A 57,671-nucleotide genomic window follows, 5' to 3' on the forward strand; every position below is an offset into this window, starting at 1 on the left:
TGGCTGTTATCCCAGCTATACGCTGATCTCTCTGTCGCAGCAGAAGCAACTTGTTGTAATATTGACTGTTGATAAATGTACATACAAAAGAACATGAGTATTATCGTCACCATTAATATGATAGGCATAACAAGGGAAGCCTCAAGCGTGAAGCTTCCCTCGTTGCCTTTGAGTTTATTTTTCATTAATAAAAGTTTCACTTTTTGCACTGACTTTCTTCAAAAGATTCTCAACAATTAATTTAAGTTGATCCCTAAAAACCACAGCAATCACAACGATTGCTGCAATGATCAAGATCATCTCCAACATTCCTAATCCCTCTTCCTCTTGCCAAAACCCCTTCACTTTCCCCCATACATTCGTTAACATGTCATCATCCCTCCTACATATTCATCATCATCATTGCGGGTGAACCAACCAGAACAACAACTACCATAAATATAACGACCATTGGAAATACCAACTTAGAAGACGCTTGTTCACCGCGAGTACGAGTGATCATCTTGCGTTTCTCCCATAATGTTCGTGATAAATCGCGCAGTGCCAACACAAAATCATTACCTCCACGTCTAAAATTCAACAAAACAGTCGTCGTGAAAATCGATACTTCTTGTAATGCACATCGTTTACTGAAGCTTTCAAATGCTTGTTGGAATGAGTACCCGCTATCCCAATCTCCAACCATCCGTATCAATTCTTTATACAGAGGATGATCCCGTTCTTCTTTCTTAACTTCAACGCAATGAGCAATCGCCTTCTGCACCGTTTCACCTGCTCCAACGAGTAATACAATTTTGTTCAATAGCTCCGGAAGTTCTAGCAATATATCTTGATCGCGAACTTGAACCTGTCTGTGAAGGTCTTTCACCATTGCCGCTGGCAAGAGAATGGCTAGACCAGCCCCTAGAATTAACCCTGTGTTATCTCCCATCCCTATCGACATAACACTACCCAAACCTAGCAACAGCCAGCTGTAGCACATCATCTCCCCTAAATAGAGCAGTGTCATTTCGCCACTATATCTCATGCCATGAATTTTCTGAATAGAGCGTTGAACTTTATAGAAGAAGAACGGAAACCTTGTCGTTATCCTCAATCTGTCTAGAATATATAACATTGGGTTCACCATCTTGCTTAGTCGTAACCCCTCCATAGGAATCTTCCTCAGTTTCTGATACTTCCCCCCACTAAGGTAGTTCAACACCAGCCAACTACTCACTAGCAAAATCAAGATCACAACGCATAAGATAATCAATACATCACCTCCCCCTACAATTTAATATTCATAATCTTCGTAATCCAGATCGTACAAGCTCCCAATACCGCTAATGAGAATGTCGTTATAATGAACCCAACACCGCTATACATTGGAAGCATATAGTCAGGCGATGATACATTCATGAAACATATCATGAAGATCGGAGCAACCAGAATCGCTTTGGATTCAAACTTTTTCTGAGCAATCATAACGGATATCTCCTGTTGGATATCTAGCTTCTCACCAATTATGTTAGATGTTCGGCGTACGACTTCGACCAGATCACCACCTGTTCTCTTACATGTTGTGAATACATCGGCAAAGTTCGTGATATCTTCCATAGATGCACGTCGACTGAAATCCTGTAATGCATCCTCAATCGGTTCGCCATATTCCATTCGAGCGCAAATAATGTTCAGTTCCATAATGAGATCATTCTCCGCGTCGGGATCCAGCATTCGTAGATCCGCAACTGCCTCCCTAAACCCATTCTCTACAGATCGACCAGCCGAAAGAGATGATGACAAGGAGAATAACGCTTGTTTGAAATGTAAGTTCATTGCAACACGACGACGATCCAGCATATGCTGTCTCCAAAAACCAGGAATAAACCATCCGCTACACGCTATCAACAGCGAGACAATCCATTGATGATAAAATAAATACCCAATACCATAAAATATGATGGCCCCGATCACAATACATAAGACTCGTTCCAACATACTTAGCTCATAACTACTGTAGTCAGGGAGTGTCGGTAGCATACCACTTCCTTGTTGATCTATTTCATTAGTGTCCCTAATGGTTCTCGACTTCGCCGTCGCCAACCTCATAGCTTGACCTCCTCACCTTCTTTCACAACGGCATCTTCAAGACCTGCCATACGTAGCTTATCAACATGATGTAAAGTGAACCCACAGGATTCTAGTTGCCCTATAATTCTTCCATCCTTCTCCCCCCTCTCCTTAAATTGAAAGAGCGGACTCAGTTGTACCTCTCCGTTCTCCATACCCAACACCTCACTAATTTCCGTCACTCTTCTTGAACGATCACGCAACCTAGATAGATGAACTAGAATATCTATGGCCGAGCTAATCTGCTGACGAACGACGAGAATCGGAAGATTAGCCCCACTGAGCACCATCGTCTCAAGACGACTAATCATATCTCTAGTGCTGTTTGCGTGACCGGTTGAGAGCGATCCATCATGCCCAGTGTTCATCGCCTGCAGCATGTCCAAAGCCTCGCTCCCTCGAACCTCCCCGATCACAATTCGATTCGGACGCATCCGTAAAGATGACCGAATCAGATCACGAATGGTGATTTCTCCCCTTCCTTCTGTATTGGCATTTCGAGTCTCAAGCGAAACCAAGTTAGGAACAGTTACTATCTGTAACTCTGCTGAGTCCTCGATCGTAATCACACGCTCATCTACCGGAATGAACTGGGATAAAGCGTTGAGAAACGTCGTCTTCCCCGATCCTGTCCCCCCACTGATGAATATGTTATATTTCCCTACGACCAACCTTTGGAGATAAACAGCCGTCTCCTCACTTAATGCACCACGTCTAACAAGATCATCCATCGTCATCGGCTTCTCTGGGAACTTCCGGATCGTCATCGTAGGACCTTTCAGAGCAATAGGCGGCAGGACTATGTTGACACGTGACCCGTCTTTCAATCTTGCGTCAACAATCGGAGATGATTCATTCACTACACGATTCACGCCCGCCACGATACTCTGAATAATATCCTCCAAACGATTCTGTGACTCGAATTGCTGTCCAGTCCGTCTGACTTCCCCCTCTTGTTCAATGAATATATCTTGATGACTATTGATCATAATCTCCGTGATGGACGGATTGTCCACTAAAGGCTGAAGAACATCCAATCCTCGGAATGAGTCATATATTCGCCGGACTAGTGTACGCTTCTCTAACGCGGTCAGATCCTGCAATTCCTTGTGTCCCAATACCGTCCGTTCGATATAGCTCATTAATTCAGCATCATCTACCGCTGATGTCACATCTAGACCTGAGCGTATAGTACTGCGCATGAGTTTGAAGATCTCTTCATCCATGGGATTGCCCTCCGCCCGTAGCAGGAACAAGATCTCCTACTAATTCTCTACATAGATTCAGAATATCTCTTTGAAATATTGGGGAACTCAATAGAATCTCCTCATGACTTACTTGCTTCCAAGAAGGGATGTATGGGAGAACTCCATCAATTTGTTCTACAATAGATGGGAGTGTATTCGCAAGATTTCCAACATAACGATTCACAATAAATTTACTTTTCAACATCATGTCACGATATAAAGTTGGGTTACTTCTCTCCATAAAAGATAGCCATTGTCCACTCTTATGCATACTGATCACATCATCAAGTAGAAGCCATACGAGACTTTCACAAGCTTCCATTACCGCCTCACATCGATCTCCTGCACCATTATCTGTATCCACAACCATGACATCATATTGACCGCTATCCGCAATCAACTTCATAAGTTGAAATACATCGCTCTTACTCATCTGGAGCCATTCCTTAATATTAATGAGCGGTTCGAACATATCTGCCTTGATCCCTTCGTGATGGACAACATAAGTTGGAATTGAAATACACGAATAATCTTTCGTTTCCTGTGCGGCCTTCAGTTCATACAGTAGACGTGAAAGACCGTTACCGCTCTCACCGCTCCTAATCTGCCTTGGAAACACAGCACTACTATTCATCGTCTCTAAGCTAAGATAGAACACGGACAATCCACTAGCCCCTAACTGCTTAGCTATATTCAGAGCTGTCGTTGTCTTGCCGCTTCCTCCAACGGCAGAAAGTATGCCAACCATCGTCGTCTGACCCAAGATTCGAGAGGATGCTATAACACCATTTCTTCGAGATAGATGTAGAACGGAATCTAGCAGTTGAGGGAGCGGTTGATATTTCGCAAGAACAGGTCCTTGCAACGAACTTTGTCCCATATCATCTAAAACGATCCATGTTACAGTCTGTTCACCTTGCTCCAACCAGGGCGCTAGAAATGCCATCTCTCCTACGATTACTTCCGGCCGTTCTCTGCCATTCATATACTTCATAAATTGATCCACCTCAGTAAAAGCAACAATCCTCATCTTATCGCCATATTCACTGCTGTGAACGTAGCGAAGCAGTGGCTCAATATATTCACTCTCCTGTACAGCCAACACTACTTTAGTAGGAATCATCATTCATTCTCCTTCCAATGAAACAAAAAAAAGCACCGTTCAACAAACGCAGTTACGCGGTTGTTAAACGGTGCTTCCGTTTACGATCGATTAATTTACAGTTAGAATATCACAGTTAGTTCCAGTCAGCAAGTATAAATTATTAAGATCCATAATCAGCCGATAATTCAATGATATTATGATCTATGTCTAGAATGAATATTTGAGCAAATCCAGCTACACTCTCAGGTCGAGCTTCATAATGAACTCCGTTCTTGTCTAACCAATCTATCGTCTTCTGGTAACTTTGGACCCACATGGAAAAATGTCCATCCGTCGTATCAATCCCCTGATCCCGTAATGTCTGACCCTTCGGATGTTCAAGAAGATGTAATTGTTGATCACCAACTGCATACCATACCCCGTTAGAGCTAAAAGGAGGACGTTCTATTTCACGAAATCGAAGGGTTTCTGAATAGAATTGTTTTGATTTCTCTAGATCTCTTACCGCCAAACTCACATGATGTATCCGAACGAACTCAATCATCATTACACACTCCTTATATAGGATTCATTTCTCGAGAATCAGCCTTTGGTTTGCACTCTTTACAAACACCTATCACGCTGCCCTCATCACTTGCGTAGAAAGTTAATTTACTCATTTTTTTGCAATAAGTACATTTCTGTAATTCTGGCTTACTATGCTTCTTCTGAAATTTAACGACATTTCCGCTCGATTTCTTAGTTCCCAACGCTTTGAACGCCAAGATCAATATAACAATACATACAACGATCACCAACAAGATGTATTTCACAAAATAACCTCTCCCCGCGGCTAATTCACACCTATTCTAACATTCTACCCTTTAATTCTGGTGTTGGTAACATACATTGATCCGCCTTACCAAACCAACGGTACCGATTTCTAGCTATATATTGATATACGCTATCTCTTATCATTCTAGGTACTATGATGCAACCATATGTAAGCGGCCATAGACCTCGTAATTGTCTAGCTATACGTAAAGCAGCAGTTGATTGTGTGAAATATCGATCGTCCTCAATTAGGACAAAACCACTCATAAAGTCTGCCGGCAATCCACTCTTGGAAAGCAATTTCTGACCCGTATCCGACTGTAAAGAAGCAAAGTGAAATCTCCCAGCAGGATCATGCCGAATAATAAACTTCGTAGCACCTTGGCACAAAAGGCATTCACCATCGATAAGCACAATTGAAGATGTGTCCGTATGATTCTTTTTCACAAACATCCCCCCGCACCCGATATAGAAAAAAGCGTAGGATGATTTCCCACGCTTCTTTTCTTTAGCAACCCAACTCTTACTTGACAATAGCTTTCTCAAGCCATTGATTATCGTCGACTTGTTGCTGTAACGTATCTCTGAAACTTTCCATACATTTGCAAATGAAATCTTTGCGACATACAGGACAAGGCGTCTTTTGCAGTCTTGTAATATTCGTCATCTTCCATACGGGATAACGATCATAAAACGTACGACACTCCGTTCCATCAGCCATGTAGAAGATGAATTCATACAATCCATCTTTCTCATTATTGCTTGCTTCTTTTACATTCGAAATGATCGGTCTGTAAGACATCATTATCACCCATTATATTAAATTTGCTAACACAATCTTATTCCGACACATCCAACAAGTACTTAGACATTCTAATTAATTTTCAACTTGATGTCAATTTATTATACCACTAATTCTCCCCATGAGTAGACAATAGTAGACAACCGAGAAGAATTAACTATATTTCCGTTCATGATTTGTTGACATACTGTATAATTCAGAGTGTTGAATATGTATCGGAATCATATCATTATTGTTAGGGGGGAAATGGATGAATATATACGATTACCAAGTGAATACAATCCGTGGCGAAGAGATTTCTCTATCCAAATATGAAGGTAAAGTGCTCTTAATCGTTAATACCGCAAGCAAATGCGGTTTTACTCCTCAATACACAGGACTACAGGCACTCTATGAGAAGTTCAAAGACGAAGATTTTGAGGTTTTAGGATTCCCTAGTAATCAATTTAATGAACAAGAACCAGGTAATAGCGACGATATTGAGCAGTTTTGTCAAATTAACTTCGGAGTCACCTTTCCTTTATTCGAGAAAATAGATGTAAAAGGGAAGACCGCCCACCCATTATTTCAACATTTATCAGATGAAGCCCCTGGCATTCTAGGTTTAAAAGCAGTCAAATGGAACTTCACCAAGTTTCTAGTCGATAGTGATGGTAAGGTTCTCGAACGCTTCGCTCCATCCACTGCACCAGATAAAATTGAAATTGTCATTGAAGATCTATTAAAGAATCATTGAACTATTCTCTGAAATATAGAAGGCCTCACCCGTAAAGATACGAGTGAGGCCTTCTATTGTCTAAATTATTTGTTTAGCATATTGAGAATGGCTTGCATCGATTCTGCACGAGTCAGTTGTCCTTGCGGAACGAACTGATCATTCCCACGACCATTGACTAATCCTAGTTCAAGTGCCGTCTTTATCGAAGCACTTGCCCACGAGCTTATACTTGCTTGGTCAGCTATTGGCTTAGTCTGAGATACATCTGATGTGTTACCTTTCTGCAGTTCATATGCACGAAGTAACATGACAGCCATCTCTTCTCTTGTAATGGTACGATTCGGCGCAAACTGCGTATCACTCATTCCATTAACAAGTCCTGCTTCATGCGCAGCCGCTACGTATGAAGCATACCATTGCCCAGCTGCTACATCTGCAAATTCGCTTGTTCCCTTCACCTCTAATCCCAATGCGCGAACCATAAAGGTAGCGAACTCTGCTCTTGTTACACTCTCACTAGGTGCAAAGTCTGTATCACTTACGCCTTTGGCGATCAACTTTGCAGCCATTTTCTTAATCGTGTCTGCAGCCCAGTGACTTGTTGGAACGTCACCAAAGGATTTATCAAATTCCAATACTGCATACTTACCAGAAGATTGAACTTCAGCACTGATATGGCCGTTTACAATTGTTCCACCCATATAAGTTAAAGTACCGTCATCTTCGATCTTGTAGATCCCCACTAGATCAAGATTCACATCTCCGTTTACCTTTAACGTTAGAGTTAGCGGTTCTGCAAATTTAGCTGGACTTACTTCTTTCCCATCTTTACCTACGATCGATAGGTTGAAGTCATAGATCTCACCCGCTGCTTGGATATTAGCGTGGTTGCTATTTATTGATTTATCAAGCATTGCTTGCTTCGATGAATCTGTAACGGCATCGAAGGATAATTTAATCTGTGCATCCTGTAGTTTCTCTGAAGATGCTAGCTTTTGTAATTGATTTAACACTTCCGGAGCAAGCTCAACCGTGATCTCATCACTCGTCAAGACGATGGATTGATCTTTGATGATATCCCCCGCATTCACTGGAAGTAGCACCGCTGTCTTACCTTTCTCAATTTCAACAGATACGACACCTTGCTTATTCACTTTCAAACTACTCCCACTTACAGTTTGTGTGTTCGGATCCGTCTTACCCGTTGTTGTTGGTGGATTGACTGGACCCGACGGACTACCTGGTCCCGGGGTTTCTGGCGTTTCAGGTTTTTCTGGATCAATCGTACCTACTTCATTCCAATGAATTGTGTACACTAATGTTGATTTACCGTCTGTTCCTATTACAGTAATCACTGTTTTCTCTTCTTTTGCCTGAACTTCTGTTGTCACTGTCGCTCCCGCTTGAGTTGCAGTAGCTTGCACAACCGTTTCAGGACTAAGTTTGGACTTGTATTTCAATACTCCTGGCGAGAATCCTTCAAGGGGCACACCATTTACTGTTATCGCAGATAGGGTTGCATCTGTCTCTGGTACTGCAATACGAGACATGGTTGTTCCGGCATCAAGAGCATAATAGATACTACCGTCGATACCAATGGACATATCATTCATGAATGTATCCACAATTATTTTGTAAGACAATGTCTCTGGATCGATAGCGATCAATTTGCGAGATAATGTCGTGTACAGCATACCATCAGGGGCCCATTGCAGGTCAAATGGTTTCCACTTACTAGTATTGTATACACTTGGTTGAATGACTTTACTTTTAACTATCTTTTTGGTTGTGACGTCCATGGCGAAGATCGTGCCATCTACTACACCCCACAATAGACCATCTGGTCCGAATGAAAGCTCACCGATCATCTTCGGTGTCTCATCAATACCAGGAATATCAAGTGCTATTTCGTCTATCTTCTTACCATTTTCTACGTCCCAAATAAAGAGTTTCGCTTCCGATTTGGTTGGAACAGAACCTAAACCACCCCATACCGTCGTACCTCCGTAGAGTAGCCCATCCTTATAAGCTAGACCAATAATAGCTTGATCTTCAACAACATCGTTGAACTGTGTCCATTTATCCTTCACTTCATCATAGATCGCTAATACCCCACCTAGAATACCATAGTCAGCAACAGTGCCGACGAACAGTTTATTATCCCCAGAAGTAAGGGCGAACGGTCTATCTTGATGGTGTTGAATACTATAAACCAATTCAGGATTAGCATTCAGTGATACAGGCTTCGTTGGATCAAAGCGATACATGATGGCAGCAACGTAAGTCCCGTAGTACACATAATCATTCAAAAATCCAATGCCTTCTGGTTGTGCGAATGAAGATATATTCGTATCGATTGTGTTAGTAAAGGGATTGTAAATACTCATTCCCCGTTGATAACCACCGAGATAAATTCTTCCATCCATTGGGCCTCTTTCAATAGCTTGAATTCTAACAGGCTGTGCTGATACTTCAAGTTCAATAAACGAAAGCCAGTTATCAGAAGGATCATATAAAATATACTCCCCAATTTGAGTTATCATAGCCAACACTGTTTTCCCTATCTTTTCTCCACTTTTCATCTTTATCCACTGCATATCTTTTACACGTGTTGTATCAGGAAGTGGCACGGGAAGGATGATCTCAGAAGATTTATTTGTACTGAAATCATATTTATAAAACTTTGTCCCATCCTTATAGTAGATCAGATTAGGATCTGCAGGGTCCGGCTCTGAGATCATATTACTATACTGGAATGTATGCTCAATCTCATAGGTATCCATGTTCATAACTACCATATTAATAGTACTAACTGAAACAAGCAGCTTGTTATTGACTACGAATACATCTGCAATAATTCCGCCTTTCGTGCCTGTATAGCCTGGGATGTTAATTTCTGTTTTCTCCCCAGTCACACGATCAACTTTAAACAAGTGTAGATTCGATCCTAAACCAGCGTAGATATACTTATCGTCTACTGCTATACCTCTAACATAATCTTCACCTTTCATAACGCTACCATAATCTCGGAATTGTTTGGTTGCAATATCATATTCGAATAATTTACCTTCTTTTTTATCAGCATACGTACCACCATATATTTTACCATCTGCAGTTGCTTCAAGATCCCATACCCATGAATCAGATGGGTTGGCTCCTAGCGATTCTATTTTCTTATCTACAGGTAAGTAGCGATACAATCTTGCATCTCCAGTCCCTGCAAAATAAACATTTTTGTCTGGTCCGATTGTCATGGCCCACAATGCTTCTGTATTTGGAATTTCCTCTGTAAACTTCATCTTACCTGTTTCTGCATCTAACACTGTGAATGTACCAGGCAACCCATTCGAATGGAAATATACCTCGTTCTCACCTAAAGCATTTTCTTGAATAGCTCCTGCTTGACCTAGGCTCACGCTAACCATTGGACCAAGATTAAATGGCGCATGATAGTTACGATCTAATGGTACTTCAGATGGCACTATATCGAATGAAACATCATCGAAATAGGCTTCAGTTATACTAATTCCTCCTGAATAAAAAGCAACTCTAGCGTAGGCTGTTCCTGCTGGGACTTTATTAGTAGATACCCGCATCTCGGTCCATTGATTGTTACCTAATGCTAATGCTCCAAACAATTCCTGCTTGAATCCAATCTGAGTATCTTTATCATTATAAAAGTAAATTTCGTAAACGATATTATGTGATTGCTTGACTACGTTTGCAAAAGCTTTAGCAATGTATGCCTCGCCTGGTATAACTGCGAACTTGTCGCTTAACACTCGTGAACCTGTCGCATCACTCTTATCTTGAAAATATAAGCTATTCTTTCCACTCTTAACTACTGAAGTACTTAATTCAATTGATCCCACAGGACCATCTTTAAGGCTCCAGCCTGGAATCGCACCAGCTATCAATGCCTCTTCAAATCCAGCATTCGGGATTTCGGCTGCAACATCTTCTGCAGGTGGAGTTACCACAGGTGATTTAGGTTCAATAATTATACTCGCATCATCCACATATAACTTTGTAAGGCTTGGAAAACCAGAATACAATCCTACTTTAATATAAGCTGTATTAGCCGGGATTTCACGAGTGATTTTTATGTCCTTCCATTGTCCCACAGGGATAGTATTGGCACCATATCCCTCAAAATCATTTATTTTTGCACTATTTCCTCCCGCATCGTAGTAATGAATGACAGGTTGGATTTGCGCAGTTTGATCTCCTGCAGCAACTTTATAAACATAAGTCTCGAATGTAACCATATCTCCTACTGACACTGAGATCGGATCACTTAGCATTCTAAAGTGACCATTAGGAGCTGTACCGTTTACTTTATCTTCGAAAAGTAAACTGTTATTCCCAGTTCTTGAGTACGCACTACTAAGTCCAATACTTCCGAATGCTTCAGTACTAGGATCTACAGCCCAACCTGGGATTTCCATACCAACCAAGTCCATCTCGAACCCTGGATTAACAAGTCCCGATGCCGGTTGTCCTGGATTTGGTTCTGGGTCTGGTATTACTGGCGTCGCTGGTCCAATCATCGATACATCATCGAAATAAGCATCCGTCAAACTTGGCTTACCTGAATAGAAACCGATTCTTGCATAAGATGCATTCACTGGAGCAGTAGAGACATTCACCATCTCATTCCAAGCATTCAGCTTCAGGATTTTATTAGAATTAAGTATCTGCTGCCGTGGTGTGATTTCTTTATCATTTGTATCGAAATATTGAACCTCATGAACAATACTTGCTGTTTGCTGTACGACATATACAGACGCTTGAACTGTATATTCACTTCCCGGTGTGACTGCTATATTATCACTTAACACGCGCAATCCCGGAGACAGAGGATCGCTGTCAGTATCGTGTAGATGTAGGCTATTGGAACCACCTTTTGCTTGTATAGAACTAAGTTCTATCAGTCCTACCGTTGCTGGGTCCTTACTCCAACCTGGAATTTCACCATTCACCGGACCCTCTTCAAACCCCGCATTCACAATCCCAACATTCACATCACCCGCCGCTGAAACCGCATACAAAGGAACCATACCAAATGCCATCGCGAGACTTATTGTGATGGATAGCAAACGTTTAGACAATTTCTTCTTCATTGGGTCACCTCTACTTTAAGTATTATTATTGATAGTACGGAGTAAACATCTTTTAGATAGCGCTTACAAAATAGATTTTATAAGTATTTGATATTATGAAAAGAGCGAAGAGCGGATGAGTCTCTCTCACCTCCTTGATGTGATTACATCCGCTTCCATTCACTTTAATCTAATCCCAACTCGGCTTTTCCTTCGATCAAACGCGCCTGTAACTCAGGAATAGGAACATCTGCTGTAGTACAATTATGCAATACTGCCAGTGCTGCTGCGGCACCTGCCGCTTGACCTATCGCCATACAGCTTGGCGTCAGACGTGTCGTTGCTTGAGCTTCATGCGTCGTTGAAATACATCTTCCAGCCAATAATAAATTCGTCGTATTCATTGGAACGATACTGCGATAAGGGATATCATATGCACCGCCTTCTCGAATGAAATTAGCGGTGACACCCTTACCTTCTGGATTATGAATATCAATCGGATAACCACTTCTAGCAATAACGTCATCGAATCTTTTGCCATCCAATACATCCGTGCCATTCAACACATATTTCCCAATAATCCGTCTTGCTTCCCTGATTCCAATCTGGGCACCTACAGCTGATACGCTAGCTTTCTCAAATCCCGGAATAGACTTCTGGAAAAATGCTTCTAGAAGGAGAACTTGCTTACGCCCTTCAATCTCTGCCTTCGTCAGGTCCTCAATCTTCGTTGGATCTAGACCTGACACTCGGGATACGTTCACAAGAACCTCATCCTCATTTGGTCCGCTAAAAAACAGAAGACCATCGCGTTGAATAGGGAGATCAGCTTCTTTCCATTGACTATAAAAGCCCATAACCCCTGTAAGAGGGATAATATCAAGATCTGAAATCAACGATTTCTCATAAAATTCTGAAGGGTTATTCTGCATGTAGTCCTTGACCTTGTTCAGATCGACGCCCCTCATGCGAAATTTCATCGTCATCGGTTGTACTTTTCCGTCGATATTACCCTTCTCCCAAGGATCCCCAGCCATATAAGCGATATCTCCATCCCCGGTTGCATCGATATACACCTTTGCTTTGAGCTCCGAAACACCACCTTTATTGTACAAAGTTACGCCACTTATACGCTCATCCTTCGTTTGGACATCTATAGCTGCTGTATGAAGTAGAATCTCAACCCCCGCTTCCTCGAGCATGTCACAAGCCAATACTTTATACACCTCGGGATGATAAGGCGTCAGAGTATGAGTGAATCCGACGGTATCTCTTAAGTGACCTGGCGATGCGTCAAGAGCCATTAAACGATCTATAATTTCCTGGGCAATGCCTTTGATAACTTGCTCACCCACTGCCGAATGAAAGGTCATCCATGGATATACCATCGCTGTAGTTGACATGCCGCCAAGAAATCCGTATCGCTCCACAATGATCGTCTCGGCTCCGTTTCTCGCCGCACTAATGGCAGCCGTAATGCCCGCTGGACCACCACCGAGAACTGCTACATCATATTCCTTCTGTAAATTAGACATCTGTTCGTTTCATTCCTCTCAATATGGGAGCGCTCCCACTATAGTCCAAAAAGCGGACAATTTCATCTTCTTGTCCGTACTTTTTAGCTTTCCTGCTGTGAAGTCGTTCCGCGAATGATCAACTCATTATCAATGATCATATCCTTGGATTCATTCTCATCAAGATCGCCGCGAAAAATGTCCAGCAATAATCCCACCGCTTCTTTTCCAAGCCTGATCTTATCTTGTCGTACGGTTGTTAACGGCGGAGATGAGTACGCTGCCGCTTGAATGTCATCATAACCTATGACCGAAATATCCTGAGGAACTCGATAACCCTGTTCGAAGAGCGATTCCAACGCACCAAATGCCATCAGATCATTGGCTGCAAACACAGCATCGAATGATACATTCCTCTCTAACAGAAGCTTCGTCTGTTGGCGTGCTTCTTCCTGATCCGCGCTACCATGGATAACTAGAGTTGGGTCATGCTCTATTCCCGCTTCTAGCAATGCTTGAGTATACCCAGCAAATCGCTCATTCTCATGATAAGTACCTATAAGACCTTGGATGTATACGATTCGGCGTCTGCCACATTGTAGCAAATGACTTGTTGCCTTGTACGCCCCTTGACGATAATTCGAGGTCACACACGCAATCGGTAATGAATCATAGTTCCTTTTCCCAATTAGAACAAAGGGTATCTGCTGTTCTCGGTAATACATCAAATACTCCTGCTGGATATGCTCACCCATAATGATGAGTCCATCCACTTTCCGCATCGTAGCGACCTTCTTCCAATAATCCTGGTCCGATTCACTACGGTTAGCCAATAAGAGCAGATCATAGGCATTGGCAATGGTGTCTGCTTGAATACCTTGAAGTGCCTCATAGAAAATATGATGGCTCAAGAAATCCGGTTTCGGTCCAAACACCATAACCCCGATATTCCCTGTCTTACCACCGGCCAGACTTCTTGCTTGCGAATGTGGAACATAGCCGGTCTGTTCAATAATCTCCAAAACTCTCTCGCGCACTTTCGGTTTAACTCCCGGTAAGCTATTAATTACACGAGATACAGTCCCTCTTGATACTCCTGCTAAACCTGCAATCGATTCTAATGTATGCTTCATTTTCATCACCTATTGTGGGAGCGCTCCCATATATGTTATATTTTTATTATCATGCATCAGTGCTTTTATGTCAATAGAAAACAAGAAAACGCTCTCATTATAGGAGGTCTGTATATTTAATGACAATCCAACAAACAGTAGTACGTAATATTGTAAATCGAACAGAATTAGAAGCCGTCTATGATATTCTGGGAAATGCGTTCGATGTTGGAAGAGACTTTTTTCAAATCCGGTTAGACCAAGATTCAGCCTATGACATGGCTACTACCTGGATTGCTACGCAACAAAATACGATCACTTCTACCGTCCAATTGTTCCCAGTTATTAGTCGAGTTGATCATGCAGCCGTAAAAATTGGAGGATTAGGTAGCGTAGCGACTGTTCCCGAGTACCAAGGACAGGGACAATGTCGACAAATTCTGCACAATCTTACACAATGGATGGAACAGGAAGAGTACGATCTTTCCTTACTATACGCTGTCATTACCCCATTTTATGAAAAACATGGTTGGAATGTTGTTCCCGAACCTTTGTACAAATTAAATACCACATCCGTCACGGCTAGTAACGATACACATATCGAGATCGTTCCATTCGATTCGTCTTATTGCGATGCTATATCCGATATTTATGAACAGTTTAATGCTTCTAGAACGTATACAGCGATTAGATCTGAGGCTGTTTGGAAGGATCAACTTCATTGGCCTAGATGGAAAGCTGCTGCAAGCTTATTGGCTATACGAGATGGAGTCGTTGTTGCCTACGGACTTATATCCGAGACAAAGGCTGACGGAATTGCTCATCTGGAGGAGTTATGCTATCTCGAAGGTGAGGAAAGTTCAGTCATCCCTTTATTTCACGCTTTGGTCCAACAACGTCCGGATGCAATCTCCGTTCAGGCAAACCTTCCAGACGATCACGCTCTGGTCGAAGCATTCACCAATTGGAGTGCCGAGAAGGATACGATGAATTACGCGATGTGGAAAGTGATCCGATTTCAGCCCTTACTTGCTAAACTGACCTCTACTTTTCAAAAAAGGCTGAATATTAGTCCAAAGTATGCTCAGGAAAGTCTACATTTATATTTAGAGTGTGCAGGACAAAAGGCATATTTTCATTACTTAAGTGAAGATGTCTCTATCGAGTCTGATGCACGAACGGGGCTTGAGTATACTGCCATCAAGTTAAGCCAAGAGGAGTTTATAACTTTGCTATTCCAAGGATATAGTGACGCTTCCAAGGAAGCATCACTATATCATGTGCTCGAGGTTCTATTTCCGAAACAAAACTCCGTCTTCTATAATACAGATAAGTTTTAGATGCCTATATTTAGGCTCATATTTAAAAGCCTACTCTAATGAGCAGGCTTGTTCTATTCCGTCATTCTTATTTTCATTTCGCTGTTATTGCTACTGCCGCTTTAACCTTATCTGGGTTAATGGGACTTGAACCCTCTCACTTTAACAAGTAAAAACCCTTACAGTGTAAGGGTTACGAAAAATTCTAATCATAATGCGGTCGAAGGGATTTGAACCCTCACACCCAATGGGCACTACCACCTCAAGGTAGCGTGTCTGCCGTTCCACCACGACCGCGCATAATATTTTTGCAACACATTATGTATATTACATGGATAACACTTAAAAGTAAAGAGCATATTATTAGCTTACAGTAATATCCACACACACTCCAATAGCATTGACAACAATAGTTGTTAGGAATATAGTTGTTATAACAACTATATTAAAAGGAAGTGTTTACCCTGTTTAGATTCCCCTCCCCCGAACAGTCCATCGGATTCAAATACGCACATATTTTTCGTAAGATTAGCACTTTATTCGCTAATAAGCTTAGAGCCTATGACATCACCCCTGAACAGTGGGCCGTCCTATATCAAGTATGCCTTGAGGAAGGAACTAACCAAAAGGAAATTGCACTCCGTACGGATAAAGATCAGCCTACGGTGACGCGTATCTTAGATGTTCTAGATAAAAAGAAGCTCATAATACGACAAATAAACCCTACTGATCGCAGGGCATTCTTGATCTGTTCAACTGATTCAGCTAAGACACTCATCTTAGATACACTTCCTCTAGAGTTAGGGCTGAATGACAAATTGATATCTGGAATCACAGATGAACAGCTACTATCTTTACAACAGATCATGGAACAAATCCAACATAATATCGATCAATTACATCAAGGTTAGGAGTCTTCAAAAAAAATGAAAACCAAACAAGTCAAACTCTGGACAAGAGAATTCATCATGCTTACTGTATGTAACTTATTACTATTTCTGAATTTACAGATGATCTTATCACCGCTACCTTCTTATGTTAAAGATCATTTCCATGCGAGTGATCTAACCGTTAGTCTGTTCACGACTCTCTTTGCTCTAGCTGCTATCGCTTCGCGACTATTCTCCGCCAAGGCATTAGAAAAAGGAAAAAGAAACACCATCCTTTTCACAGGACTTATTCTCATAACATTGGCTACTTTCGGATATTTATGGAGTGGAACGGTAGCCATGCTACTACTTATGCGTATTCTATTTGGAATTGGCTTCGGAATGGGAAGTACGACCCTTCCGACGATGGCCACCGGGGTCATTCCAAACAGACGATTAGGAGAAGGTTTGGGTTATTTCGGGTTATCCACTAGTATTGCGCTATCTCTGGGACCCGTAATCGGAAGCACCATATTAGGGCAAAGTGGATTTCCTACGTTAGTATATGTCACTTTGGCAACAGCACTATTGATTTTCCCATTGATCTATCCCATCACCAAAAAAGTGAAACCTCCTGTTGTAGCCCCTAAGGAACTTTCATCAACACCCAACAAGACGGGCTTCAATAGAAAACTGATCCTCCCGAGTATTCTTAATATGCTCATGTCGATCACCTATGGCGGTTTATTGAGCTTTTTAATTTTATTTGGAAAAGAAGTTCATCTTGCAAATGCATCATTATTTTTCTTATTTAATGTTATTTCAGTTATTATCGTCCGTCCGATATCAGGTAAACTCTATGACCGCAAAGGTCATATTGTACTGCTCATTCCAGCGGCGTTGTTTCTAATTATCGGGCTCATCCTACTTTCTTACTCAACCTCTACCGTTTCTCTTGCAGTAGCAGCATTATTCTATGGCGTTGGTTTCGGTACAGCACAACCTACAATTCAGACTTGGATGATTCAATCGGTCACACCACAGCAGCAAGGTATGGCCAATAGCATGTATTTCAATTCGCTTGATCTTGGGGTAGCTGTCGGAGCACTGTCTCTAGGTCAAATTGCTTCCCACTCAAGTTATGCTGTTATGTACCGGTATTCATCTATGTTCCTTGTGTTATTCATTGTGCTTTATGCCATCTATATGGTGAAGGGATTCAAGCGTGGTTCTCACTTGGGTAAAATCACGTAAAGGAGAAATGAATTAGGCGTCAAAAAACCACTCCCTATTCAGAATCTAATATTCTGAATAGGGAGTGGTTTTAACATCCGTAGAAGCCTAATCATAATGCGGTCGAAGGGATTTGAACCCTCACACCCAATGGGCACTACCACCTCAAGGTAGCGTGTCTGCCGTTCCACCACGACCGCAAATCATAAAAGTGAAAATGGTGAGCCATGAAGGATTCGAACCTTCGACACCCTGATTAAAAGTCAGGTGCTCTACCAACTGAGCTAATGGCTCTCGGTGACTACACAATGCTGTGTGCCATTCTTGAAGACTGAATTCCTTCATAATAAATGGTGACCCGTAGGGGACTCGAACCCCTGTTACCTCCGTGAAAGGGAGGTGTCTTAACCACTTGACCAACGGGCCATAATACATCACTTCTTGTGACAACAAAAATGATTATAACAAAATTACAATTACATGACAAGCTTTTTTTCTTAGATTCTTATCTCACATTTCGAGTGGCATAGTGAGCGTATCGCATCTTCTACCTTCTAATGGAAGCCACGGACACTATTCTAACAAAAAAAGGAACCTTGATAGGTCCCTTTGTCAATTCATATATGATTGGCTAAAAAAATATGGCGGAGAGAGTGGGATTCGAACCCACGCACCGCTTACGCAGTCTAACCCCTTAGCAGAGGGTCCCCTTATAGCCACTTGGGTATCTCTCCAAAAAATAATGGCTCCCCGAACAGGACTCGAACCTGTGACAACTCGATTAACAGTCGAGTGCTCTACCAACTGAGCTATCAGGGAACATCAATCTAGACTTACAATCATTAATATATCATTCCGAATGATTTCAGTCAAGATGGAGTCATCGAAGATAGGCTCAGATCGCCTCGACATTTACCACATCGGTAACGCTTAGGGTCTACTTTTCTTTTACGGAGATACTCCATTTCACATCGTGTACATGTCAGCTTATATCGATAAGGGAGAGGCTTTCTAGCCTTCGCTCCAGGAAGTGCCTGACAGAACCTACTCCCCCCAACTTGTTGCAACAATTGTTTAAACTCCGGATCACGATGTCGGTACCCTCTTCCTCTCAGATGGAGATGATAGTGGCATAATTCATGCTTGATAATTTTTTCCACCTCTTCATTTCCAAAGTTATCGAGTTGATGGGGATTAATCTCTATGTTATGCCCCTTGAGGAAATATCGCCCTCCCGTAGTCTTTAACCGCCCATTGAACACAGCTTGATGCAAGAACGGCACTCCGAAGCAACGGTGTGAAATATCCTCCACCCATACCTGTAATTCCTCATTGGTCATCATTTCTGTCATAGTTCTCCAACGATTCCTTCCTACTATATGCTAGGCATTCGCCCATTCCCTTATCAGGGACATGACTTGATACTTGAATTTTAACTTCGCTATAGGCTACACTGTCAAGTATACTGATACAAGCATCGTTCATTCAATACATAAAGATATATAGGGGGATTCTAACACACTATGGCAAAGATGAGATACGTCATTTTACAACTACAACATGAACTTCAATTTGTGGAAATGCCTGCAGACTACGCTTATCAACTAAGTGCACTTAATCTGCGTCTTAATAAAGAGATCGCCAAACTGACCGCTGCAAATATTCCTACACTACCGCTAGCTGTCGCTGAGTGCGACGCTCTTGATCTTTTGCAAGAACAGTATACGATTCAAGGTGGACTGGATTACATCAATGAATTGGAGAAATCCTTTGCAACCATTGATGAAAAGAGTTATCCACTCATATCACTGCTTACCGAGATTCGTGCTCTTCAAGCTCAACTAGAACAATGGTATGAAGAAGAGATGGAGTAGTTTTAATGTATACCTGCACACTCTGGGCTACTCCTCCATATGCTAACGGTACATATGGAATGCAAGAGGAGGAGATACCCTTGCCACAGTGGCTGTGCAATCAATTAATGCGCGCTTTCAACAAAAGAGACCGACGGCAGATAAAACTACTCAATGAATGTTGGTTTGTCTACCGTAACTCTCCAGGTAACCGCGGTAATACATCTTCATAAGTTTCATTAGATCATCATTTTAGCCCCAAGCTTCGCCCCCCTAAGGGAGGACGAAGCTTGGGGCTATTGTATGCTAGGATCAAATTATTGATCCTTATGTGGGTTCTTCATCGTAAGTCCGACGCGCCCTTTTTTCTCATCTATATTCAGTACCCATACCGTCACATTATCACCAACAGAAACAACATCCATAGGATGTTTAACATATCCATTACTTAGCTGTGAAATGTGTACTAAGCCATCATTCTTAATTCCGATATCCACAAAGGCTCCGAAATCGATCACATTACGAACGGTTCCCTGCATCTCCATCCCCGGTGTTAAGTCTTCCATCTTCAATACATCGGTACGAAAGATAGGAAGTGGAAGCTCCTCACGAGGATCACGCCCCGGTCGTTGTAAGCTTTCTATAATGTCTCGCAGCGTAGGTACACCAACATCAAGTATGGTCGCTAATCCCTCAACATCCTGCTGTTCCAGCAGTTGGCTGAACTCTTGGCTTCCAAGCTTCTCTAACTCCATATTCAATTCACGAAACAATTTATCTACAACGGGATAGGATTCCGGATGAATGGGAGTACGATCAAGAATATGCTCCCCTTCTGAAATTCTCATAAACCCAATACATTGCTCATACGTTTTTGCACCTAGACGCGGGACTTTTTTCAACTGCTTGCGCGTAATGAATTTCCCGTTCTCTTCACGATACTTCACGATATTTTTAGCCGTAGTAGCATTTACGCCAGCTACGTAGGACAATAGCGATGGCGAGGCTGTGTTCACATCTACCCCTACATGGTTAACCGCTGACTCCACGACTACCTTAAGACTCTCTTCCAAGTGCTTCGGACTAACGTCATGCTGGTACTGCCCTACACCAATGGCCTTTGGATCGATCTTAACTAGCTCTGCTAAGGGATCCTGAATACGGCGAGCAATGGATACGGCGCTACGTTCAGATACGTCCAAATCAGGGAATTCTTCTTGCGCAAGCTTCGATGCAGAGTACACACTGGCACCCGCTTCATTAACAATAAGATAGGCCAACTCCTGATCTTTCAGATCACTGATGACTTCAGCAACGAACTGTTCTGTCTCTCTAGATGCGGTTCCGTTCCCAACAACAATCAATTGAATCTTATACTTCGTAATCAACTCGCGGAATTTCTCTGCTGCTTCCCTCACCTTATTATGCGGAGGAGTTGGATAGGTAACAGCCACTTCGAGCAGTTTGCCTGTGTCATCCACCACGGCCAGCTTACAGCCTGTCCGGAAGGCTGGATCTACACCCAATACACAGCGTCCTTTCACTGGCGCTTGTAGCAGCAAGCTACGCAAGTTACCGGAGAAGATAGATATCGCTTGACTATCCCCCTTCTCCGTCAATTCAGCACGTATCTCCCGCTCAATAGAAGGGGAAATTAGCCGCTTATACGAATCTTCAATAACAGATTCCAATATCTTCTTGACGCAAGAATCCCCTTTAATAACTTGGGAACCTATGAATGTGTGAATGGATTCAGCTGGCACTTCAAGGCCTACTTTAAGCACATTCTCTTTTTCACCACGATTGATAGCCAGAATACGGTGTGGTGGCATTTTCTTTGCAAGTTCTTTGTAACTGTAATAGTTCTCATATACCGACTCTTGCTCCGAATCCTTCGCTTCTGACACCAACAGTCCATGATCCATACTATATCGACGTACCCAAGCACGGATAGTGGCTTCATCTGCTATATTCTCAGCTAGAATATCCATAGCACCTTGGATCGCATCTTCAGGCGTCTCTACGCCTTTATCCACATCTACATATTTTGTTGCTTCTGTATCCAAATTTCCTTGCTTCGGCTGATCCCATATCCATATCGCCAAAGGCTCCAAACCTTTTTCCTTCGCCATACTAGCCCGAGTTTTGCGCTTTTGTCGATATGGACGGTACAGATCCTCCACTTCCTGCAATTTACTAGCTTGTTCAATAGCCGCCTTTAATTCAACGGTTAGTTTATCTTGTTCATGTATAATTCGTATGACTTCTCGCTTACGCTCTTCCAAGTTCCGCAAGTAACCCACACGCTCTTCGATATCTCGTAGTTGAGTCTCATCTAGTTCACCCGTCATCTCTTTACGGTAACGCGCAATGAAGGGAATTGTATTTCCTTCATCCAGTAGTCCCACCGTTGTGCGGACTTGCTTCAATGAGATATTTAATTCCTTAGCAGCTTGCTTAACGATCCGCTCTTGCTGTTCTGCTTTTATCGCTTCATCTTTTACCTCTACAACAACATCATGTTCTGACAATGGTATCCCTCTTTCTAAATACGGTATGTATCATATTATCACAAACTTTCGCTCATATTTCCAGTAAACCGATCCTACACAGCAATAATTGAACTCCACACACTACCTTGCTATCACTTACAAGTAGTCAACGTTAGTTAAAAAAAGGACATGTCCATCAGTTATAAACTGAACATGTCCTAACACATCATTAGATTCTTTCGAATCGGAAAAACTCACTATGATAATCTCCTGGCTGTGATCCAACCGGAATTCCTGCATACATAAGAGCGTCTCCGCCAAAAGTCTCGTCTCCTCCGAGCAGTCGATAATCTGCATGGAGGTCCAAGCCCTTCAATTTCAATCGATTCAAAGGTGCGTTCGATTCTGATAACACTCGGAAATAGAATACAGCCACTTCACTTCCATCTGGCGATACGAACATCCATGCTGTCTCATTTCCCTCGAACGGACTAAGCAAACGGTGGAAGTCACCAAATTGGACCAATCCACGAATTTCTTTATACAGTGATATCTGCTGCTTGACAGCTTCTTTCTCTTCATCAGTAAACTTCGTTAGATCCAGCTCATAGCCGAAATTACCAGACATGGCCACAAGAGCGCGCATCTCTAGTGGTGTCGTACGACCGACTTGATGGTTAGGGACATCCGAAATATGGGATCCTATAGAACTAATAGGATATACAAGACTGGTTCCGTATTGAATTCTTAGGCGAGCCACAGCATCCGTGTTATCGCTTGTCCATGTTTGCGGCATATAATACAGCATTCCTGGATCAAATCGACCTCCACCGCCCGAACAGCTCTCAAACAAGATGTCTGGGAATGATGACGTAATACGTTCCATTACATCATATAAGCCCAGCATATAACGATGTGCCGTCTCTTGCTGTCTTTCCGGAGGTAACAACGCAGAACCTATCTCTGTCATATTACGATTCATGTCCCACTTCACGTAAGTAATTGGAGCACTCTTGAGAATTTCACTTATCATTTGTACCATTTCATCTTGAACATCTTGACGTGAGAAGTCGAGTACAAGCTGCTGTCTTGCTTCTGTACGACGACGATCCGGTACATGCAGACACCAATCCGGATGATTACGATATAAATCGCTATCAGGAGATACCATCTCTGGCTCGAACCAGAGTCCAAAGCGCATTCCTTGATTGGTTACTCTGCTCACTAAATCTTCAAGACCATTGGGAAGCTTATTCTTGTCTACAACCCAATCTCCAAGAGATGAGTTATCGCTATCCCTGTGACCGAACCAACCATCATCGAGTACGAATAGTTCAATTCCAAGATCCTGACCCGCTTTGGCGATATCCTCAATTTTATCAGCATTGAACTGAAAATAAGTTGCTTCCCAATTATTCACAAGTATAGGTCGCTCTGCATCACGATACTTACCACGAGCAAGACGTTCCCGATACAAGTTATGATACTTACGTGACATCCCACCTAATCCTTCAGCAGAATATACCATAACTACTTCAGGTGTCTGAAAGGATTGTCCCGATTCTAATGTCCAACCAAATTCAAAAGGATTAATCCCTATTGAAAAACGTGTTGTCCGAAATTGATCCACTTCAGCCTGTGCAATAAAACTACCGCTATATACTAGACTGAAGCCGAATACTTCACCTTGATCTTCATCACTACCTGGCGATAATAACGCTGCAAATGGGTTCTGCTGATGACTACTAGAACCTCTGCGACTTTCCACGCTTTGCATACCACTAGCCAATGGACGGCGTACAATATCTCTTTCTCTACTCCATGCACCCGATAATTGTAGCCATTCATAGTCTGCATGAGGAAAGTCAACACTAGCGCTAAGCGCACGTAGTAATTCCACAGATTCCTTACTCTCATTCACAATAACCATGGAGCGAGTAATAGCATCATAATGTTCAAAGACTGTATACTGCAGTTCAATAAGAAGACCGGAACCCTTATCTTCAAGTTCAATAATTAAAGTCTGTGCTTCATGTTCTTCCTCAACGTACGTAGCTGGTAGTCCAGTTAGACCAGGCTTCCCTTGCTCTAGACGATGTGTTCGATATATAAATTCAGTTACCGTCGAGCCATTGCTAAGACGGCATTGTAATAATGGGTGTCGGAAGTCACTGCTTCCATACACAGGCAATTCTTGAGGCAGTGTATCAAATGAAATCGTTCGATCCTCCGGAATTGGGTTCGGACTAAATGACGCCCGCTCCTGCCTAACGAGTAACCAACTTAAATCTCCTGTACGTAATTTCTTCCCATAATAAAGATGCGCCAAATGCCCCGAAGGTAATACTTGGAACACATAACTTGTACTCACCGTTTGCAGATGAAATAATTGCTTATCTTGATCAATAAATACGCCCATTGTATCCTATGCCCTCCCCATATGTAAATAACTGTAAACCTCTATGAAACAAGACGCACCCAGGGCACGTCTTGTTCATATCAATATATTCGACAATCAACGTTCAAAAATCGATTAAACTTAAACTGATGAGCAAACCTTCGTTGACCTTTTTCATCGTTTCCTCATCAAGATGAGTAATCTTATCCGTTAATCTTTGCTTATCAATCGTTCGGACTTGTTCCAACAGAATGACAGAATCCCGATCAAATCCATGGGAGAGTGCATCAATCTCCACATGAGTAGGAAGCTTCGCCTTTTGAATCTGCGCGGTAATCGCCGCTACGATGACCGTAGGACTGAACCGGTTACCGATATCATTCTGTATGATCAAAACAGGCCTCACCCCTCCCTGTTCAGAACCAACAACAGGCGAAAGGTCCGCGAAAAATACATCACCGCGTTTTACAATCAATATTTACACCCCGCTTACTGCGCGGCTTAGAGTGCTGTCTGCATCTTCCTCTGCGTGGAAAGCCTCACAAGCCATAGTCAAGTTAATCTTGGCCATTTCCATGTAACCTCGTTGCATCGACTCACGGATATATCTCTTCTTCCGTTCTACCAAATACAGTCTCATGGCCTGCCTAATGAGTTCACTACGATTGGAATTCTCCAATGCGACGATACCATCCACTTCCTTCAAGAGATGATCTGGTAAACTGATCATAATCCTCTTCGTGCTCTGCAAATTAGCCACCTTCTCTTCCACCCCCACGACACTTCATCACTTGTGCACCAGTATAACTTTATTCAAGGGAATTTATACAAAAGAATATATATGCGAATCGTATATCATGTATGCTACATTTCATTATAAACTACAATCCACATTAATATAAGATCATCCCTTAATCTAAATTTACATTCGAGATGTAATCATAGATTCCTTCTTCCCTACAAATAATAACTGATGGTATCTTCCCTAATCTAATAAAGGATTGACTACGTGTTGAAGGATTCCATCTTGAACATAATGGCGGGATACTCTAGCGGCTAGCATGCAGATCACTTCGTAAGGGATAGTACCTAGCTTGGAAGCCAACTCATCTGCTGTAATACATTCACCAGATTGTTGACCGATGAGTACAACCTCTTCGCCCACTTGGATTTCTTTTGCTTCTTCAGCAAAAGTTCGTAACGATACCATACACTGGTCCATGCAGATTGTTCCAACGATAGGAATCCGGCGTCCACGCATCAGTACTTCTGCCTTGCCACTCAGCATTCGAGAATAGCCATCAGCATAACCGATCGGAAGTGTAGCAATGACTTCATCATCTTCCGTCACGTATGTAGTGCCATAGCTAATTCCCGAATGAGGAGGGAGCATCTTAACATGTACTATTTGCGTTTTTAGCGTCAGTACTGGGGTTAATGCAATCTTCTGATCATTCACTTTATCTGATGGATAAAGTCCGTATAGGCTGATGCCTATACGCACCATATTATAAGATAGTTGTGGCATATCGATCGCAGTTGCACTATTTCCTGTATGTATAATAGGGATTTCAATACCCCTTTCCCCTAGCACGTCCACAACAGATTGAAACCGTCGGTACTGCTCCAGTGTATAACTCTTATCTTCTTCATCTGCCTTCGCGTAATGGGTGAATAACCCTTCAACTTGAATGCCTTGGATTGAGAAAGCCTGTTCTATGAAAGTAATCGCTTCTTCTCCCGGAAGCAGTCCAAGTCGACCCATCCCGGTGTCGATCTTAATGTGTACTCTCAATGGCTTAGCAGCACTTAGTGCGGGTATTTGAATAATAGCATCTAGGACATCTTGAGAGAAGAGGGTTACAGTAACATCATTCTCCCAAGCTACACGAATAGCTTCCGGAGCGATATACCCAAGAATAAGAATGGGAAAAGTAATACCCGCTCTGCGAAGCTCCAATGCTTCATCCAGGAAAGCAACGCTTAGGTAATCTACACCCACCTCCTCCATCTTCCTAGCTACTTCCACCGCACCATGCCCGTAAGCATTCGCCTTTACACATGCTAAGATCATCATTTCTGTTGGTAATACTGCGCGGAATGCTTGATAATTTGTACACAAATGGTCCAAATTAATCTCCGCTATTGTTGCACGATAGTTCACTTGCAAAACCGTCACCTTCTCTGAAGTTTGAGCAATCATTATTCATGTTCGTATGATCTAATGGTAATGTTCTGAAAGCCCCCTGTCAATTGAAGATGAAAAGACGGATTCCCTTCATTGTAGAGGGAGAGTTCCCCAACAATAACGAAAATCCGTCTACAAAATCTATTTACCCGTTTTTTCAGCTAAAGACGCTGCTACTTTCATCATTTCAGTAACTGGAAGATTCGCGCTCGTAATTCTGAACTCAATTCCGTTATCCATCCACGTTAATGTCTGCTGCTCATCCCCGGTCAATAACCCCACAGTAAATCCTAAATCAATGACAGAACCTGGTGTCAGCGACACCGCACGATCGAGTGGACGTGCTTCCATCAATGTGAATTGATACACACCCTCATAACGTAGCAAGACTGCATGGTCTTTACTGTCTGTTATCTCATTGGTATCTTTAAGCGTGACACCCTCTGGTACATAGTCTGGATCAATGATACCAAAGCTGCCTAAGTCCTTCATTGTAGGCTCGATCTGTGTATCATCTGTTAATTCTGTAACGATCTCATTACCGAACTCATCTATTTGAGTAACCGTCTGGATGGAGGATTCACCCATCGTCATCATGTTACGCTTCATATCAAATGCATCGTTCTCAAACTTCGTATTGAATGCAAAGGTATTGAACTTCACTTCCACAACAACGTTCGCTTCGGAATCCGATACTTGTACTTGCTTCGGTGCATAATTATCCTTGTTCAACCAGATCTTTTGCCGAATTAAAGATTGACTATGATAATTCGCTGCAACATCAAAGACAAAACTATCTTTATCATCTATGAATTGCCGCGTGTTATCACTGAGAATGCCTTGGACCAACGTCTGATATAAATACACCTGTCCTTGTTTCTCCGGCCAATCACTTTGGAACCTAAAGCTCTTGTTCAAGCTTGGCGTAAGGACGAACACCCCATCATCATTACGTAGAACGATTTGCGTAATATCCTTCTGAGCATTCTTCAGGCTAATCCGATAATACGAAGGATTCTGATACCATACTTCTACTTCATACTGTTGAGGCTTCTCACTAGTGTGTAACGTCATCGTACCTGAACCTTGATAAGAACCTTCCTTACTTTGCAACTTATCTACCACGTTGTTCAAATCTTTGACTACGGCTGCGGCATCTTTCTTTCCACCGCACCCTGCCAACACAACGCTAATACATAACACCATGGCTAGTACCCACGATATACGACGCATGACTTCATCCCCTTTATCCACATGTATTGAATTGATTAGTACATGTTTATGAGGGACTTGGTCACAATATGCAGACTAGCATGACAAGCATGAATTAGTTATCGAATTGTTGTGATACCAATTCGTGATACAATTCGTGACTCTCCATTAATTGCTGATGGGTTCCCTTTCCCGTCACTGTTCCTTGCTCCAGAACAATCAGCTTATCAGCCCCACGTATCGTGGATAGACGGTGTGCGATCACCAGTGTAGTTCGCCCTTCCATTAATACCTGTAAGGCAGCTTGTACAGACTGCTCAGAGGCGCTATCGAGATGTGCTGTTGCCTCATCCAGAAGTAATATCTCTGGGTTACGTAGAATAGCTCTAGCAATAGCCAATCGCTGACGCTGTCCTCCAGATAGCTTAATGCCTCTCTCTCCAACCTCAGTATCATATCCTTCCGGCAGAGTAGCAATGAAGGAATCCAAATTGGCCTGACGAATTGCATCATTAATTTCTGCTTTGCTACATCCCTCTAGTCCATAAGTCAGATTGGCTTTAATTGTTCCTTCCATGATCGGACTCTCCTGCGAGACATAAGCGATCCGTCGCCGCCATTCCTGTAATGGAATGGACCTAATGGGTGTAGATCCATATACTAATTCTCCCTGGGTTGAATCGTAGAATCTTTCAATTAGTGAGAATAAGGTTGTTTTACCTGCACCACTTGGGCCTACAAATGCCGTCATCTGACCCGCTTCAGCTGTGAAGCTTACGTTATGCACAATCTCTCGATCTTCCGAATAACTGAAACTTATAGATTCAAAGGTTAAAGACTGACCTCGTATAGAATGTATTAATACGTTGTTATCCGCAGAGGAATGACTTGTTATAATCTCCTCATGTTCCTCGTGAGCCTCTAGAGGCTCACAAAGGAGTTCCTGCACTCGTTCAGAAGCCCCTATAGCCTTTTGAAATTGGGTGAAGAAAGAGGCCATTTGCGTAACCGGTATGACAATTTGAAACAAATACAAGATGATCGCAACGAGTGAGCCTGCCGAGAGTGTTCCTGCAGAGACACGTACACCTCCATAACCGAATAGTAATAACAAAATGATTAACATGATCGTCATCATAAGCGGTGAGATAACGGACATAATCTTGGCTTCGCGGAGACCGTATTGAAATAGCTGTGTTATCCTATCCTTCCCCTGCTTCTCTTCTAAGGGTTCCGCTACAGAAGCCTTCACAAGCCGAATATCCGTAAGAACTCTTCCAAGCTCCCCTTGAAATTTAGCCGTTTCATTCTGCATATCCCGCGATACAACGAACATCTTCACACCAAGAGGCGCAAGAATAGCAAGGGCAATAGGTAATGCGACAAGCATCATAACCGTCATTTTCCAGTCCATGAAAAGAAGAAGCGTAAGTGCACCTATGATTGCCACAATGCCAGATATAAATGGGATGACATGAACCGTAATAAAGTCTTTAATAACATGCGTATCGTTCGTTACACGACTCATCGTCTCACCTGATGAACTTCGATCATAGAAAGATACCGGTAGCCTAATGACCTTTCGCCATACCTCATTTCGAAGACTAGCGACAACATACTGACCGATATGTGACATCGTATAAAACGAAAATCCTGCCATCAAAGACTGCACAATGAACAATACCCCTAAAATTATTACGGTATTCATCTGTAAACTAGAGGTTGATAATTGATCAATAACGTCTTTCGTCATTATTGGAATTAGAAGACTGAATACCGTTTCTCCTAGTGCTAATGCAACAGCCACCTTCAACTGCCAACTTTTCGAACTTTTCGGCAAATGCTGTTTCATTAGCATCCAGAATGACCTCCCGTTCGGCTTAGTTAGGGTCTCAGAAGTGATAGTCTTCTTCATCCCATCACCTCCTGATCAACGATATCCATTTCAGTTCGTTGTGATTCAATTAGCGTATCCAGAATCTGAGTCCTATTATTCAAAATCTCAATCGCTTCAGTTAGGAAAGCATCTTCTTCTACATTAAGCAAATCCGGAAACAGAAAGGGGTCTGGCACCTTCCAATCGATATTATCACCATCATCCCCCTTTGCCTCCATCATCGTTTTACTCATTTCCTCAAGTGAACGAGAGCCCATGATATCCAGAATTATATGCAAAACTTGCCCCGTTGCTTCTTGGACAGCATCACCATCAGGAGCATGGCCCTCTTTACAATACTTCTTTAATAATAACAATAAGCTAGTGATCTGATGCTCCGCTTCATTACGTTCCACAACTGATTTCTCCTTCATAAATACCATGTCGCTGAAGGACTCTGAGATGTGGTTCGTCAACCATTGCTGTTGCTCCTCTTCATGCTGAACCCTATGGATTAGCATAAGTAGCATTCCGCTATCAATTTCTTCCTCTTCCTCCTCCGCCAAAAGCTTTACACGATGTATTGCAGCAGTCACGCGCTCAAGATGTTCCTTCTTCTTCTGAAGCATCGCCTCTTGCGTTGCCAATGTTTGAAGCAGACTTTGTTCCGGATTATGAATAACCTTTGCTATCTCTTCTAGTGAAAAGTCCATAAACTTCATGGTTATTATTTTTTGTAGTGTGAAAAGATCCTTATCTGTGTATAACCTATGTCTCTGTTGTGTATACTGACTAGGTTTTAGCAAATTGACACGATCATAATATCGTAATGTACGCTCCGTTACCCCCGTCAGCTTGGCAAATGCTCCAATGAGATAGCTTTGATCTTCGTTCATAGCTTCAACTCCTTCTTACTCATGAGTATATCTCCTGACGCTACGTCAGGAGCAAGCATTATTTTTTAGGAAAGTGAAATTCAAGGAGATTACCTCCAACCCGCATACAAATCAAAAACTCCTTCTTGCAAAAATGCTAGCTTTTGCAAGAAGGAGTTTTTATTGTTTGTTTATTTTCAATGAATAAAGTTACTGTAATGTGGGATAGCCGTTATCTTCATCAATGGACCAGACCGTATCGAAATCCCATCCGACAATTGTATTTTTCTTATACAACTCCGCTGTCAACTTCCCAGCACCTACCTGTATCAAACATACCTGTCATTTCCTTATCGTAATAGCTGTCTTCAACGATTCCCGTTAAACCTGTACTTTCGAGGGAATATGACCCTCATCTGAACAATTGGGCAGGATGAGGGTCTCTTTCTGATTCCGCGGTCTTAAGCTCTTAATAAGAGGCCAACAGCGATCGGAAGAATAATCCGTCATCGTAGCGGCATCCTACACAAGTTTTTATCAAGTACTAGTTTTGGTTTTGAGTCTTTAAAGATATATTTATTCCTTTTCTTTTAACAAATAACAACCCAAATCGTTTATGAGCATGTTACAATGATAGGTATGCAATATTCTATTTAAATCTTATGGGGGAGCTCATGGAACTCGACACTAACTTATTTACACCGTTTAAACCTACATTCCGCTCACGGATAACATTAAAACTCAAGGCGACGTACGATTTCGATACACCTTTTTGGAGGTTATCTCAAAGTGGAGTTTGGGCATCAGGTTGTTATATGTTTGCTCTAACAGCGCTCAGCATACCCACTGGACTCGGCACTATGCTTGATATATTCATGATGATTACAGTAGGAACGCTAGGACTCGTATGTTCAGCGAATCTGATCGCACTTCTACTCGCATTGACTGGACTTCGTATTCCACGTCTATTCACTGGTGGGGTTTTATTTAATTTGGTCACTTTTTATTTCATGTTGTGGATTCCCGGTAGTGGCGTCATCGTATCTATCGTGATATCGGTTATCGTCACTCTACTAGGAATTCTTCTAGGTTTCTGGCTAGCCCTAGTGGCTAGTCAACATGTAAGAACTAGAACCAAATGGATCATGACTTTGCTACTATCTATTGTTCCATTCATCATCATAGGCTCCTTCTTAGTAGAGAAATCAGATATAATCAGAGTATCACCTATATCAGATACGGCGATTCCCACCATTCCGCTACCTAATCCAGCTGAGCTAGGTAACTTCGACACGCGGCATTTCACTTATGGAAGCGGAACTGACATACACCGTGAAGAGTACGGTACTTTGACTGACCTTAAATCATCATCCGTAGATGCCTCTTCTTACATTGATACATGGCCTTGGTTACGCACCTTATCTTGGAGTTTCGATCAAACGTCGCTCCCTTTAAATGGGAGGGTGTGGATGCCGACCGGTGAAGGCCCTTTCCCACTCGTACTAATTGTTCATGGCAATCATTTAATGGAGGATCACTCTGATGATGGGTATGGTTATCTTGGAGAGTTACTTGCTAGTAGAGGGTTTATAACTATATCTGTAGATGAGAACTTTCTAAACTATTCTGTATGGTCGAAAATACCAAAGAATGATATCAAAGTACGTACTTGGTTACTTCTTAAGCATCTTCAGCAGATTCAATCCTTCTCAGAACAGCCTGAATCACCCTTCTATGAGCAAGTTGACTTCGGCAACATTGCTCTGATCGGTCACTCTCGAGGAGGTCAGGCGGCGACTATGGCTGCAGATGCAGATCGTTGGTTCCTATCGGACCCAAATCTCAACAAAGATCTCAAGAACTTCTCCATCAAAGCTGTGATCGCTCTCGCTCCAACCGATGCAAAGGTCGATGGAATGCAAGCAAAGCTTCGAAATATAAGCTATATGGTACTTCAAGGGGCACGTGATGGCGATTTGAATGAATATTTCGGCGAACGTCAATATGATCGTGTTAGCTTCCCATCTAATGACGCCGGATTTAAAACTTATCTCCATATCCCTAATGCTAACCACTCCCAATTCAATACATCGTGGGGGGGACTGGATACGAGCTTACCGAAGGGACTATTCCTAAACAGAAATGACTTAATGAAGGGTTCCGATCAAAGACAAGTTGCTAAAGTGTATGTATCTGCCTTTTTGGAAACCATTTTCCATGATCAAACCGAATATACAAGTTTATTCCGTGACTACAGAACAGGGCTACACTGGCTACCAGACTCCATCTATTTCAATAGATTTGAGGATGGCAAGTTTATCGAGCTTGCTACATTTGATGACGATAAGAACAGCTCGACCATTGTAGATGAAATAAAGACGGAAGTAAGCGGTGGACTAAACTGGACTGAAGAGTCTATAACACCGGAGAATACAGGCATCCTATTAAACTGGAACAATGATGACTCGCAAGAAGCTACCTTTTCACTTAGTTGGGATGAGGAGGAGGATGGCGTAACAGATTATTTTACAGAAGCAGATGGGCTCTCTTTCTCCTTAGCCTACCAAAATGTGGATGGAATCGATGTTCAGGGCGATACGGTACCTATTGCAGAAATTGAAATAGCGTTGGAAACCAGTGATGGTATTTCTGTCACCCTTCCTCTATCACAATTCATGACGATTCAACCTATGATCGTTCCTCAATTCACGAAAAGTGTATGGCTTGAGAAGCATTTCGATAAGGGTAAATACAGCACGCCAGATACTGGGATATATCAAACGGTTGAACTGCCCTTCGAGGCAGTAGAGAAGATCAACCCTAACTTTGTACCTGAAAATACAAATAAAATCACTCTGAAATTTAGTGAAGGTCCTGGCCAAGCATTATTGGGTGATTTGGGGCTATATCAGAATTGAACAAGTAGAAACGGCTATGCCGTCTTTTTTCAAAGACGGCATCCGTTTCAGCGGAAATATAAGAAATAGAGTATCAAGTGAAACTTATACTTTCTTATATTTTAACAAGAGGATATTACATTAGGAGGTGAACTAAGTGGACAACGAAATACTACGTTATACTTTTGCTTATAAGGTGATCTCAACTGGAAATGAAGAACAAATTAGCGTATTTGCCGATAGTAAAGAGAAAGCTTCCGAGCTTGCCCTAGAAACGGCTTATGATTATGAGTTTACTTCCAAGGAAGATATTGAGATGGGGGAACTTCTGAGTATCTCCAAAGCAGTTGGTGACAATTACGTCGAATGTGCCGGTTGCGCATCATAAAATGACAAGAGGATACCAACGTGGTATCCTCTTTCTTTTCTACTTTAAACAATATCCACTCTATCAATATTTCTAAAAGTGACATAGGCTACACCCACACCTATCACTGCTAGTGTAAGAGGAATCGCGATAATAGAACTAAGTGAGAATCCATTCGTGTTCGAGTTAATGATTCCAATAATCAACGCTGAAGATACAATCGTTGCAGGAACTGATTTCTTCCTCATTCCAAAATATAAAGAGATTAAGCTTATACCCGTTGCCGCTATCGCCTGAACGACAATATTGACGAACTCTAGAGATATCATGTCGGTCGTTAGCTCATCTTGAACTAAGTGAAAGTAATGATTAATAATGACAAATGACCCAGCTACAAATACATTCGAAACTACGATCACGATGAATGTCATCCCTGTAATAAGTAGGATTTTAGATAAGATCAGTTTCTTACGTTGAATCGGATAGGTAAACAGAACCGATATGGTATTATTCTTATATTCATCAATGATTAATTTGGCAAACAGTACGGATGCAAAAACAACGAATGTCATTCGGACTATTGAGCCCGCAACCGATAATGTATCTAAAAAGTTCATAAAGATGGGAACTTTGTCTAGATCATCTATATCATGCATAAACCATAAGAATAGAACAATCAACAGATTTGCTATCACTACTCCTTTAAAATACCACCCAAATTTATTCTTCTTCAGCTCAAGCTTCATCAAGTTAAACAACATTCTCAACCCCCTCTATTTGTGTTAAGAAGTATTCTTCTAATGATGCCGTTTTTTTATTGATCGATTCAATGGCCACATCGTTGAGGATCAATGTTTTGGATATCTCCGACTGGGCTATGTCGGTATCATAAATACGAATAACCGATTCATCCATCACCTTGAAGTTGCTGAGTTGAAGCTTACTTTCCAGAATGAAAGCTGCCTTCTTATAATCAGCAGTCTTGAGCTCGACATAGTCCGTATTCTGCCCTCGCAACGTATCCATGGATACCTCTTGGATCAGCCTCCCACTCTTAATGATGCCAATCGTATCCGCAACCAGTTCAATCTCTCCCAGCAGATGACTTGAGATTAACAACGTCATGCCATACTCTTTACTAAGCATACTGAATATATTTCTCATATCTTTCATACCACTGGGATCTAACCCATTGATGGGTTCATCAAGAATTAATAGTTCTGGCTTCGTAATAATCGCCCTTGCAATACCTAACCTTTGCTTCATACCTAGTGAGAAATCTCGAACAGATTTATGATCGACATTAGTTAAATGGACTAACTCCAATGCTTCTTTGATTGCCTTTTTATTGTAGAAACCCATATATGCACAGTGTAATTCTAGATTCTCGAGTGCTGTCAATTTGTCATAAAAGACCGGATACTCAATAATGCTACCTATCCGCTTAAGATACTCAATAGACGATTGCGTTAAGGGTTCTCCGAACAAGACAATGTCACCGCTAGTCGGCTTGACTAGGTTCAGTAACATCTTCATCACTGTCGTTTTTCCTGCCCCGTTAGGACCGAGGAATCCGTAGATCTGACCTTGGCTGACTCTCATACTCACATCCGTTACGACATCTTTCCCTTGAAACGATTTGGTTAAATGGTTCGTGCTCAGGATAATACTCATTTATTTAGCTCCTTCAAATGTTCTTATTCATAAGATTAGAGCATAACCTTTTCTTTTCTCTTTCTTAATTCTTACAAAAATCTTACGAATACATAGCATCCTAATATGTAGCTCGTCGAAGTTGTACGGTAAAGACCGTCTTTTTAAATGGGTTACTGTGAAGATGGATTTCTCCACCTAATTGTTCAACTAATCTTTTGGTTATGGTGAGCCCCAGTCCGCTACCCTGAAATGATTTATTCCTGGAGTCTTCGAGCGTATACATTCTTTCAAAAACAAGATCATGATGCTGCTCGCTAATGCCTTTCCCTTGATCCCACACATCCACATATACATAGGCTTCGTCACTTCTCAAGGTAATACCAATAACTTTTCCATCGGCTCCGTATCGGATTGCGTTATCCATTAAGTTATTCAATATGCGTTCCAATGCTTCTTCATTAGCGTAGGCATATATGGAGGTATCTGGTATTTCAATCATAGGCTGAAGATCGTTCAATTGAATCACATCATAGAATGAAAGGATGCTATTCTTACACACGCCATTCATGTTCACACGCGTCACAGCAAAATCTTGATCGTCTGACTCGAGCTTAGCCAAATCAAAAAAAGTATGAATCAGCTTAGTGATCTCTAGTGCCTTTTGATGGAGTAACTTTAATAGTCGTTCTTGTTCTTCCTTATCTAAGTTAGGGTCATGAAGGATCATTTCAATCGTTCCGAGAACGACAGTTAATGGCGTCTTTAGATCGTGGGACACATTGGCAAGCATCCGTCTCATCACCATTTCAGTTCGTGTAAAATGCGCTGTTAACTCTTGGTTAGCATCTAGCAACAAATTCATCGCTATCAAAAGGGATTGGACGCTAACGTCATCCGTCACTCTCATGAGTTTCTCTGAAGACTTATTGTCCACAATAGCCATTAATTTGTTGTAGCAATATGTCAGATCCTCTGTTCTTCTCCTTGCAGATATATACTGAACCATCACGACTATACTCAATACAACAATGATACTAAGCCATAGGATCGTCACATTAAAACTCCCCTAGTCTATAACCGATTCCCCACAGGGTCTTAATATACTGAGGTTCCGAAGGATTGTCCTCAATCTTTTCTCTCAATCTTCTCATATGTACATTAATGATGTTCTCATCTCCATAATAAGCTTCATCCCACACCGACTGGTAAATCTGTTCTTTGGTGAATACCTTTTTGGGATGAGTCATGAGCAGCTTAAGTATTTGTAACTCCTTAGAAGTTAACTTCACTTCATTCCCATTCTTACTAACCGTCAGGTTGTCTATATCCATTACTATCTCATGAATCTCGACGATATTGGTTCTATTATCAGTCTGAACATTCACGTGATAACTTGCTCTTCGAAGTGCCGCCTTCACCCTAGCAGAAAGCTCTAGCATAGAGAATGGCTTAGCAATGTAGTCATCCGCTCCGAAACCAAGTCCTAATGCTTTGTCCACTTCACCATCTTTAGCAGATACAATCAGAATCGGGATCAGACTCTTCTCTCTAATGATTCTTAAGAAGTCCATGCCACTTAACTTCGGAAGCATCAGATCTAGAAGAATCAAATCAAATGATTCTTGGGCAAATCTCCGTACCGCTTCTTCCCCATCTTTCGCATGGACAACGGTGAATCCTTCCTTCTCCAAATAATTCACTACCATCTCACCTATGGAAGGTTCGTCTTCTACGAGTAATATTGTTCCTGACAATCTATCTTCACCCACCTATCTTGTTATATCCACAATTGCATCTTATTTCTTCGACCTATCTCTCAATTTACCACTATTCTGACAATCTCGCATTATGCCATCTAAAAGAATGTTTTTTCCATTTACTATATATATGGAAGGATTATAATTAGAGCTGTATATACTATGAATAGAGGCTCAATATAACGAAGAAATGGATTATCATTACAGCAAGTTTGATCATTGTTGCCGTAGTAATTACTATCTACCTCATTGGTAAACGAGAACAACCTATGTATATTTTTGAAGCAGAAGATGGCGTTCTTCATGGCGTGGAGCAGAGTCAACAGACCGCAAGCTTCTCTGGTAATGGATACGTTACAGGCTTTGACCAACCGGAAGATTCATTGTCCATAACTATTCATGCTCCGAAAGAGGGAATGTATCAGCTGTGGATCGGCTATAACGGAGAATGGACCCATACCAGATCCTAATCTTCTACAAGAATATCAGACGAATTGGAGCTGGTATATGATCATCCATATGTAATCACACTTGACGAGCTAACCGATCTACACACACACTGAACTAAATAGCAGGTTTATTATATACCTAATAATTGGATATATTCCGTTGACCAGTATATACTAGTTATATATAATTCTTATATACTAATCATGGGGGGCTAAAGTTGAAGTCGCATAACATTACGATCCGTTCAGAAATAGAAGAATATATAAGACAATCAGGAATGAGCCAACAATCGTTCTCCGAAGCTGCCGGCATGAGTCAACGTATGTTACGTGCTATATTAAATAGGAACTCTCCTAAACCTATCTCCTTAGAACAGCTAGATCTTATTACTACTGGTATGGGACTCTCAGAAGGATACTTATACGAATTATATATAGATGAGTGCTTCAGAACTACCGCTGCGAACTGGCAGAGTCTACAATCATTTTTAATTCGTTGCGCGGAACTAAAGCATCATGATTGCATCCGCCAAGTCATAACTCGTCTAGATGAAGATTCAAGTCCGATTACTGAAATTTTTGATACTGCAGAATTAATGTTTGCACAAGGTTGGCAAGTTGCTGCTGCGATCATGTATGAGAGCGTTATAGAGGCTGAAGAATTAACTCATTCGGAACGCTTAGCCATAAGTTATTATAGGCTCTTTCAGATTTATAGATCAGATGGGCATAAGAGCTTCATGATTGCTATGCAATTCATTCCCTATCGTCATCGATTGCCAGATGCATATGCTCTCGATGGGTTATTAATGCTCATACAAATGTTTGCAGTTAAACCCAAATGGGATGAAGTCGAGAATTATTCTAATGAACTGGTTCAATTGGCTGAAACGATCTACCTAAAGCAACAACAGTGGAATGATCCTGAATTCAATCCTGCGCGTCCTTTAGTATATTACTATGGGCAAGGCTATTTGTTTAAAGCGGGTTCTTATGAGCATCGTGGGATGTTCGCAGAATCGAAGAAATGGATTGCGAAATATGAAGATATGAGTTGGCTTGAAGGGCTCGATGCGATAGGAATCAAGGAAGTAGAACAATTTAACATGTTTGCTAAAGCTAACTTATTATCTATTGAAATTAAACAAGGAAATCTAACAAGGGTTGTAGAATACGTGAATTTCCTCAAACAACAGCCTAATGAAATTGTATATGGTTTGACTACTTTACTTGAATCCGCCAATCGAGTTAACTTTTTAGTTGACGAATATCTCGATATATTTACAGATCAAATTGCACAATATCGAATTGATCACAAAGAGGGTTGGAGTTATGAATCCACTTCATATTACTATAAGGAACCTTTTTATACTTATCGTTATCACGTGTTTTTCCAAACATATGCTTTATATTGTTTTAGAAAAGGGCTTCATCGAGAAGGTCTAGAAAATGTCTTACAGAGCTTTAGACTTTCATTCACTATAAATAGTAAAGATGGTATGGTTAGCTCTATGACATTATTTGAAGTGTACCGTCAGCACGCAACTCAAGAGCAACAATTTGTTTATTCTGGAATATGTAAGGAGGTGTGGGAACATGAAGAAAATCTTCGTCCGTATGGCGACGCAATTTATGATGGTTAGCCTTCTAAGCGCAGGTGTAATATCATTATTCTCTCACGGTATGGGAGTATAAACAAAACAAGAGTTGCCTGCGAGAAGTCTTTTAAAGACTTCTCGCAGGCAACTCTCTTTTATTCACCAAATAGATTGTTTATTTATTCACCCAAATCGACTTTCTTCGAATCCTTCTGCCCTTCTGTTGTCGTAACCGTAATCGGCGACCATTCAGCAATAACAGTCTGTCCGTGTACAGATACGCTTCCTTCTGGTGATAGATCCTTCTCCGTCATCATCCCAAGCGCAATGGTGAACTGATTCAGCTTAATCGGAATGTTCTTCTCGCGTCTAACCTCTACCCCGTTCAAATAAAAGACCGCTTCATCCTGAGCACGATTGTACGTTATTTTATAGGTGTTAAATTCCCTTGGTTTGAAGTTCGTATCTTCTTTAAATATGCAGAAGTACCGTGTCTTATCAGATGGAGGTACCTGAACGCCTGGAAAAGGAAGAATGCCATATACGCTTGCATACTTATCATTCCCAGCAAAGAAATCAAGCGCTGCACCCGTCGTGAAATCCAGTAAATTCAAAGAGACATACCCATCATACAAGTCCCCAGGGGCTGTATTCTGTGTGCGTGCACGGATCTGCAGTTCAAAACTCACTTCTCCCGCTTCAGGTACTTCCACCGGTTCTACAGAGTAATACATATGCTTCGCATTATCCAGTATCTGAATATGATCATTCTTCCGACTTAACGTAGCACGTGCATAAAGAATTCCATTGCGCACGATGACAACCGCATCTGGCTCACGATACTCCCAGTATGTTCCATCAGGAAGGGGGAATCCACCCATTTTCCACACTTGTCCTTCTGATAAAATAGTATGAAAATCACCAATAACTACTTGTTGTTCCATCTCAAATCCCTCTTTCCTTCTATAATAAACATTTCTATGTGCTCTACATTAACCCTTCAATAATCATGATCAGGATAAGTAGCGCTCCAAAACGCATGGTTGCTTGTAAAGATCCTCCCATTAGCGGTAAATAAGCTTGAGAACTATTATGCTCCTTCAATCTGCCATATACACGGTATAGTGGAATTAAAGCTATCCATGCGATTAGCGCATAGTAAGGTAATATTCCTACAATCGTACATATGAAGAGTGCTATCGCGGCAAGATACAGTAGCACTTTAGAGAAGCGGAGCGCTCGCGCTTCGCCCCATACGACAATTAGCGTTTTCTTACCTGCTTGAAGGTCTAATTTCCAATGTAAGAAATGATGATTGAACAGAATAAGCGTCGTAAGAAGTCCGATCGGCAACGATAATAGAAGCGCGCGAACATCCATATGGGCTGTCTGCACATAATAAGCACCCATCACAGGCAGCACACCGAACGAAAGTAGAATAGCAACTTCTCCTAATCCTTTTCCACGATATCCAAGCTTTAGAGGAGGTGCCACATAGAAAAAGGCGATTGCCCCACCCAGTAGACCAAGGACGAATGCCCACCAACCGCTAAAGAAGCTCAGTATTATTCCGCAAGAAATAGCGACACCAAATAACATCCATGTCACGATTGTATACGTTCGTACACTCCACATGCCTTTCGTCAAATATCCAGAGTGGCTAGTTATTGCATCGACCTCCACATCTATAACGGAGTCAGCCCCATTCTTATAATCCCATAAATCATTGATCATATTGGAGAATAGATGTGCAAGCGCTGCACCTATAAGTGTTAATACAAATAGTCCAATATGAAATACACCATCCCATACAAAAGCTGCTAATGCACCTAATGCAACAGGAATAAGCATAACCATAATAATTGATGCCCTTGATGCCTTTAGAAACTGTCTAATCTTGTCCAATTCCTATGCTCACTCCTTCTTTTCCAATACTCAAAAATAAAGCCTGCAAATAAGTTTGCAGACGATTGTTCAAACTCTCCATTTTAAGAATATCACATTTTATCGGTTATTGTCATGATTGGGGACTCTGATCCATTGGAATTAATTTCTCGTATTTACTAAATCCTTTAACTTCACCCATAAAGCTATATCCATATCTGGGGTAATAGCTGTTCAATATTTCATTATTGGCTATACAGTCCAGTCGTATTCGGTCCTTACCTTTGAAATGAATTCCGTTGTCCACCCAATGGAGGATCTCTCCCCCTAGACCTTTGCCCGAATAACCGCGGCTAACAGCAAGTCTATGTACGTATACAGCCGAGCCAAGTTGCTCGTCATTCTCGCCCCATAAATCTTCATCCCATTGACTAGCCCGCCTCTTCAAGATTACAGTTCCCACACAATAGCCATTCTCTTTGAATACAAATACTTCCCCACGTGAAATAGAACCGAGCATATCATGGCTATCTTCTCCCTCAAGAAGGCCTGCCCATTGATTAGATCCTTGGCTATGCAACCATCGTGCTATGTCTAAGAGTATGTCCATGATATCCTGTACATCGTCTACATTCGCTTGATATGCTTGTACTCGCTTATTTACATATTCACTCATTCGAATAGTTTCCATTAATATTCCTCCATATTCACAAGATTAGGACAACCCCTTAAATTTAATATAACATAAACCCACTAATTACTGTCTAGCTAAACATCAAAAATCACCTTCCTGAATCATGGGAGCATAATTCAGAAAGATGATATTTCGAATCCTACTTCTAACATTTATTCACATCAGAGCGCTAAATTACAAAAGGAATGATTTCGTAATAATCACCAATAGAATAAACAATACTAAAATTGCACTCGTTGATGTTCCAATACCCCCAAAGCCACCTAAAGCTCCACTCATAAGTCATTCCTCCTCAATTTTAAGGTACAATCTAGTTTATGTTGTGAATGAATAATGGAGCGGGTTATCTGGCAATTTCAAAAAAAATATCACTTATTCTTATCGCTTATTCGATATCACAAGAAAGAATGTTGCGAGTGGACCACATACTAAAGACAGCAAGAACCAGTTGAGCCCAGACCTATTTTTACCTTGTGCAATCCCAGCGTTAATTAGTGCAAGTGTTCCCCATCCAACAAAATACCCGTTATCCAACGCAAATCACCCCTTTGTCAGTTATAGAGGTTTATACGTTTCCAAAGTCATTTCGTCACAAGAGACAAAAAAAAGAGGCTCCGCTATCATAGCAGAGCCCTCATAAATGATTGGTTTACCTTATACCCATAAGGCTTTAGAGATAATGACCAATAGAATAAACAATACTAAAATTGCACCAGTCGATCCACCTAATCCACCAAATCCACCAACAGCCCCGCCACATGCACCGGCGTTTCCAACATTCCCAACATTACCACCACAACCATATCCACCAACAACTTCACCCATGATTAATTCCTCCTTTTTTGTGAGTACACCCTAGTCTATGTACAATAATCATTGTGGGAGAGGGCTTTTTGGTAAAGATATGATTGTTACCATCTTTAATCCGCCGTTAGCGCTTGGGAAGCGAACATCAGTAAGTAAGTTCAGGGTCAGTACGGATGATTTTGCAATCCATGCTCCCACGTAGGGATGGATATCCCTCAGCAATCCTTTCCGGACAAGGGCTGAAAGGTCGAGAGTGCGAACCCCCCAGGGATTTCATGTAGCTACTTCATTCCATGGGGAATGAACTTATTGTTCCATAATATTATATTTAGCCTGCCAACCTAATAATCTCTTGGCCTTCGCACTAGATAGTAAAGTTGCTCTACCCTCAAGTGGCGTCCGGATATCAGTCACTCCTGGTAGGTAACGATTAACTAATTGCAATGTAGGTTGATCAGATGATATATCATCTGCTGCTAGGTTCAAAGCTACCGCCCCAAGTCCATCTGTCTCAATGGCCAATTGGCACGCAGAAGCAACGTCTCTTGCGTCGATGTAACTCCATAGAATACGCAGCCGATCTTCTGGATGATCAAAGCGTGCCTTCACATCTGCATAACGCTCTGGAACTAGAATATTACCTAATCTGAAGCTAACAATTTGCATACCCGTACGACGGTTAAACGTCTCTGCAGTCACCTCATTCACGATCTTCGACAATCCATAACTATCTTCCGGTAATTGTGGATGTTCTTCATCCATCGGTAAATACTTCGGTTCAAAGAATTCACTAGCGAAGCAAATTCCATAAGAGGATTCACTTGATGCCACTACTACTTTATCTATATTATAATTAGCCGCCGCCTCCATAATGTTGTATGCACTCATCACATTATTCCGATAGCATACTTCATTGGTGTGCGTATACGCTTGCGGAATTGCTGCAAAATGTACGATCCCTGCTACCTCTTGCCGATGCCCACCCGCATACTGAGAAAGTGCACTATGAACTTGGCCCAAATCTGTTAAATCCGTAATAATTGTCCGACAAATTTTCTCGTCAGGGGCTTTTACATCGAGATTAATAACCTCATAATTTTGTTCTACAAAATGCTTCAGTATCCATTTCCCTGCCAGCCCACTACCTCCAGTGACAATTACCCGTTGTTTACTCATTAAGAGCCTCCTTAGATTTGTAGATCATAGCTACAATTATATAATATAACGCTTACAAGCATCCATTGTACCTACTATACAACAATCTGTAAACAACATAAGCGTATCAGAATCATATGTAACACAACAGTATCTTCAACTAAACGCTCGGCTTAGAACCCATTCTATTCGCCATGCATGATTGGGGAACTGCGCATACATTGCATAAAATAGAGAAAGCACAACAACAATCCATCTCACAATAACTGGGATGGATTGTTGTTGTGCTATCATTTTTCTACCATAGCGGTAAATCCTTCACCATTAACAATCACATTCGTATCGAATAATGATGATATTCATCTTATTCCTTTACACCACCTAATTGAAGACCCGCCACGAAGTATTTCTGCATAAAAGGATATACGACTAGTATTGGTAATGCAGCTACAATCGTGATCGCTGAACGAATCGAGATTGGAGTAATCATATTTCGCGCTGAATCCTGATCCATTCCTTGCGTCATTCCAGGATTGCTATTCGAATTCATCGTTGATGATAGTAGCTTCATCAATTCATATTGCAAAGTGCTCAAGTGTTGCTTGGAGGATGCGAACAAGAACGTATCAAACCAAGAATTCCATTGACCGACTGCAACGAATAGAGCAATAGTCGCGAGTACTGGTTTACATAACGGTAGAACAATTTGAATGAATATTCTAAACTCACCAGCCCCATCAATTTTGGCAGATTCAAATAGACTTTCTGCCAAAGTTTTTATATAGGTTCGAATGACAATGAGATTAAATCCACTTACAAGTCCCGGAATAATATAGACGTAGAAGGAATTTAGCAAATTTAAATCTTTAATCAAAAAATAATAGGGAATCAGTCCCGCATTGAAATACATTGTCATGACAACAATTAAAGTGAAAGATTTCCGGAAATAGAAATTTGTCCTGCTGAGAACGTATGCGAGCATAGACGTTAATAGAACGCTAAGGACCGTGGCAATGACCGTCCTTGCCACTGAGATCCAGAATGCATTCAGCACAGTACCTGTGATGAATACTGCTCGATAATTCTGCAACGTCCATTGTCTTGGCCATAAATAAATGCCACCACGAACCGTATCTATACCAGAGTTAAAGGATATGGCAAGCGTATTAAGGAACGGATAGAGCGTAATAATCGCTAATAATACCATCCCTATCGAATTCAGTGTGTGAAATACAATCGGCTCCCAACGACTTGTCTGAATTAATTTTCTTCTCATTGCACTAGACCTCCTCAGATCAATCTCTCTTCGCCAAGACGTTTGGCGATGGTATTCGCAGCAAAGATGAGCGTGATACTGACGATGGTCTTAAATATTCCGGCAGCAGTTGCAAGTGAATAGTTGCCTATTCGAAGCCCATATTTCAGTACGAATATATCAATCGTCTCGGACCAATCCACAATGAGGCCATTTCCCAGCAAATATTGAACCTCAAATCCAGCTTCCAAGATCCATCCCAAGTTCATAATTAATAGAATGATAATAATCGATTTAATGCCTGGTATCGTTATATACATCATCTTCTGATAGCGATTCGCCCCATCTATATCCGCTGCTTCATAAAGTTCTGGACTAATTGAAGTAATAGCAGCTAGATAAATAATTGCGTTCCAACCGACTTCCTTCCATACGTGAGATGCTCCTACAATTCCCCAGAAATACTTCCCTTCATTCAACCACATGATTGGATTATCAATTATGCCTATCTTCATTAGTAATACATTCACTATGCCATCATCAATAGCTAGTGAATTAGCGACAAGCCCCGTTACGATAATCCAAGATAGAAAGTGTGGTAAATATGAAATTGTCTGTACTGTTTTCTTGAAGTACTTCGATCTAATCTCATTGAGCAATATAGCAAATACAATGGCTGTCACAAAACCTAGAACCATATTAATCATACTCATGGCTAACGTATTACGAAGTACACGAAGAAACGTTTCATCTGTGAATAGGAAACGAAAATGCTTAAGTCCTACCCAAGTCTGATTAGTAAAAGTCTTTGCTGGCTTGAAATCTTGAAAAGCCATAGACCAGCCCCATATGGGTACGTAGGAGAATAGGATAATATAAAGCATGACTGGAACGGACATGAAGAGTAATTGCCTCTGTTCACGTAATATTCTCCACCTTTTAATAATAGGGCTGATCTTAGGTACTTTATTATAGTTTGATACGGGCAATTTAGTTTCAGACATAGTTCACTGCCCCTCCTATTCCTATTCCTTGGAAAAAGGGAAGGTATGAAGCATTTCGCATCATACCTTCCACATCAGTATACTTCTTACAAAATCATTTACTCCAATTGTCAACGCGCCATTTAATCTGTTCGTTCACTCTATCTTCATAAGCTTTTACATTGGCTTTGCCAAGCTCTCCTAAGTACTCATCCCAGACCTTATCGAACTCAGCAGGTTTGGATAAGATAGCCTTCGGCAAAAATTTTAAAGATAGATCATTGATCTTCGTATCAGCAATACTTGCATCCGAACCTTCAACAAGGTCGATCTGCCATGCCGCGTAGTAAACAGGATTCTCAGGTGGTGGTGCAAAGAACTCAGTCCACATGTCATGGCCATATGCATCTAGAATTTCTTTATCTAACGGTTTCAGGCCATCCTTAAATTCTTTGACTTGCGATCCAGCTGCATTCGCATTTCCATCACTGAACGAACCTTGGATTTTAGGGATATATTCCAAAAGATATTTTGCACGATTGACAAGTTGCCAAGCAGGGTCTACCTGCAGATCACGCATCTCTTGGGTTCGATAGAACATACCTTCTGCATCTACCAGATAATCTTCACCTTCTATTCCCCATTGCAGCGTCTTCTGCCAATCCTCAGCAAGCATTGCATCTAAGGCCTGAATAATTCGGACCGGGTCCTTAGCATTTACACTAATTCCGTAACCATTGTTCAAGTTAACAGGAGGACGGTCACGATACCAATCTATCGTATTCGAGTCATAGACAAGAGGAAGACCTACATAGGTACGATCCTCTTTCTTCTGTGTCGTAAGAGAGTCCTCAGCCGATGAGAAGTTCCAGTGTTGGTCGAACATTGCAAGTACACGACCACTAGCTATTTTTGCCAAATACTGATCATAGTTTTGAGCAAATGCTTCCTTATCCATCAATCCAATCGCATTCGCATCGTTTAACTTCTTGTAATAGTCTTTCGCGATTGCTTTATCTGCAAAGATCTGTGCAACATTGTTATCTACCGTCACGCCACCATCATTCGGATATCCCGCCAAATGCTGCGGTGCGTTCTTAAGCCCAAATGTCCGCCAATCAAAAGCGAGGGTAGTGAATCCAATCGTAGGTTGTCCATCAATTTGCTCATACTTTTCTTTATATTGTTGAATAAGATCAAAGTATTCATCCAACGTCTTTAATTTCGGATAACCGTATTCCTTGAGAACTGCTTTCTGAATCCAGAAGGCAGGACCTCCATACCATGTTTCATTAAATGCTCCAGTGTACACTCCGTAGTTAGGCAACCAGTAAATATGCCCATCACTTGAGTCTTTCATCTGATTCAAATACGGTCCGTAATGCTTCTTCAAGTTCGGCCCATGTTGTTCAATTAAATCTTCTAAGGGGATAACTGCACCAGCTGCGACTAACTTCGTATCTGCCGTAATCAAATCAGGGTATTCACCACCCGCGATCATAACTCCGAGCTTCTGCTCATTATCACCTACGAGAAATTCCATCTCAAAGGTAACTCCAAGCTCATCTTTAATCTTCTTATAAATTTTGTTACTCTCAGGTGATACTTGCCCAGGGGCGCCATTGTACACCGAAATCTTAATTGGACTTAGCTCCGCAGTGGCCGGAGTGTCCGTACTTGGCGTTTCTGTTTTTGTTTCTGTTTCCGTTTTCGTATTCGTATTCGTATTCGATGCGTTATTGTTACTGCATCCCATCATGACAATGCTGAATATCAGCATACAAGCCAATGCTGTCATGAATGTTTTCCTTCTCGTAACGCCCATTAACTAACCCCCTAAAAATTGGTTTGGAAACGCTTTCAGTACTTATTATAGATTATACTTGTACGTTTACAATTCTCAAATTAAAGGTCTACCCCCCTCAAATATTAGAGCAATACTAATAAATGACTCACGATGCTTTAGACATCTCTTGGTTTCTGTCCCACTCTTTTCTCAAACTGCTTTAGAAATTGCGAGTAACTGCCGTATCCAATCCTCTCCGCAATTTGGCTAGCCTTAAGATCTTTCCCTTTGAACAATCTCAGCGCTTCATCAATACGTAGATTGTTCACGTACTCCTGAATGCCTATTCCATATTTGTCTTTAAATGCTTTGCCTAGATAGACCGGGTGCAAGTAATATCTAGTTGCAAGATCCTTAATCGATATAGGCTCACAATAGTGTTCCGATATATATATCTTAGTCTGTTCTACTATGCCCACTGCTTTCGATTCACGAATATCAGTGAATCGTTGTTGAAATGCTATACAATACTCACTCAGCCAATGCTCCATATCGTTCAGGGAGCAGGTAGGCTTATGTAGATTGTGTAGCGATAGCTGTCCAACCCCTTCAAAGTCTTGCCCGATTTCCTGAAGAATGAGAAAACTCTGATATACAATATGATGTATGAACATGATAATAATGGCTTGAGAAGTCCACGTAGCCTGAAACTCACGAAATACGTCGTGAATCTCCTTTTGGAGATGGTTAGGATTCGCGCACTCCATCATATACAGTATCCCAGTCGCCTTACTTAACATGGCAGGATCGTAACGAATTCCCTGATTCATAACATCTTGATAATATACAATAGGATTTCCTTTCATGAAGAAAAGGTAGGCGGAGGCTTGTAGGGCATCATTGTAGGATTCTCTAGCCTTGCCTAATTCAACAGTCAATCGCCCAACGGACAGACTGAATCTGACTGCCGTTCGCTCCTGAATTAATAGAAGTAGATCATCCACTACTTCCCTAATATCTTCTGAGGCTTGAAGGCCATATATGAGCCCAAAAGAGTGCGTAGTAGAATTAACCATAATGATCTGTTTTTGGCCCTCTATACAATGCTTCACAGCCTCTCGAAGATCCGTATATGCGGTCGTCTCCACTAAAAAGTGAATGCAACACCAACGACTCGCCTGATCAGATATCTGTGCTAACTCATCTCTTATGATATCTTCTAGTTCATCCAAATCACCGTTCACGAGGTCTGACAATACTCGTTCTAACTGAGTACGTTCTACAAACTTCGTGATGTCGGACACCTGCTGCCGACGTTCCAATATGCCATATACTTCAATGAGCACCTCTGTCGCTTCACTATCTATGATCGGCTTCAGCAAATAATGATGGACCCCATTTGCGAGCGCACGCTTCGTATATTCAAATTGACTATATCCACTTATGACTATAAATATAATATCTTCCCTGCCTTGGAGTTTACTCTGCTCAATTAGTTCAAGACCATTCATGATCGGCATTTCAATATCAGTAACGATAATATCAGGATCACAATCCTCTATAGTGTGTAATGCTTCCATCCCATTCTCACAGACTCCACAAATTTCAAACCCGAGTTTAGTCCAATCGATCATAATCATCAGGGCTTCGAGACCTAGGGGTTCATCATCAACTAATAATACTTTATACATGAGGTCACCTTCCCTCTTAAGAAGAACTTACATTGTCATCTATATTTGAACCGGTTCTTTGAAGTTGGAGAAGCGGAATGGCGAATCGCACCTGAGTTCCCTGACTCAACAAACTCTCTATCTGAAAATCTACACATCCATCATAGTACAGTTCAAGCCGCTTATACACATTACGGATCCCGACATGCACACCCGAATAATCAGTTGCTCGGATGGACTTTATAACTTCCTGTATCCGAATCTCATCCATTCCCATTCCATTATCCTCTACAACTACGACAAGTTTCCCTGCTATGACTTGTGCAGTGATCAGAATATTACGAATCTCCTTTGCCGCCTGAAAACCATGCTTACATGCATTCTCTACTAATGGTTGAATGCTCATCTTCGGAATCTTGTAGAGTAATACCGACTCATCAATAGTCAACGTGTAATCGAATCTCTCCCTAAAGCGAAACTTCTCGATCTGTAAATACATTTCTGTAAAACGTACTTCTTCTTGTAATGTAACAAGATCATCCGTCCAACTTAACAGTCGACGTAGAATCAAAGATAGATTCTTAATAATCTCCGTGATCTGGGTATATCCGTTCTTCGTGCTAACTACCAGCATGGCATTTAAAGTATTAAACAGAAAGTGTGGATTCAGTTGGCTCTGTAAGAAATTCAACTCCGCACGAACCCGTTCCAGTTCTAAGTCCTTTTTCTGAATCTCTAATTTATATACATCGTTAATAAGTGAATTGATCTTGCCTATCATAAGATTATAGCTGTGAATTAGTCCACCTATCTCATCTTTTCCTTCCGGCAGAAGTAACGGATCAAATCGCCCAGTCTTCACCCCTTTCATCTGCCTAGTCAGCCTATTCATTCGGTCATGATAAGACCTTAATATAATGATAATTAATACGGTCGGTATGAACGTACTGATAATCATGAGTACAATCATAAATTTGCGTGATTGTGTAAACGTATCTGCCACTTTATTATGATCTGCCATTCCAATTAATTTCCATCCTTTCATATAAGTGGCACTTCCCAAACTTCTCTCGAAGCGAACCGTCTCATCATCTGTTACATCCATCAGCATCTGCATTTCAGGGGTAGCTATGTCATTTCCTTGTTGACTCGACATGACAATCCGGTTGTTATTATCAATCAACCAAAAATCCAAATAATCCCGCTCGATTATCAAGATATCATTCAATTTATCCATATTAAGATCAATCTTTAAATATTTCTCATATGTTCGGAGGTCCCTAAAATTATCGAGTTTATAGATGATACTAATCAATCTGGCAGGTTTATTCGGAGGTAGTGGTGCTTGATTGGTATAAGCATATACAAACACTTGATCCTCAGAGGATTGAAGCTTCTTATACCATGGCGTTTGCTTCAATCGTATATCTAAATAGAAATATTCGCCGCCACTTGCAATCGTATCATTGCTCGTATATATGCCCAATTCAAGTAGATTGGGGTGAACAGGTAGATATGCTTTCAGTTTATTCCGCAACAACAAATCATTGGTCTCATAGAAGTCCACTGGACTCTCATAGATTCGGTCTATCGCCTTATACAATGCTAGATCACTAGATATCGTGTAACTTAGACCAACCAACTCTTCGATCGTTCTTGTCACTTCTTTCGTTGCTCGATTCATTGAGATTGCTATATTCTCTTCTTCACGAAGTAGAATATTCTGTGAAATTTGCTTATAGAAGAGAATGTTAATCGCAATAATGGGAATCAACACACACAATAAGTAGATTATTAGGAATTTGTATTTCAATGGAATATCATTAATGATATGAGTAAATCCTCTAATTGAGTGTCTCCGCATCCGCATCCTCCCTGAAATTGATAGACTCAACCATTATTTTTCTTATACATTGACGGGATACAATCCGTTAGACCTTTAAATTTCTTTACGAAATATTCCGGATTAGAATAACCAACTTTCTTTGCAATATGTTCTATCTTTAAATCCGTCCGACGTAGTAACCTCTTCGCTTCTTCGATTCTTAAATAATGGATATAGACGTTAAAGGACATCCCATTATATTTCTTGAAACATTGACTAAGGGTCACCACATTGATTTTGAATTGTTGAGCAAGTGTTTGAAGCTGCAGTTTATGACTATAATTCAATTTCACATACTCGATAATTTCATACATCGGATCAAGCTCTGACTTCTCTTTCTTCAATACATCTAGCACAGAGGCGATTTCGGTACATACTTCAATAAGTTCTCTCTTCAATTGCGTAATATATATAGGGGTATCCCTGGTAATCAAAGATACTCGATCGCAAATATTGGCTGTAGCATTCCATTGCAGCATTAGATTCATTAACTGGGATCGGACGATTGCCATAACATTCACAATATTCTGATAATCTGCTCCCATAGTATTAAAATCTTCAAAAATCAAATCGATCTGTTCTGATAGCTCGACCAACTGCCCCTCTTTCACTATACTTATTAGCTTGTCTATGCGCTTATTCAAAGTATCATTACACAGCCTATCTTTTGTTCGGCTAGTAAAGAAGAAGATCCCCGCTTTACTCGCTGTTAATCTAATCATCTTAGCTTGCAATGCCTGCTGGTATAATTCATGTAATTCTGTTAGTCCATACCCCTGACCGCTTATGTAGAACGAAATGTCTAGTTGAAATGAGGATTTCACATACGAAGCTAATTTAGATAGATGACTTATGACCATCCTGCGGATCGTTGGTCCTTCAACCAACAAGACACCCATCCGACCATCTGGTTCATGGAACAATGAACATTTACACCAAGAGGTTATTTCTATGATGCATTGCTGTCCGATCTGTTCTATCACCGATTTAGGAATATTTCTGAGTGCGGCATGCTTATCACTCTCTAATTCTAACAATAGAATTCTAAAGATGGGAGTCTTCTTAAATCCAAGCCAATCAGGAACATGGGAAGGCATTTCATTCAAAGATTCTCCACGAACCCATTGGGAAATCGTAGCTGTAAATGCCCTCTGTTTAATTTCCTGATTAAGAAGTAGCTGTTTACGTTCCACTTCCATATCTTGTTGAACCTTATGTAGAACCTCTTCCACTTCATCTGCCATAATGGGCTTCTGGATATAGTGAGATACCTTATAACGAATTGCCGTCTGTACATAATCAAATTTAATATGTCCGCTCAAAATCACAAATTTAGGGATATTTATGCATTCCTTCATCGTCTTTTGAATTAGTGATAAACCATTCATGTATGGCATATCAATATCCGTTATGACCAAATCAGGGCTCAAACTATGCAGGAGCTCATAACCTTCTTCTCCATCCATCGCTTCACCACATAGCTCGAACCCATACTTTGACCAATCCACCATCCATCGTAATCCTTCAAGAACATAGGGTTCATCATCGATAATAAGAACTCTTTTCATCATGTTCCTCCTTTAAATCACTAGGAAAAGTATGCATGTTTATTAGTTTTGCAAGCGTATTCAATAATACATCATTATTCTACAACAGAAACCCGAAATAATCTCTAACTATCTAAATTCATTTGTAACCTTCTGAATAACATGAGCTTTGTTATTGTGTCATACTAACAATTTAAGTTATACTTTACGTCTGTTTGTAAAATGTATAACTTATCAATCTCATTAAAATACTAGCAAGGAGAAATGGTCATGTGGTTTGTATTTGCATTAATAACAGCTTTCGCTTGGGGCGGAGCTGACCTATTTTACAAGAAAGGTACTGATAGTAGGGATCGTTTCAGCCATATTAAGATCGTCATTATCGTGGGCTTAGTCATGGGGATTCACGGTACAGCTTATATGCTCATTCAAGGAATAAAGTTCGATCCTATGAACATGATCCAATACTTCCCCGTCTCTGCACTCTATATTTTATCAATGACAATTGGGTATATCGGTTTGAGATATATTGAACTCTCAATCGCATCTCCCGTGCAAAATTCATCTGGAGCTATAACAGCAATACTATTATTCATATTTTTCACTCACGAGCTGGGTATGCTTGAAATATTGGGTATAGTCGTTATTACTTTAGGTGTTATTGGGATTGCTATATTAGAAAAGAAAGCTGAGAACAATGCGCTACGAGCAAGTTCTACGCTGATTGATAAGAAATACCAAATTGGCTTTATGGCCATTATCTTCCCAATTCTGTATAGCTTAATCGACGGACTTGGAACCTTTGCTGATGCGATCTATTTAGATGAGATGAAACTGATCAGTGAAGATGGAGCACTTCTTGCTTATGAGTTTACCTTTTTCATATGTGCCGTATTGTCATTTATTTACCTCAAATTCATAAAAAAAGAAAAATTCAACGTATTCAAAGAGCGAGACAAAGGATTTGCCGCTATTCTAGAAACAACCGGACAGTTCTTCTATGTGTTTGCTATGTCTAGTAACGCTATTATCGCAGCGCCACTCATTGCCTCATACAGTATATTCTCAGTGATACTCTCCCGAATATTCCTCAAAGAGAAGCTGAGTAAAGCACAGTACGCCGTTATTATTGTTGTTATTCTCGGTATTGCTTTGCTAGGTATCGCTGATGAGATATAGATTGGATCATTGACCTGCGTTACAACTTATCAAGCAGAAAGAGGCTTCTCATAGTTCTTATAGAACTTTAGAGAAACCTCTTTTAACTTATGATCATCATTTAAGTAATGGCTCTCAACTGTTGTAGCGCTTCCTCATAGTACTCTTCCTCGCTATAATAGTCTGTGAAATACTGTTCGAATCCCTCAATTCTATCACTCTGATCAGTCGTAACGAAACGTGTATACCAAGGAATAATAAAACTGTAGAATACATTCTTCTTATTTTCTCTTATATCTGCTTCCGTTAATCCGTTATCGATGAAACTCTGTAGAATTCTTTGATAACTCTCAATAAATACCCGCCCAAAATTATAACCAATCGGATCGTTACCAGCATAGGTAAACATCGAGCGATGAATAATGCAGAACTTCGGATGCTGTGCGAGTATTGCATACTGCCAATAGAGCTGATTAAACGAAGAATCTATATATTTCGACTTATCCTCAAGTGCGAGCCAAGCATCACGCTGTAAGATCATGGATGAAATAAAGGTACCGGATATAGATGATGCCTTAAGATATTCCGCAAGTCCTTCTCCCGTATCGACCCAGTAACCTCCTTTCAATAGATCAATATGGAACACCGCACAGTCATGATATTTATACAGCACATGTAACAAAGGAATTAGTGTATTCTCCACAAAAAAATCATCATCACCCTGAAGCTTTAGGAATTTCCCTCTGCCCTGTCCAAGTACATGCTGAATGTTACGATCAGCTCCGATATTCGTTTCATTTCGTTGATATTTCAAATTGTTATACTTTATACGAAATCGTTCAACTACTAATGGAGTCGAATCATCAGATGCATTATCTGATATACATACCTCGAATAGATCGCAATGGCCGATCTGTGAATAGATGGACGTCAGACATTTCTCCAGATCCGTAGCTCGGTTATACGTAGGAATACAGATGGAGAGCAGGGGTTCTTCTTTTCTTTGCTTAAGTAGTTGTTCTACCTCTTGTTGGTTATTAGTTCTTACCCATTCATTCGTTGCTGGTTGATATACCTTAAGAACTTTCGCAGGCGCTCCTCCAACGACGCAATAATCAGGTACATCGCGGACGACTACAGAATTCGCCGAGACTACACTTCCTTTGCCAATTTTAACATGTCCTACAATCACCGCGTTCGCGCCGATCCATGCTCCTTCGCCAATAATCACTTGATCCGATCGTGTCGTGATGCCTTGGGATAGTACCGGGATTCCCACTTCTCGATATTGATGATCCGTATCAGAAATATAGACATTCGGTCCGATAAGTACGTTAGGCTCCAACTCTATCCGATTTACTGCTGATAGAATAAGTCCTAGATTGCATTGACAACCATCACCGATAATGATCTTCGGCATATCGCCGATATGTGGATCAATCACATTGAACCAATATCGTGAGCGTATATAAACATTGCTTCCGATCGCTATTCCAGCCGGATTAACCGATTGGCCTCCTTCCTCAACATGACTATTCAAGCCAAATCGATTAAAGAGCGCTGCCGTCTCCATGCCTATCCATCCCATCGTTATCCTCCATCCTCTCCTTACTCCTTACTCCTTACTCATCAAGCATATCGATCAACATTTCCTTTCTTAATTGTTCCCTCGGAAGTAAAGGCGACATATCTTCAATAGGTCTATTTACGACTAACTTCGGATTCACATTCGTATTTATATCAAGCATTACTTCTACGAAAAAACTTCCTTTACTGCGCAGTGCTAGATCAATCTTCTTCGTAGCTTCAGACATATTGGCTATTCTAGTTCCTGGAATACCGTAAGCTTCTGCTACCTTGACCAAATCAGGACATCCGTATCCTTCCACGGTAGATTGCTGGCGACCGTCGAAGTACATATCCTGAAATTGCCGAACCATACCAAGATTTCTGTTATTCATCACGAACACTTTAATATTAAGATGATTCTGTTCAATGGTATGCAATTCCTGAATATTAAGCTGTATCCCCCCATCTCCAGCAATAACAATAATTCTGGCATTCGGAGCTGCCATTGCGGCACCGATAGCTGCGGGAAGTGCGAATCCCATAGCACCCATCCCTCCAGCATTCAGCAGACGCTGACCTTCGAGCAGTTGAAATGATTGGCTCGCCCACATCTGATGCTGACCGACATCCAGTACAATCACATCCCCCTCAGCGCACCGTGAAGACAATAATTCTATAAATTGGTTGGGATCAATCACATTGTGATTAACTATTGAATCACCACTTGGATATTTCACCTTATGATCACGAATTATCGCTGCCCATGGTTCGTAATTAGGTAACTTTCTTCCAAATAAAGCTTTGGTAATATCAAATAGGAATTGCTTCACATCCGCATGAATGGCCAGATCAACCTGTACCTTTGCGTTCAACTCCACGGCTTCTATATCCACATGAATTTTCTTCGCTCCGCGGGCAAATGTCTGTGGTCTTGTCCCCGTCTGCCGGGTATCTAGTCGAGAACCTAATACAAGCAATACATCACAGTTCGCTAAGGCAAGATTGCTATAACGATTACCATACGACCCGATCAATCCCATAGTCGAAGAATGCATTGCTGGAAGAACATCTAAGCCCATTAATGAACTCACGACTGGAATATCAGTTAACTCAATGAAATCCCTAAGTTCCTTGACCGCATCAGCCGCCCTTACTCCCCCACCAACAAGAACAATCGGTCGTTCAGCCTTCTCTAACAAAGTAATGACTTCTTCAATCTCCTCGATCTGACAAGCTGTATTAAAATTAGTATATCTACGATATTCCTCACTATCGAAGAAGCTTTCCAGCAGATCGGGTTCAATCTGAGCTCGTTGAATGTTCATTGGAATATCGAGTAGGACAGGTCCAGGGCGACCATGTTGGGCGATGAATACTGCTCTCTCCAATTGATATCGAATTTGACCAGCATCCGTAATCATCACTGCCGTCTTCGTAATGGGTGTGACGATACTTACAATATCTGTTTCTTGGAATCCAATCTGCCTTACTGGCTTATCAAACTTATATTCATACGTATTAACCTGTCCTGTAACGAATAAACAGGGAATCGAATCAAAATAACAGCTGCCGATACCTGTAATCAAATTAAGCGCTCCTGGCCCACTCGTCCCCATCGCTACTCCCAGCTTACCGTTAATCCGGCTATAGCCTTCCGCAGCAAATGCAGCTGCCTGCTCATGATGAACAGACACACATGACATATCCTGTTGTT

General features: G+C 41.3%; 53 protein-coding genes and 6 tRNA genes (2 of these 59 only partly in view). 11 read left to right on the top strand and 48 right to left on the bottom strand.

The features are described 5' to 3' along the window. From AC1TO9_RS12335 to AC1TO9_RS12380, 10 genes are all read right to left on the bottom strand, one after another. A protein-coding gene (locus AC1TO9_RS12335) for a TadE/TadG family type IV pilus assembly protein (RefSeq protein WP_482059302.1) crosses the window boundary here: on the bottom strand, window positions 1–185 show its start. It extends 481 nt beyond the left edge of the window; only the first 185 of its 666 coding nucleotides appear in the window; it begins with the start codon at window positions 183–185; the stop codon falls past the left edge of the window. After that, window positions 175–369, bottom strand: a complete 195-nt coding sequence (locus AC1TO9_RS12340) for a Flp1 family type IVb pilin (RefSeq protein ID WP_482055345.1) — start codon at window positions 367–369, stop codon at window positions 175–177. The genes AC1TO9_RS12335 and AC1TO9_RS12340 overlap by 11 nt, the downstream gene beginning before the upstream one ends. A 13-nt stretch (window positions 370–382) precedes the next feature. Continuing rightward, window positions 383–1,255, bottom strand: coding sequence for a type II secretion system F family protein (locus AC1TO9_RS12345; protein ID WP_482059303.1), 873 nt, complete (start codon window positions 1,253–1,255; stop codon window positions 383–385). Between the two features lie 14 nt (window positions 1,256–1,269). Continuing rightward, window positions 1,270–2,091, bottom strand: coding sequence for a type II secretion system F family protein (locus tag AC1TO9_RS12350; protein ID WP_482055343.1), 822 nt, complete (start codon window positions 2,089–2,091; stop codon window positions 1,270–1,272). Further along, entirely contained in the window at window positions 2,088–3,338 is a 1,251-nt protein-coding gene (locus tag AC1TO9_RS12355; RefSeq protein ID WP_482055342.1) for a TadA family conjugal transfer-associated ATPase, read from the bottom strand. The genes AC1TO9_RS12350 and AC1TO9_RS12355 overlap by 4 nt, the downstream gene beginning before the upstream one ends. After that, window positions 3,331–4,485, bottom strand: coding sequence for a P-loop NTPase family protein (locus tag AC1TO9_RS12360; protein WP_482055341.1), 1,155 nt, complete (start codon window positions 4,483–4,485; stop codon window positions 3,331–3,333). Before AC1TO9_RS12360 ends, AC1TO9_RS12355 begins: the two co-directional genes overlap by 8 nt. Window positions 4,486–4,624: 139 nt before the next feature. Then, a complete protein-coding gene (locus AC1TO9_RS12365) occupies window positions 4,625–5,008 on the bottom strand; it encodes a VOC family protein (RefSeq protein WP_482059343.1) in 384 nt (127 codons plus the stop codon). Window positions 5,009–5,021: 13 nt separating this feature from the next. Further along, entirely contained in the window at window positions 5,022–5,276 is a 255-nt protein-coding gene (locus AC1TO9_RS12370; protein WP_482059304.1) for a hypothetical protein, read from the bottom strand. A gap of 31 nt (window positions 5,277–5,307) precedes the next feature. Further along, entirely contained in the window at window positions 5,308–5,724 is a 417-nt protein-coding gene (locus AC1TO9_RS12375; protein ID WP_482059305.1) for a thiol-disulfide oxidoreductase DCC family protein, read from the bottom strand. 76 nt (window positions 5,725–5,800) lie between these two features. Continuing rightward, window positions 5,801–6,079: a hypothetical protein gene (locus AC1TO9_RS12380; protein WP_482055659.1), complete on the bottom strand. Its 279-nt coding sequence runs from the start codon at window positions 6,077–6,079 to the stop codon at window positions 5,801–5,803. Window positions 6,080–6,329: 250 nt separating this feature from the next. Between AC1TO9_RS12380 and AC1TO9_RS12385 the strand changes: the two genes are divergently transcribed. Further along, window positions 6,330–6,815: a glutathione peroxidase gene (locus tag AC1TO9_RS12385; RefSeq protein ID WP_482055339.1), complete on the top strand. Its 486-nt coding sequence runs from the start codon at window positions 6,330–6,332 to the stop codon at window positions 6,813–6,815. Between the two features lie 65 nt (window positions 6,816–6,880). Here AC1TO9_RS12385 and AC1TO9_RS12390 read toward each other — a convergent pair whose 3' ends face one another. The 3 genes from AC1TO9_RS12390 to AC1TO9_RS12400 all read right to left on the bottom strand — a co-directional run bounded on the left by AC1TO9_RS12390 (window position 6,881) and on the right by AC1TO9_RS12400 (window position 14,546). Continuing rightward, the gene (locus AC1TO9_RS12390) at window positions 6,881–11,920 is read right to left on the bottom strand and encodes an S-layer homology domain-containing protein (protein WP_482059306.1); all 5,040 of its coding nucleotides are present in this window, start codon (window positions 11,918–11,920) and stop codon (window positions 6,881–6,883) included. A 164-nt stretch (window positions 11,921–12,084) separates the two neighbouring features. Beyond that, window positions 12,085–13,434, bottom strand: a complete 1,350-nt coding sequence (locus AC1TO9_RS12395; RefSeq protein ID WP_482059307.1) for an FAD-dependent oxidoreductase — start codon at window positions 13,432–13,434, stop codon at window positions 12,085–12,087. An 83-nt stretch (window positions 13,435–13,517) separates the two neighbouring features. Beyond that, window positions 13,518–14,546, bottom strand: coding sequence for a LacI family DNA-binding transcriptional regulator (locus tag AC1TO9_RS12400; RefSeq protein WP_482055336.1), 1,029 nt, complete (start codon window positions 14,544–14,546; stop codon window positions 13,518–13,520). Window positions 14,547–14,665: 119 nt separating this feature from the next. On the opposite strand from AC1TO9_RS12400, the gene AC1TO9_RS12405 reads away from it, so the two are divergent. Then, complete coding sequence (locus tag AC1TO9_RS12405; protein ID WP_482059308.1) at window positions 14,666–15,865, top strand: GNAT family N-acetyltransferase; 1,200 nt, start codon at window positions 14,666–14,668, stop codon at window positions 15,863–15,865. Between the two features lie 194 nt (window positions 15,866–16,059). Here AC1TO9_RS12405 and AC1TO9_RS12410 read toward each other — a convergent pair. After that, a tRNA-Leu gene (locus AC1TO9_RS12410) sits at window positions 16,060–16,141 on the bottom strand. A 158-nt stretch (window positions 16,142–16,299) separates the two neighbouring features. On the opposite strand from AC1TO9_RS12410, the gene AC1TO9_RS12415 reads away from it, so the two are divergent. Beyond that, window positions 16,300–16,755 (top strand): MarR family winged helix-turn-helix transcriptional regulator, encoded by a 456-nt coding sequence (locus AC1TO9_RS12415; protein WP_482055334.1) that lies wholly within the window; start codon window positions 16,300–16,302, stop codon window positions 16,753–16,755. A 15-nt stretch (window positions 16,756–16,770) separates the two neighbouring features. Next, a complete protein-coding gene (locus AC1TO9_RS12420; RefSeq protein WP_482059309.1) occupies window positions 16,771–17,967 on the top strand; it encodes an MFS transporter in 1,197 nt (398 codons plus the stop codon). Window positions 17,968–18,064: 97 nt separating this feature from the next. On the opposite strand, the gene AC1TO9_RS12425 is transcribed toward AC1TO9_RS12420, so the two are convergent. The 6 genes from AC1TO9_RS12425 to AC1TO9_RS12450 all read right to left on the bottom strand — a co-directional run bounded on the left by AC1TO9_RS12425 (window position 18,065) and on the right by AC1TO9_RS12450 (window position 19,286). Then, window positions 18,065–18,146 (bottom strand) — tRNA-Leu (locus AC1TO9_RS12425). Window positions 18,147–18,164: 18 nt separating this feature from the next. Continuing rightward, a tRNA-Lys gene (locus tag AC1TO9_RS12430) sits at window positions 18,165–18,240 on the bottom strand. A 57-nt stretch (window positions 18,241–18,297) separates the two neighbouring features. Then, a tRNA-Glu gene (locus AC1TO9_RS12435) sits at window positions 18,298–18,372 on the bottom strand. Between the two features lie 216 nt (window positions 18,373–18,588). Next, window positions 18,589–18,680: transfer RNA gene (locus tag AC1TO9_RS12440), tRNA-Ser, on the bottom strand. A gap of 9 nt (window positions 18,681–18,689) precedes the next feature. Beyond that, a tRNA-Asn gene (locus AC1TO9_RS12445) sits at window positions 18,690–18,765 on the bottom strand. A gap of 50 nt (window positions 18,766–18,815) precedes the next feature. Then, window positions 18,816–19,286, bottom strand: coding sequence for a SprT family protein (locus AC1TO9_RS12450; RefSeq protein ID WP_482055658.1), 471 nt, complete (start codon window positions 19,284–19,286; stop codon window positions 18,816–18,818). A 183-nt stretch (window positions 19,287–19,469) separates the two neighbouring features. Here AC1TO9_RS12450 and AC1TO9_RS12455 point away from each other — a divergent pair, with 183 nt between their 5' ends. Further along, window positions 19,470–19,820 carry a hydrolase/acyltransferase gene (locus AC1TO9_RS12455; RefSeq protein ID WP_482055332.1) on the top strand — a complete coding sequence of 117 codons (351 nt, stop codon included), beginning with the start codon at window positions 19,470–19,472 and terminating at the stop codon, window positions 19,818–19,820. Window positions 19,821–19,900: 80 nt separating this feature from the next. Then, window positions 19,901–20,032 carry a cortex morphogenetic protein CmpA gene (gene cmpA, locus AC1TO9_RS12460; protein ID WP_482055657.1) on the top strand — a complete coding sequence of 44 codons (132 nt, stop codon included), beginning with the start codon at window positions 19,901–19,903 and terminating at the stop codon, window positions 20,030–20,032. Window positions 20,033–20,116: 84 nt separating this feature from the next. Here the strand turns inward: cmpA and AC1TO9_RS12465 are convergent, their stop codons facing one another. From AC1TO9_RS12465 to AC1TO9_RS12505, 9 genes are all read right to left on the bottom strand, one after another. Next, on the bottom strand, window positions 20,117–22,330 hold the full coding sequence (locus AC1TO9_RS12465) for a Tex family protein (RefSeq protein ID WP_482055331.1): 2,214 nt from the start codon (window positions 22,328–22,330) through the stop codon (window positions 20,117–20,119). 190 nt (window positions 22,331–22,520) lie between these two features. Continuing rightward, complete coding sequence (locus tag AC1TO9_RS12470) at window positions 22,521–24,710, bottom strand: alpha-galactosidase (protein ID WP_482059310.1); 2,190 nt, start codon at window positions 24,708–24,710, stop codon at window positions 22,521–22,523. Window positions 24,711–24,813: 103 nt separating this feature from the next. Next, on the bottom strand, window positions 24,814–25,164 hold the full coding sequence (locus AC1TO9_RS12475; protein WP_482055328.1) for a type II toxin-antitoxin system PemK/MazF family toxin: 351 nt from the start codon (window positions 25,162–25,164) through the stop codon (window positions 24,814–24,816). 3 nt (window positions 25,165–25,167) lie between these two features. Further along, window positions 25,168–25,449: a CopG family ribbon-helix-helix protein gene (locus AC1TO9_RS12480; RefSeq protein WP_482055327.1), complete on the bottom strand. Its 282-nt coding sequence runs from the start codon at window positions 25,447–25,449 to the stop codon at window positions 25,168–25,170. Between the two features lie 225 nt (window positions 25,450–25,674). Then, window positions 25,675–26,859 carry an alanine racemase gene (gene alr / locus AC1TO9_RS12485; RefSeq protein WP_482059311.1) on the bottom strand — a complete coding sequence of 395 codons (1,185 nt, stop codon included), beginning with the start codon at window positions 26,857–26,859 and terminating at the stop codon, window positions 25,675–25,677. A gap of 159 nt (window positions 26,860–27,018) precedes the next feature. Continuing rightward, window positions 27,019–28,110, bottom strand: a complete 1,092-nt coding sequence (locus tag AC1TO9_RS12490) for a LolA family protein (protein ID WP_482059312.1) — start codon at window positions 28,108–28,110, stop codon at window positions 27,019–27,021. Window positions 28,111–28,204: 94 nt separating this feature from the next. Further along, entirely contained in the window at window positions 28,205–30,004 is a 1,800-nt protein-coding gene (locus AC1TO9_RS12495; RefSeq protein ID WP_482059313.1) for an ABC transporter ATP-binding protein, read from the bottom strand. Beyond that, complete coding sequence (locus AC1TO9_RS12500) at window positions 30,001–30,861, bottom strand: MerR family transcriptional regulator (protein WP_482059314.1); 861 nt, start codon at window positions 30,859–30,861, stop codon at window positions 30,001–30,003. The genes AC1TO9_RS12495 and AC1TO9_RS12500 overlap by 4 nt, the downstream gene beginning before the upstream one ends. Before the next feature lie 189 nt (window positions 30,862–31,050). After that, window positions 31,051–31,173 carry a hypothetical protein gene (locus AC1TO9_RS12505; RefSeq protein WP_482055314.1) on the bottom strand — a complete coding sequence of 41 codons (123 nt, stop codon included), beginning with the start codon at window positions 31,171–31,173 and terminating at the stop codon, window positions 31,051–31,053. 341 nt (window positions 31,174–31,514) lie between these two features. Here AC1TO9_RS12505 and AC1TO9_RS12510 point away from each other — a divergent pair, with 341 nt between their 5' ends. Together AC1TO9_RS12510 and AC1TO9_RS12515 are read left to right on the top strand one after the other, a co-directional pair. Next, on the top strand, window positions 31,515–33,758 hold the full coding sequence (locus AC1TO9_RS12510; RefSeq protein ID WP_482059315.1) for an alpha/beta hydrolase family protein: 2,244 nt from the start codon (window positions 31,515–31,517) through the stop codon (window positions 33,756–33,758). Window positions 33,759–33,894: 136 nt separating this feature from the next. Continuing rightward, complete coding sequence (locus tag AC1TO9_RS12515; RefSeq protein WP_438347455.1) at window positions 33,895–34,125, top strand: hypothetical protein; 231 nt, start codon at window positions 33,895–33,897, stop codon at window positions 34,123–34,125. Between the two features lie 44 nt (window positions 34,126–34,169). Here AC1TO9_RS12515 and AC1TO9_RS12520 read toward each other — a convergent pair whose 3' ends face one another. The 4 genes from AC1TO9_RS12520 to AC1TO9_RS12535 form a co-directional block, all read right to left on the bottom strand. Further along, entirely contained in the window at window positions 34,170–34,865 is a 696-nt protein-coding gene (locus AC1TO9_RS12520) for an ABC transporter permease (protein ID WP_482059316.1), read from the bottom strand. Further along, the gene (locus AC1TO9_RS12525; protein ID WP_482059317.1) at window positions 34,855–35,778 is read right to left on the bottom strand and encodes an ABC transporter ATP-binding protein; all 924 of its coding nucleotides are present in this window, start codon (window positions 35,776–35,778) and stop codon (window positions 34,855–34,857) included. Before AC1TO9_RS12525 ends, AC1TO9_RS12520 begins: the two co-directional genes overlap by 11 nt. Before the next feature lie 100 nt (window positions 35,779–35,878). Then, window positions 35,879–36,814: a sensor histidine kinase gene (locus tag AC1TO9_RS12530; RefSeq protein WP_482059318.1), complete on the bottom strand. Its 936-nt coding sequence runs from the start codon at window positions 36,812–36,814 to the stop codon at window positions 35,879–35,881. A 1-nt stretch (window position 36,815) separates the two neighbouring features. Next, window positions 36,816–37,466, bottom strand: a complete 651-nt coding sequence (locus tag AC1TO9_RS12535; RefSeq protein WP_482059344.1) for a response regulator transcription factor — start codon at window positions 37,464–37,466, stop codon at window positions 36,816–36,818. Window positions 37,467–37,786: 320 nt separating this feature from the next. Here AC1TO9_RS12535 and AC1TO9_RS12540 point away from each other — a divergent pair, with 320 nt between their 5' ends. Both AC1TO9_RS12540 and AC1TO9_RS12545 read left to right on the top strand, forming a co-directional pair. Beyond that, entirely contained in the window at window positions 37,787–37,987 is a 201-nt protein-coding gene (locus AC1TO9_RS12540; protein ID WP_482059319.1) for a CBM35 domain-containing protein, read from the top strand. 197 nt (window positions 37,988–38,184) lie between these two features. Continuing rightward, complete coding sequence (locus AC1TO9_RS12545; RefSeq protein WP_482059320.1) at window positions 38,185–39,609, top strand: helix-turn-helix domain-containing protein; 1,425 nt, start codon at window positions 38,185–38,187, stop codon at window positions 39,607–39,609. A gap of 134 nt (window positions 39,610–39,743) precedes the next feature. Here the strand turns inward: AC1TO9_RS12545 and AC1TO9_RS12550 are convergent, their stop codons facing one another. From AC1TO9_RS12550 to AC1TO9_RS12610, 13 genes are all read right to left on the bottom strand, one after another. Continuing rightward, window positions 39,744–40,508, bottom strand: a complete 765-nt coding sequence (locus AC1TO9_RS12550; RefSeq protein ID WP_482055307.1) for a DUF6081 family protein — start codon at window positions 40,506–40,508, stop codon at window positions 39,744–39,746. Window positions 40,509–40,551: 43 nt separating this feature from the next. Beyond that, window positions 40,552–41,469, bottom strand: a complete 918-nt coding sequence (locus AC1TO9_RS12555) for a prenyltransferase (RefSeq protein ID WP_482059321.1) — start codon at window positions 41,467–41,469, stop codon at window positions 40,552–40,554. Window positions 41,470–41,581: 112 nt separating this feature from the next. Next, window positions 41,582–42,139 carry a GNAT family N-acetyltransferase gene (locus AC1TO9_RS12560; RefSeq protein ID WP_482055305.1) on the bottom strand — a complete coding sequence of 186 codons (558 nt, stop codon included), beginning with the start codon at window positions 42,137–42,139 and terminating at the stop codon, window positions 41,582–41,584. A 177-nt stretch (window positions 42,140–42,316) separates the two neighbouring features. Then, on the bottom strand, window positions 42,317–42,421 hold the full coding sequence (locus tag AC1TO9_RS12565) for a YjcZ family sporulation protein (RefSeq protein ID WP_482055304.1): 105 nt from the start codon (window positions 42,419–42,421) through the stop codon (window positions 42,317–42,319). A 99-nt stretch (window positions 42,422–42,520) separates the two neighbouring features. Then, the gene (locus tag AC1TO9_RS12570) at window positions 42,521–42,676 is read right to left on the bottom strand and encodes a hypothetical protein (RefSeq protein WP_482055303.1); all 156 of its coding nucleotides are present in this window, start codon (window positions 42,674–42,676) and stop codon (window positions 42,521–42,523) included. Window positions 42,677–42,796: 120 nt separating this feature from the next. After that, window positions 42,797–42,967: a hypothetical protein gene (locus AC1TO9_RS12575; RefSeq protein WP_482059322.1), complete on the bottom strand. Its 171-nt coding sequence runs from the start codon at window positions 42,965–42,967 to the stop codon at window positions 42,797–42,799. 288 nt (window positions 42,968–43,255) lie between these two features. Further along, window positions 43,256–44,125: an NAD-dependent epimerase/dehydratase family protein gene (locus AC1TO9_RS12580; protein WP_482055301.1), complete on the bottom strand. Its 870-nt coding sequence runs from the start codon at window positions 44,123–44,125 to the stop codon at window positions 43,256–43,258. A gap of 343 nt (window positions 44,126–44,468) precedes the next feature. Beyond that, entirely contained in the window at window positions 44,469–45,380 is a 912-nt protein-coding gene (locus AC1TO9_RS12585) for a carbohydrate ABC transporter permease (RefSeq protein WP_482055300.1), read from the bottom strand. A gap of 14 nt (window positions 45,381–45,394) precedes the next feature. Further along, window positions 45,395–46,363 carry an ABC transporter permease gene (locus tag AC1TO9_RS12590; RefSeq protein ID WP_482055299.1) on the bottom strand — a complete coding sequence of 323 codons (969 nt, stop codon included), beginning with the start codon at window positions 46,361–46,363 and terminating at the stop codon, window positions 45,395–45,397. Between the two features lie 94 nt (window positions 46,364–46,457). Further along, entirely contained in the window at window positions 46,458–48,167 is a 1,710-nt protein-coding gene (locus AC1TO9_RS12595) for an ABC transporter substrate-binding protein (protein WP_482059323.1), read from the bottom strand. A 137-nt stretch (window positions 48,168–48,304) separates the two neighbouring features. Beyond that, the gene (locus AC1TO9_RS12600; protein WP_482055297.1) at window positions 48,305–49,819 is read right to left on the bottom strand and encodes a response regulator; all 1,515 of its coding nucleotides are present in this window, start codon (window positions 49,817–49,819) and stop codon (window positions 48,305–48,307) included. 16 nt (window positions 49,820–49,835) lie between these two features. Then, window positions 49,836–51,662, bottom strand: coding sequence for a cache domain-containing sensor histidine kinase (locus AC1TO9_RS12605; protein ID WP_482055296.1), 1,827 nt, complete (start codon window positions 51,660–51,662; stop codon window positions 49,836–49,838). 26 nt (window positions 51,663–51,688) lie between these two features. After that, complete coding sequence (locus AC1TO9_RS12610; RefSeq protein ID WP_482059324.1) at window positions 51,689–53,251, bottom strand: response regulator; 1,563 nt, start codon at window positions 53,249–53,251, stop codon at window positions 51,689–51,691. 249 nt (window positions 53,252–53,500) lie between these two features. On the opposite strand from AC1TO9_RS12610, the gene AC1TO9_RS12615 reads away from it, so the two are divergent. Further along, window positions 53,501–54,409 (top strand): EamA family transporter, encoded by a 909-nt coding sequence (locus AC1TO9_RS12615; RefSeq protein ID WP_482055294.1) that lies wholly within the window; start codon window positions 53,501–53,503, stop codon window positions 54,407–54,409. 100 nt (window positions 54,410–54,509) lie between these two features. On the opposite strand, the gene AC1TO9_RS12620 is transcribed toward AC1TO9_RS12615, so the two are convergent. Further along, a complete protein-coding gene (locus AC1TO9_RS12620; RefSeq protein WP_482059325.1) occupies window positions 54,510–55,976 on the bottom strand; it encodes a glycosyltransferase in 1,467 nt (488 codons plus the stop codon). 34 nt (window positions 55,977–56,010) lie between these two features. Continuing rightward, on the bottom strand, window positions 56,011–57,671 hold the 3' portion of the coding sequence (locus tag AC1TO9_RS12625; protein WP_482059326.1) for a thiamine pyrophosphate-binding protein. 124 nt of this gene lie beyond the right edge of the window; only the last 1,661 of its 1,785 coding nucleotides appear in the window; its start codon lies off the right edge, out of view — the gene reads right to left on this strand; the stop codon is at window positions 56,011–56,013.

Source organism: Paenibacillus sp. Y916 (assembly GCF_056786435.1).

Excerpts from the sequence above, each read along its gene's own strand:
- AC1TO9_RS12495 (WP_482059313.1), bottom strand. The coding sequence starts at position 30,004 with ATGAAGAAGACTATCACTTCTGAGACCCTAACTAAGCCGAACGGGAGG.
- AC1TO9_RS12490 (WP_482059312.1), bottom strand. The coding sequence starts at position 28,110 with ATGCGTCGTATATCGTGGGTACTAGCCATGGTGTTATGTATTAGCGTT.
- AC1TO9_RS12560 (WP_482055305.1), bottom strand. The coding sequence starts at position 42,139 with ATGGAAACTATTCGAATGAGTGAATATGTAAATAAGCGAGTACAAGCA.
- AC1TO9_RS12610 (WP_482059324.1), bottom strand. The coding sequence starts at position 53,251 with ATGAAAAGAGTTCTTATTATCGATGATGAACCCTATGTTCTTGAAGGA.
- AC1TO9_RS12595 (WP_482059323.1), bottom strand. The coding sequence starts at position 48,167 with ATGGGCGTTACGAGAAGGAAAACATTCATGACAGCATTGGCTTGTATG.
- AC1TO9_RS12400 (WP_482055336.1), bottom strand. The coding sequence starts at position 14,546 with ATGAAGCATACATTAGAATCGATTGCAGGTTTAGCAGGAGTATCAAGA.
- AC1TO9_RS12590 (WP_482055299.1), bottom strand. The coding sequence starts at position 46,363 with ATGTCTGAAACTAAATTGCCCGTATCAAACTATAATAAAGTACCTAAG.
- AC1TO9_RS12500 (WP_482059314.1), bottom strand. The coding sequence starts at position 30,861 with ATGAACGAAGATCAAAGCTATCTCATTGGAGCATTTGCCAAGCTGACG.
- AC1TO9_RS12340 (WP_482055345.1), bottom strand. The coding sequence starts at position 369 with ATGTTAACGAATGTATGGGGGAAAGTGAAGGGGTTTTGGCAAGAGGAA.
- AC1TO9_RS12395 (WP_482059307.1), bottom strand. The coding sequence starts at position 13,434 with ATGTCTAATTTACAGAAGGAATATGATGTAGCAGTTCTCGGTGGTGGT.
- AC1TO9_RS12615 (WP_482055294.1), top strand. The coding sequence starts at position 53,501 with ATGTGGTTTGTATTTGCATTAATAACAGCTTTCGCTTGGGGCGGAGCT.
- AC1TO9_RS12510 (WP_482059315.1), top strand. The coding sequence starts at position 31,515 with ATGGAACTCGACACTAACTTATTTACACCGTTTAAACCTACATTCCGC.
- AC1TO9_RS12525 (WP_482059317.1), bottom strand. The coding sequence starts at position 35,778 with ATGAGTATTATCCTGAGCACGAACCATTTAACCAAATCGTTTCAAGGG.
- AC1TO9_RS12420 (WP_482059309.1), top strand. The coding sequence starts at position 16,771 with ATGAAAACCAAACAAGTCAAACTCTGGACAAGAGAATTCATCATGCTT.
- AC1TO9_RS12620 (WP_482059325.1), bottom strand. The coding sequence starts at position 55,976 with ATGGGATGGATAGGCATGGAGACGGCAGCGCTCTTTAATCGATTTGGC.
- AC1TO9_RS12580 (WP_482055301.1), bottom strand. The coding sequence starts at position 44,125 with ATGAGTAAACAACGGGTAATTGTCACTGGAGGTAGTGGGCTGGCAGGG.
- AC1TO9_RS12520 (WP_482059316.1), bottom strand. The coding sequence starts at position 34,865 with ATGTTGTTTAACTTGATGAAGCTTGAGCTGAAGAAGAATAAATTTGGG.
- AC1TO9_RS12360 (WP_482055341.1), bottom strand. The coding sequence starts at position 4,485 with ATGATGATTCCTACTAAAGTAGTGTTGGCTGTACAGGAGAGTGAATAT.
- AC1TO9_RS12470 (WP_482059310.1), bottom strand. The coding sequence starts at position 24,710 with ATGGGCGTATTTATTGATCAAGATAAGCAATTATTTCATCTGCAAACG.
- AC1TO9_RS12535 (WP_482059344.1), bottom strand. The coding sequence starts at position 37,466 with ATGGTAGTGAATTATTTGGAGAAGGAAGGATTCACCGTTGTCCATGCG.
- AC1TO9_RS12380 (WP_482055659.1), bottom strand. The coding sequence starts at position 6,079 with ATGTCTTACAGACCGATCATTTCGAATGTAAAAGAAGCAAGCAATAAT.
- AC1TO9_RS12575 (WP_482059322.1), bottom strand. The coding sequence starts at position 42,967 with ATGGGTGAAGTTGTTGGTGGATATGGTTGTGGTGGTAATGTTGGGAAT.
- AC1TO9_RS12350 (WP_482055343.1), bottom strand. The coding sequence starts at position 2,091 with ATGAGGTTGGCGACGGCGAAGTCGAGAACCATTAGGGACACTAATGAA.
- AC1TO9_RS12540 (WP_482059319.1), top strand. The coding sequence starts at position 37,787 with ATGTATATTTTTGAAGCAGAAGATGGCGTTCTTCATGGCGTGGAGCAG.
- AC1TO9_RS12405 (WP_482059308.1), top strand. The coding sequence starts at position 14,666 with ATGACAATCCAACAAACAGTAGTACGTAATATTGTAAATCGAACAGAA.
- AC1TO9_RS12585 (WP_482055300.1), bottom strand. The coding sequence starts at position 45,380 with ATGAGAAGAAAATTAATTCAGACAAGTCGTTGGGAGCCGATTGTATTT.
- AC1TO9_RS12455 (WP_482055332.1), top strand. The coding sequence starts at position 19,470 with ATGGCAAAGATGAGATACGTCATTTTACAACTACAACATGAACTTCAA.
- AC1TO9_RS12600 (WP_482055297.1), bottom strand. The coding sequence starts at position 49,819 with ATGTATAAAGTATTATTAGTTGATGATGAACCCCTAGGTCTCGAAGCC.
- AC1TO9_RS12450 (WP_482055658.1), bottom strand. The coding sequence starts at position 19,286 with ATGACCAATGAGGAATTACAGGTATGGGTGGAGGATATTTCACACCGT.
- AC1TO9_RS12355 (WP_482055342.1), bottom strand. The coding sequence starts at position 3,338 with ATGGATGAAGAGATCTTCAAACTCATGCGCAGTACTATACGCTCAGGT.
- AC1TO9_RS12385 (WP_482055339.1), top strand. The coding sequence starts at position 6,330 with ATGAATATATACGATTACCAAGTGAATACAATCCGTGGCGAAGAGATT.
- AC1TO9_RS12365 (WP_482059343.1), bottom strand. The coding sequence starts at position 5,008 with ATGATTGAGTTCGTTCGGATACATCATGTGAGTTTGGCGGTAAGAGAT.
- AC1TO9_RS12565 (WP_482055304.1), bottom strand. The coding sequence starts at position 42,421 with ATGAGTGGAGCTTTAGGTGGCTTTGGGGGTATTGGAACATCAACGAGT.
- AC1TO9_RS12550 (WP_482055307.1), bottom strand. The coding sequence starts at position 40,508 with ATGGAACAACAAGTAGTTATTGGTGATTTTCATACTATTTTATCAGAA.
- AC1TO9_RS12390 (WP_482059306.1), bottom strand. The coding sequence starts at position 11,920 with ATGAAGAAGAAATTGTCTAAACGTTTGCTATCCATCACAATAAGTCTC.
- AC1TO9_RS12605 (WP_482055296.1), bottom strand. The coding sequence starts at position 51,662 with ATGCGGAGACACTCAATTAGAGGATTTACTCATATCATTAATGATATT.